Annotated in this window: 52 protein-coding genes, 4 tRNA genes and 1 pseudogene (1 of these 57 running past the window's edge); 29 read left to right on the forward strand and 28 right to left on the reverse strand. The window is 62.4% G+C overall.

The genetic code is table 11. From position 1 onward, the window contains the following. Both CBW50_RS28970 and tssK read right to left on the reverse strand, forming a co-directional pair. Positions 1–2,389 (reverse strand): PAS domain-containing hybrid sensor histidine kinase/response regulator (locus CBW50_RS28970; RefSeq protein WP_172404793.1); only part of this gene is annotated, 2,389 nt, incomplete at its 3' end. A 190-nt stretch (positions 2,390–2,579) separates the two neighbouring features. Beyond that, positions 2,580–3,929: a type VI secretion system baseplate subunit TssK gene (gene tssK, locus CBW50_RS16675; RefSeq protein WP_086146601.1), complete on the reverse strand. Its 1,350-nt coding sequence runs from the start codon at positions 3,927–3,929 to the stop codon at positions 2,580–2,582. A gap of 175 nt (positions 3,930–4,104) precedes the next feature. On the opposite strand from tssK, the gene tssF reads away from it, so the two are divergent. The 10 genes from tssF (at position 4,105) to CBW50_RS16725 (ending at position 16,812) form a co-directional block, all read left to right on the forward strand. After that, on the forward strand, positions 4,105–5,910 hold the full coding sequence (gene tssF, locus CBW50_RS16680) for a type VI secretion system baseplate subunit TssF (protein ID WP_086146602.1): 1,806 nt from the start codon (positions 4,105–4,107) through the stop codon (positions 5,908–5,910). Next, positions 5,910–6,899 (forward strand): type VI secretion system baseplate subunit TssG, encoded by a 990-nt coding sequence (gene tssG / locus CBW50_RS16685; RefSeq protein WP_172404794.1) that lies wholly within the window; start codon positions 5,910–5,912, stop codon positions 6,897–6,899. Before tssF ends, tssG begins: the two co-directional genes overlap by 1 nt. Positions 6,900–6,928: 29 nt before the next feature. After that, a complete protein-coding gene (locus CBW50_RS16690) occupies positions 6,929–7,183 on the forward strand; it encodes a PAAR domain-containing protein (RefSeq protein WP_086146604.1) in 255 nt (84 codons plus the stop codon). Between the two features lie 12 nt (positions 7,184–7,195). Beyond that, the gene (locus CBW50_RS16695) at positions 7,196–9,793 is read left to right on the forward strand and encodes a type VI secretion system Vgr family protein (protein WP_086146605.1); all 2,598 of its coding nucleotides are present in this window, start codon (positions 7,196–7,198) and stop codon (positions 9,791–9,793) included. Beyond that, complete coding sequence (locus tag CBW50_RS16700; protein ID WP_086146606.1) at positions 9,790–11,718, forward strand: triacylglycerol lipase; 1,929 nt, start codon at positions 9,790–9,792, stop codon at positions 11,716–11,718. The genes CBW50_RS16695 and CBW50_RS16700 overlap by 4 nt, the downstream gene beginning before the upstream one ends. 2 nt (positions 11,719–11,720) lie before the next feature. After that, on the forward strand, positions 11,721–12,836 hold the full coding sequence (locus tag CBW50_RS29985) for a T6SS immunity protein Tli4 family protein (RefSeq protein ID WP_226935905.1): 1,116 nt from the start codon (positions 11,721–11,723) through the stop codon (positions 12,834–12,836). A 70-nt stretch (positions 12,837–12,906) separates the two neighbouring features. Further along, entirely contained in the window at positions 12,907–13,281 is a 375-nt protein-coding gene (locus CBW50_RS16710; RefSeq protein WP_086146607.1) for a DUF2345 domain-containing protein, read from the forward strand. Beyond that, positions 13,278–14,771, forward strand: a complete 1,494-nt coding sequence (locus CBW50_RS16715; protein WP_226935903.1) for a triacylglycerol lipase — start codon at positions 13,278–13,280, stop codon at positions 14,769–14,771. Before CBW50_RS16710 ends, CBW50_RS16715 begins: the two co-directional genes overlap by 4 nt. 362 nt (positions 14,772–15,133) lie before the next feature. After that, on the forward strand, positions 15,134–16,261 hold the full coding sequence (locus CBW50_RS29415) for a T6SS immunity protein Tli4 family protein (protein ID WP_226935901.1): 1,128 nt from the start codon (positions 15,134–15,136) through the stop codon (positions 16,259–16,261). A 71-nt stretch (positions 16,262–16,332) separates the two neighbouring features. Continuing rightward, positions 16,333–16,812, forward strand: a complete 480-nt coding sequence (locus tag CBW50_RS16725; protein WP_086146608.1) for a GNAT family N-acetyltransferase — start codon at positions 16,333–16,335, stop codon at positions 16,810–16,812. A gap of 4 nt (positions 16,813–16,816) precedes the next feature. On the opposite strand, the gene CBW50_RS29420 is transcribed toward CBW50_RS16725, so the two are convergent. Genes CBW50_RS29420 through CBW50_RS16745 form a run of 5 tightly spaced genes read right to left on the reverse strand, consistent with a single transcriptional unit; the run spans position 16,817 to position 19,662 of the window. Beyond that, entirely contained in the window at positions 16,817–16,990 is a 174-nt protein-coding gene (locus CBW50_RS29420; RefSeq protein ID WP_157792284.1) for a hypothetical protein, read from the reverse strand. Beyond that, a complete protein-coding gene (locus tag CBW50_RS16730) occupies positions 16,983–17,360 on the reverse strand; it encodes a DUF2750 domain-containing protein (protein ID WP_086146609.1) in 378 nt (125 codons plus the stop codon). The genes CBW50_RS29420 and CBW50_RS16730 overlap by 8 nt, the downstream gene beginning before the upstream one ends. After that, positions 17,350–17,634, reverse strand: coding sequence for a hypothetical protein (locus tag CBW50_RS16735; RefSeq protein WP_086146610.1), 285 nt, complete (start codon positions 17,632–17,634; stop codon positions 17,350–17,352). The genes CBW50_RS16730 and CBW50_RS16735 overlap by 11 nt, the downstream gene beginning before the upstream one ends. A 1-nt stretch (position 17,635) precedes the next feature. Continuing rightward, a complete protein-coding gene (locus CBW50_RS16740; RefSeq protein WP_086146611.1) occupies positions 17,636–18,025 on the reverse strand; it encodes an Imm1 family immunity protein in 390 nt (129 codons plus the stop codon). Then, positions 18,022–19,662, reverse strand: a complete 1,641-nt coding sequence (locus CBW50_RS16745; protein WP_086146612.1) for a SulP family inorganic anion transporter — start codon at positions 19,660–19,662, stop codon at positions 18,022–18,024. The genes CBW50_RS16740 and CBW50_RS16745 overlap by 4 nt, the downstream gene beginning before the upstream one ends. A 223-nt stretch (positions 19,663–19,885) precedes the next feature. On the opposite strand from CBW50_RS16745, the gene CBW50_RS16750 reads away from it, so the two are divergent. From CBW50_RS16750 to CBW50_RS16760, 3 genes are all read left to right on the forward strand, one after another. Beyond that, complete coding sequence (locus CBW50_RS16750; protein ID WP_086146613.1) at positions 19,886–20,866, forward strand: SDR family oxidoreductase; 981 nt, start codon at positions 19,886–19,888, stop codon at positions 20,864–20,866. A 3-nt stretch (positions 20,867–20,869) separates the two neighbouring features. Beyond that, positions 20,870–21,727 carry a Ku protein gene (locus tag CBW50_RS16755; RefSeq protein WP_086146614.1) on the forward strand — a complete coding sequence of 286 codons (858 nt, stop codon included), beginning with the start codon at positions 20,870–20,872 and terminating at the stop codon, positions 21,725–21,727. A 115-nt stretch (positions 21,728–21,842) separates the two neighbouring features. Further along, positions 21,843–24,155 (forward strand): PAS domain S-box protein, encoded by a 2,313-nt coding sequence (locus CBW50_RS16760; RefSeq protein ID WP_086146615.1) that lies wholly within the window; start codon positions 21,843–21,845, stop codon positions 24,153–24,155. Here CBW50_RS16760 and ligD read toward each other — a convergent pair. After that, entirely contained in the window at positions 24,139–26,625 is a 2,487-nt protein-coding gene (gene ligD / locus CBW50_RS16765) for a DNA ligase D (RefSeq protein WP_086146616.1), read from the reverse strand. The genes CBW50_RS16760 and ligD overlap by 17 nt on opposite strands. Before the next feature lie 228 nt (positions 26,626–26,853). Here ligD and CBW50_RS16770 point away from each other — a divergent pair, with 228 nt between their 5' ends. The 5 genes from CBW50_RS16770 to CBW50_RS16790 all read left to right on the forward strand — a co-directional run bounded on the left by CBW50_RS16770 (position 26,854) and on the right by CBW50_RS16790 (position 29,176). Continuing rightward, positions 26,854–27,171, forward strand: coding sequence for a hypothetical protein (locus CBW50_RS16770; RefSeq protein WP_086146617.1), 318 nt, complete (start codon positions 26,854–26,856; stop codon positions 27,169–27,171). 222 nt (positions 27,172–27,393) lie between these two features. Beyond that, on the forward strand, positions 27,394–27,747 hold the full coding sequence (locus CBW50_RS16775; RefSeq protein WP_086146618.1) for a hypothetical protein: 354 nt from the start codon (positions 27,394–27,396) through the stop codon (positions 27,745–27,747). A 46-nt stretch (positions 27,748–27,793) separates the two neighbouring features. Beyond that, positions 27,794–28,132: a hypothetical protein gene (locus CBW50_RS16780; RefSeq protein ID WP_086146619.1), complete on the forward strand. Its 339-nt coding sequence runs from the start codon at positions 27,794–27,796 to the stop codon at positions 28,130–28,132. A 366-nt stretch (positions 28,133–28,498) separates the two neighbouring features. Further along, on the forward strand, positions 28,499–28,846 hold the full coding sequence (locus tag CBW50_RS16785) for a hypothetical protein (protein WP_086146620.1): 348 nt from the start codon (positions 28,499–28,501) through the stop codon (positions 28,844–28,846). A 54-nt stretch (positions 28,847–28,900) separates the two neighbouring features. After that, the gene (locus CBW50_RS16790; RefSeq protein WP_086146621.1) at positions 28,901–29,176 is read left to right on the forward strand and encodes a hypothetical protein; all 276 of its coding nucleotides are present in this window, start codon (positions 28,901–28,903) and stop codon (positions 29,174–29,176) included. Between the two features lie 70 nt (positions 29,177–29,246). On the opposite strand, the pseudogene CBW50_RS29990 reads toward CBW50_RS16790, so the two are convergent. The 6 genes and pseudogenes from CBW50_RS29990 to CBW50_RS29425 all read right to left on the reverse strand — a co-directional run. After that, positions 29,247–29,324: pseudogene (locus CBW50_RS29990) on the reverse strand (fasciclin domain-containing protein); the annotation flags it as partial. A 277-nt stretch (positions 29,325–29,601) separates the two neighbouring features. Then, entirely contained in the window at positions 29,602–31,044 is a 1,443-nt protein-coding gene (locus CBW50_RS16795; protein WP_226936011.1) for an efflux transporter outer membrane subunit, read from the reverse strand. A 44-nt stretch (positions 31,045–31,088) separates the two neighbouring features. Continuing rightward, entirely contained in the window at positions 31,089–34,289 is a 3,201-nt protein-coding gene (locus tag CBW50_RS16800; protein ID WP_086146623.1) for an efflux RND transporter permease subunit, read from the reverse strand. Positions 34,290–34,291: 2 nt separating this feature from the next. Continuing rightward, positions 34,292–35,536 (reverse strand): efflux RND transporter periplasmic adaptor subunit, encoded by a 1,245-nt coding sequence (locus CBW50_RS16805; protein ID WP_086146624.1) that lies wholly within the window; start codon positions 35,534–35,536, stop codon positions 34,292–34,294. Between the two features lie 281 nt (positions 35,537–35,817). Then, the gene (locus CBW50_RS16810; protein ID WP_086146625.1) at positions 35,818–36,678 is read right to left on the reverse strand and encodes an alpha/beta hydrolase; all 861 of its coding nucleotides are present in this window, start codon (positions 36,676–36,678) and stop codon (positions 35,818–35,820) included. Then, positions 36,675–36,845, reverse strand: coding sequence for a hypothetical protein (locus CBW50_RS29425; protein WP_157792285.1), 171 nt, complete (start codon positions 36,843–36,845; stop codon positions 36,675–36,677). The genes CBW50_RS16810 and CBW50_RS29425 overlap by 4 nt, the downstream gene beginning before the upstream one ends. A gap of 190 nt (positions 36,846–37,035) precedes the next feature. Between CBW50_RS29425 and CBW50_RS16815 the strand changes: the two genes are divergently transcribed. From CBW50_RS16815 to CBW50_RS16825, 3 genes are read left to right on the forward strand one after another with little or no spacing between them, the layout of a single operon-like run. Further along, positions 37,036–37,995, forward strand: coding sequence for a LysR family transcriptional regulator (locus tag CBW50_RS16815; RefSeq protein ID WP_086146626.1), 960 nt, complete (start codon positions 37,036–37,038; stop codon positions 37,993–37,995). Then, positions 37,992–38,969: a D-2-hydroxyacid dehydrogenase gene (locus tag CBW50_RS16820; RefSeq protein ID WP_086146627.1), complete on the forward strand. Its 978-nt coding sequence runs from the start codon at positions 37,992–37,994 to the stop codon at positions 38,967–38,969. The genes CBW50_RS16815 and CBW50_RS16820 overlap by 4 nt, the downstream gene beginning before the upstream one ends. Further along, entirely contained in the window at positions 38,966–39,421 is a 456-nt protein-coding gene (locus CBW50_RS16825; protein ID WP_086146628.1) for a hypothetical protein, read from the forward strand. Before CBW50_RS16820 ends, CBW50_RS16825 begins: the two co-directional genes overlap by 4 nt. 3 nt (positions 39,422–39,424) lie before the next feature. Here the strand turns inward: CBW50_RS16825 and CBW50_RS16830 are convergent, their stop codons facing one another. From CBW50_RS16830 to CBW50_RS16860, 7 genes are all read right to left on the reverse strand, one after another. Next, the gene (locus CBW50_RS16830) at positions 39,425–39,928 is read right to left on the reverse strand and encodes a DUF1993 domain-containing protein (RefSeq protein WP_226935899.1); all 504 of its coding nucleotides are present in this window, start codon (positions 39,926–39,928) and stop codon (positions 39,425–39,427) included. Positions 39,929–39,988: 60 nt separating this feature from the next. After that, positions 39,989–40,864 (reverse strand): alpha/beta hydrolase-fold protein, encoded by an 876-nt coding sequence (locus CBW50_RS16835; protein WP_086146653.1) that lies wholly within the window; start codon positions 40,862–40,864, stop codon positions 39,989–39,991. 75 nt (positions 40,865–40,939) lie between these two features. Next, entirely contained in the window at positions 40,940–42,163 is a 1,224-nt protein-coding gene (locus CBW50_RS16840; RefSeq protein ID WP_086146630.1) for a HAMP domain-containing sensor histidine kinase, read from the reverse strand. Next, on the reverse strand, positions 42,156–42,860 hold the full coding sequence (locus tag CBW50_RS16845; protein ID WP_086146631.1) for a response regulator transcription factor: 705 nt from the start codon (positions 42,858–42,860) through the stop codon (positions 42,156–42,158). Before CBW50_RS16845 ends, CBW50_RS16840 begins: the two co-directional genes overlap by 8 nt. Then, the gene (locus tag CBW50_RS16850) at positions 42,857–43,396 is read right to left on the reverse strand and encodes a GNAT family N-acetyltransferase (protein ID WP_086146632.1); all 540 of its coding nucleotides are present in this window, start codon (positions 43,394–43,396) and stop codon (positions 42,857–42,859) included. Before CBW50_RS16850 ends, CBW50_RS16845 begins: the two co-directional genes overlap by 4 nt. An 18-nt stretch (positions 43,397–43,414) precedes the next feature. After that, complete coding sequence (locus CBW50_RS16855; protein WP_086146633.1) at positions 43,415–43,762, reverse strand: SMI1/KNR4 family protein; 348 nt, start codon at positions 43,760–43,762, stop codon at positions 43,415–43,417. Further along, complete coding sequence (locus CBW50_RS16860; RefSeq protein WP_086146634.1) at positions 43,759–44,322, reverse strand: GNAT family N-acetyltransferase; 564 nt, start codon at positions 44,320–44,322, stop codon at positions 43,759–43,761. Before CBW50_RS16860 ends, CBW50_RS16855 begins: the two co-directional genes overlap by 4 nt. A 199-nt stretch (positions 44,323–44,521) precedes the next feature. Between CBW50_RS16860 and CBW50_RS16865 the strand changes: the two genes are divergently transcribed. The 4 genes from CBW50_RS16865 (at position 44,522) to CBW50_RS16880 (ending at position 47,460) form a co-directional block, all read left to right on the forward strand. Beyond that, positions 44,522–45,262, forward strand: a complete 741-nt coding sequence (locus CBW50_RS16865; protein WP_172404795.1) for a CPBP family intramembrane glutamic endopeptidase — start codon at positions 44,522–44,524, stop codon at positions 45,260–45,262. Between the two features lie 9 nt (positions 45,263–45,271). Then, on the forward strand, positions 45,272–45,937 hold the full coding sequence (locus CBW50_RS16870; RefSeq protein ID WP_086146636.1) for a hypothetical protein: 666 nt from the start codon (positions 45,272–45,274) through the stop codon (positions 45,935–45,937). Positions 45,938–45,947: 10 nt separating this feature from the next. Next, positions 45,948–46,745 (forward strand): DUF6624 domain-containing protein, encoded by a 798-nt coding sequence (locus CBW50_RS16875; RefSeq protein WP_139842553.1) that lies wholly within the window; start codon positions 45,948–45,950, stop codon positions 46,743–46,745. A 208-nt stretch (positions 46,746–46,953) separates the two neighbouring features. Continuing rightward, positions 46,954–47,460: an ATP-binding protein gene (locus CBW50_RS16880; RefSeq protein WP_086146638.1), complete on the forward strand. Its 507-nt coding sequence runs from the start codon at positions 46,954–46,956 to the stop codon at positions 47,458–47,460. Here CBW50_RS16880 and CBW50_RS16885 read toward each other — a convergent pair. Together CBW50_RS16885 and CBW50_RS16890 are read right to left on the reverse strand one after the other, a co-directional pair. Continuing rightward, positions 47,457–48,602, reverse strand: a complete 1,146-nt coding sequence (locus CBW50_RS16885) for an alpha-hydroxy acid oxidase (RefSeq protein ID WP_086146639.1) — start codon at positions 48,600–48,602, stop codon at positions 47,457–47,459. The genes CBW50_RS16880 and CBW50_RS16885 overlap by 4 nt on opposite strands. Before the next feature lie 104 nt (positions 48,603–48,706). Then, positions 48,707–49,663, reverse strand: coding sequence for a phytanoyl-CoA dioxygenase family protein (locus tag CBW50_RS16890; RefSeq protein ID WP_086146640.1), 957 nt, complete (start codon positions 49,661–49,663; stop codon positions 48,707–48,709). Between the two features lie 115 nt (positions 49,664–49,778). Here CBW50_RS16890 and CBW50_RS16895 point away from each other — a divergent pair, with 115 nt between their 5' ends. Next, the gene (locus CBW50_RS16895; protein WP_086146641.1) at positions 49,779–50,651 is read left to right on the forward strand and encodes an AraC family transcriptional regulator; all 873 of its coding nucleotides are present in this window, start codon (positions 49,779–49,781) and stop codon (positions 50,649–50,651) included. A 56-nt stretch (positions 50,652–50,707) separates the two neighbouring features. On the opposite strand, the gene CBW50_RS16900 is transcribed toward CBW50_RS16895, so the two are convergent. The 4 genes from CBW50_RS16900 to CBW50_RS16915 all read right to left on the reverse strand — a co-directional run bounded on the left by CBW50_RS16900 (position 50,708) and on the right by CBW50_RS16915 (position 51,347). After that, positions 50,708–50,784: transfer RNA gene (locus tag CBW50_RS16900), tRNA-Arg, on the reverse strand. Between the two features lie 159 nt (positions 50,785–50,943). Continuing rightward, positions 50,944–51,020: transfer RNA gene (locus CBW50_RS16905), tRNA-Arg, on the reverse strand. Between the two features lie 91 nt (positions 51,021–51,111). Next, positions 51,112–51,188: transfer RNA gene (locus CBW50_RS16910), tRNA-Arg, on the reverse strand. Positions 51,189–51,270: 82 nt separating this feature from the next. Next, positions 51,271–51,347: transfer RNA gene (locus tag CBW50_RS16915), tRNA-Arg, on the reverse strand. A 440-nt stretch (positions 51,348–51,787) separates the two neighbouring features. Between CBW50_RS16915 and CBW50_RS16920 the strand changes: the two genes are divergently transcribed. Continuing rightward, positions 51,788–54,244, forward strand: a complete 2,457-nt coding sequence (locus CBW50_RS16920; protein ID WP_086146642.1) for an ATP-binding protein — start codon at positions 51,788–51,790, stop codon at positions 54,242–54,244. A 335-nt stretch (positions 54,245–54,579) separates the two neighbouring features. Then, complete coding sequence (locus CBW50_RS16925; protein WP_086146643.1) at positions 54,580–55,563, forward strand: diguanylate cyclase; 984 nt, start codon at positions 54,580–54,582, stop codon at positions 55,561–55,563. Between the two features lie 77 nt (positions 55,564–55,640). Here CBW50_RS16925 and CBW50_RS16930 read toward each other — a convergent pair whose 3' ends face one another. Beyond that, on the reverse strand, positions 55,641–56,036 hold the full coding sequence (locus CBW50_RS16930) for a hypothetical protein (RefSeq protein WP_086146644.1): 396 nt from the start codon (positions 56,034–56,036) through the stop codon (positions 55,641–55,643). A gap of 325 nt (positions 56,037–56,361) precedes the next feature. Between CBW50_RS16930 and CBW50_RS16935 the strand changes: the two genes are divergently transcribed. Then, on the forward strand, positions 56,362–56,816 hold the 5' portion of the coding sequence (locus tag CBW50_RS16935) for an ATP-binding protein (RefSeq protein WP_086146645.1). 259 nt of this gene lie beyond the right edge of the window; the window shows 455 of its 714 coding nt (coding positions 1–455); its start codon is at positions 56,362–56,364; its stop codon lies beyond the right edge, outside the window.

Raw genomic sequence — 56,816 nt, forward strand, 5'->3', positions numbered from 1 at the left:
CCCGGCCCGGCGCCTGCGGCGCGGCGGCGGGGCGCAGCACGCACGGCGCGCGCAGGTCGAAGCGGAACACGGAGCCGGCGCCCAGCGCCGATTCGACGCGCAGTTCGCCGTCCATCAGGCGCACGAACTCGCGCGAAATGGTCAGGCCCAGTCCCGTGCCGGCCTGCGCCACGGCGCTGTCGGCCTGCACGAAAGGCTCGAAAATGCGCTCCAGGTCCTCTTCCGCGATGCCGCTGCCCGTGTCGCGCACGGCGAACGCCAGCGCCACCTGCCCATCGTCTTGCGCCTGGCACGCCAGCGACAGGGTCACGCTGCCCTGCTCAATGAACTTGAGCGCGTTCGACAGCAAATTGAGCAGCACCTGGCGCAGCTTGGCGCCGTCGAGGCGCACCAGCGGCGGCACGCCCGAGCACTCGAGCCGCAAGGCGATGCCCCTGTCGCCCGAGCGCATGCGCACCATCTCGACCACCTCGTCGAGCAGGCCGCGCAAATCCACGGGCCCCGTCTGCAGCTGCATGCGGCCCGCCTCGATCTTCGACAATTCCAGGATGTCGTTGATCAAGGTCAGCAGATGGTGGCCGGCGCGGTTGATGATGGCCAGGTTATGCTTTTCTTCCTCGAACATGCTGCTCGAATCGGCCATCATCTGCGAAAAGCCGATCACGGAATTCAAGGGCGTGCGCAATTCATGGCTCATGTTGGCCAGGAACACGCTTTTCGCCCGGTTCGCCGATTCCGCCTCGGTGACGGCGACGGACAGGGCCGCCGTGCGCTGCTGCACCAGTTCTTCCAGGTGGTCGCGGTAGCCGAGCAGCTCCTGTTCGCTGTGCTTGCGCTCGGAAATGTCGACGATGCCGCTGCGCACCAGGCGCCGCCCTTCCATGGGCAGCCTGACCAGCCGTACTTCGCAGGGAAAGGTGCTGCCGTCGGCGCGCCGCACATTGCGCTCAACAAGGATGGGTTCGCCCAGCATGGCGCGGCGCAAATGCTCTTCCATCATCAGTCCCAGCGGCAGGCCGTCGGGCTGCTCGCCGCTGTACAGGTCGAACGGCCCGCGCGCCAGCAGCGCTTCGCGCGACAGTCCCAGCATGCTCTGCGCACTGCTGTTGGCGTCGACAAAGCGGTCCAGGTCCAGGTCATACACGACGATGGCTTCGGGCGCATGCTCGACGAGGATGCGGAAGCGCTGCTCGCTTTCGCGCGCCTCGCTCTCGGCGCGGCGCAGGCGGCGGCGTTGCAGCAGCAAGGCGCTGAGCAAGCCCGCCATGGCGAGAAACACGGCGCCCGCCGACAGCACGGCCACGCGGTGCTCATGCCACAATTCGGGCGGACGGTTCACGAACAGGGTGTGCGGCGGCAGCCGGCCGATGTCGGCATCCCAGCGCCGCACCTGCTGCCAGTCATACATGGGCACGGGACGCGCGGGCGGCAGCAAGGCCCCGGGCGCGGCGGGCGCCTTGCCAGCCAGCAACTCCAGCGACATCTGCGCCACCTGCTGCGCAGCCCGCTCGATGTGCAGGAGGGAGCCGCCCAGGATGCCCTTGCCCACGTTCGTGTTGTACATGCCGAAGGCGGGCACGTTCGCCAGCCGCGCCAGTTCCCCGGCAAACTGCACGGGCGTGGCGATGGCGCCGGCCGCGTCGCGGTTGACATTGCCCGCCACCAGCACGCTGTCGGCCGGCAGGTGCGCGACGGCCGCGCGCATCTGCGCCAGCGTCAGGCCGTCAAGATACTCCATGGTAACTTTACCCTGCCACGCCTGGGCCGCCTGCTGCATGCTGCGCTTGAGGGCCTGGTCGGCCTCGCTGGCCCCCACGGCCATGACGATGGTCTTAGTATCGGGAAACAGCGCCATCGCCTGCGCCAGGGTGCCGGGAAAATCGACATTCGCCTTTTGCTGCCAGATGGCGGGCGGACTGCCGGGCGGCAAGGCCTGGCCCGAGGTATTGATCGCCAGCACGGGCACGCCGCGCGCCAGCGGCGCCAGGTCCGACAGCAGATAATCGAGCGCCGGCTGCTGCATGGCGACGATCAGGTCGGCCTTGCGGCCCATTATCTTGGTGTATCTTAAAAGCAACAAATCACGCATCTCGCCCCGCTGCGCGGGGTCGCCCTGGGTGTTCAGGTTCAGGTGCTCGACCATGACATCCTCGCTGGCCAGGCCGGCGGCTGTCATGGCGGCCACGTAGGTGCGCGTGTACGATTCCACGCCGGCGCGGCCGTAATCGTAAGCGTTGAGAAACAGCACGCGCTGGCCGTGCAGCGGCGCGGCAGCCGGCACGGCGGCAGGAGCGGCGGCAGGAGCGGCGGCAACGCCGAACGCCAGCAGCAATGCGCAGCAGCAGCGCACCGCTGCCCTGCCCTGCCAGCCGCCCGGCACCTCACGCATCACTCGCCATGCCCATGCTCGTCCTCGCCTGTCACCATGTTTTACCCATGGACTGAATACTCAGCCACCGACATTTACAAAAACATGATAACGTCAACAGGAGGGACAAGTCCATGCTTTGGAGCAATCATTTTCCAATGCAGCACGGCTTGACTGCCCGTGGCCAGCCATGCCGGTGCCATGTGCGCGTTCAGGTGTCCGCGGACCCACTGATGCCGAATAGCTCCAGTTTCAAACCCTTAATGCCGGAAGGCACGTAAATCGCAATCGCTTGCGCCTTGATCATGGTGTCGTACATGCTTCCCCGGTTATCGATAGAAAAATAATAAGTATTGGGCCGCACCGGTACTTCAGCAGGAACCTGCGCCATGTGACGCAGTTCGGCACCGGGCAATGCCCGGGCCAGCAGCAGTTCTATATTATCGGGTGATGAAATCTTGAATTGCAACGGTACCGTGGCGACCAGTTCCAGCGCTGGCATGTCCGCATTCACCGCGAGGCAGAGTTCGGTTTGGCGGTCGATACGCGTTGCCTCAAGCAAACCATAATAGTGGGTATTTTTTTGTTCATCATTGGACAAGCCTATCTGGAAGTAGCGTGACAGCAGCACCGTATCGATCAAATCACGGATGATGCCCTCAAGCTTGCCGAAACCAGGAGCGGGGTCTTCGTGGCGATATGCGGGCAGATCGCTCAAGGTGTATTTTTTAGAAAAGGTCATCAAGCCGCCAGCCAGCGCCATCAACTTTTCAAACAAATACACGGGATGGTGGCGCCGGTAACTGGCGCAATGACTGAGCGTCGCGCCGGCCGTGCTCAACGTATGGAGCATCCAGAAAGACGCAATATCCCCGCCATGAAATTCAACCGTGCTTTTACCGGGCTGACGGTGGCGGCCGTACAGCGCCTCAATTTTCGCGCCCATGCGGTCGATCAGCGAATCGAGCCTTTGCTGCAGCGAGGAATCGGCACTGACGGTCAGGCCAGGCGGCATGAAGGAGGCATCGATTTCAAAACCGCCGTTGCCAGCGCGGTACAAACGGATCACCGGGATGGCAAGGTAATCATTCAGAGGGTCCAGCTGGGACAGCAGATACACGCGTTTTTTCAGGTAAGCCACGTCTATGCTGACTGCCTCGCTGTACAGATCCGGCGTTTCGATATCCGCCTGGACATAGCGCGCCCCTGCCGCGCTCACATTGCCGCCATGGACCTGCAGCGCGGGCAGCGCGGCATAGAAGGTGAAACTGTGTTCGCTGGACGGCAGCTTGGACAAGTCCACTGCGCTGGGCAATATATCGCCAAGCGGAGCGTCAAATATTTCCCCATCCTGAAAAACGAGCGACATGGCGTCCGCCCGCAGGCTATTGTGGGCCAGTGCATCGGCATTCCAGCTGACGCCATGCACGCCCCATAAATGGGGATTCATCAATGAGGCCAGACGTTGCAGGCGGGCTTCATGATAGCGGTCCAGTTGCTGAAATTGCTGGGGGCCGATGGCCAGACCTTCGGACCAAAGTAACTTGGATGGCAAAGTCATAGCGTTCTCCATATTGAGCGTTGGAATCTTGCTGCCTTGCCAGTCTGATGTTGTCAGTTTGAACGTTCTTGATGTTGCGCAGCAACCCTGTTCAATTATTTGCGCAAACGCAATTTACCTTGGAGCAAACGCTCGGATACTGGCCATTCCGCTGCAAAGACACAGGGAAAGAGAGATGGAGGACTTGCTGCCATATTTCGAACGCGAACTGGTGATGCTGCGGCGACATTGCCGTGAATTTGCTGAACGCTATCCGAGAATCGCCGGCAAATTACATATGTCCGGCGAGTCTTGCGAAGATCCGCACGTGGAACATTTGATCGAATCGGTGGCCATGCTGGCGGCACGCATCTCGAAACGGCTCGATGACGACTATCCGCAATTTACCGAAGCCCTGTTTGAAGCCCTGTTTCCGCATTATCTGCGTCCCTTTCCATCGTGCGCCATCGTCCGTCAGTGCGCACCGGCGGCGCAAGCTGGCGTATCGCACCTGCCGGCCGGCAGTGAAATGGATACAGCGCCCGTGCGCGGCGTGCGCTGCCGCTTCAAGACGGTCTACGACATAACGACCGGAGCATCGGTACTGGACAGCGCCGTTTTCGATGCGATGGTCAAGCCGCCGCCGGGCGTGCGCCTGCCGGCATCGGCCAGCTCCTCGCTGAACATCGGCATTCGGCATCTCGATGCGGCGCCCGCGTCCCTGCGCGTTTTCATCGATGGCGAAGCTTCTTTTTCCGCCGCATTGCGCGATGCCTTGTTCATGCATGCCATCTGCGCTTTTGTGTCCATCGACACGACGCAGTGGATGGCCTTGCCCGCCGTGCCCTTGACGCCAGTCGGCTTCGCCGACACGGATGCCTTGATACCTTTTGCAGCCCGTTCGCAGCCGGCCTACCGCATCCTGAGCGAGTATTTTGCCTATCCGGAAAAATTCAATTTCTTTGACATCGATATCGCGGCACTGGGTGCCGCCTTGCCGCCTGGCTGCCAGCGCTTTACCCTGCATCTGTGCATGGCCGGCTTGCGCCCCGATTCCGCTGCGGCGCGCATGTTGTCCAGCATATCCAGCGACAACTTGAGGCTGGGCTGCAGTCCGGCGGTCAATCTCTTCCGCCAGGAAGGCGTGCCGATCGCCGTCACCCGGCAGAAAACCGATTACTCCGTGCTGGCCCATGCTACCCATGCGTATGGGTACGAAGTCGTCTCCGTCGATGCGGTGCGTTTGCTGCGTCAACGCGGCGGCGAGAGCACGCTGACCGAATTTCGCCCCCTGTACAGCCTGCGCCATGGCGAGGGTGCGGCGCAACAAGGCCATTACTGGGTCATGCGCCACGATACGGCTTTGGCCATCAGCAGTCCTGGTCACGAAAAGAAAATCACGCTGATCGACGGCGACTTCCACCCCCTGATCCATGAAAAGGCCAGCTTGTCGCTGTCGCTGACATGCAGTAACCGCGATCTCCCGCTGTCACTCAGATACGGCCAGCCGCAGGGAGACCTGCAGCCATGCGCAGGCGGACCCGCACTACTCATGCTGCGCCGCCCCAGCCAGCCGCGACGTTTTTCCCCAGGCGCGGGCCTGCACTGGCGCCTGATTTCACACCTGGCGCTGAATCATCATGCGCTGGTCCAGGAAGGCCTGCCGGCGCTGCGCGAAATGCTGACGCTCTACGACTTGTCCCAATCGGCCACCTCGCAGCGCCAGATCAACGGCATCGTCGCGCTGGCGCACTCGCCCACCACGACATGGCTGCGGCACAAGCGCGGCACCTCGCTGGCGCATGGCGTGGAAGTGCGCATCACGCTGGACGAAGAAGCCTTTATCGGCAGCGGCATGCATCTGTTTGTGCAGGTGATCGACCACTTCCTTGGCCTGTATGTGCAAATCAACAGCTTCATCGAACTGGTGGTGCTGTCACTGCAAAGCGGAGAGGAGCTGATCCGATGCAAACCAAGAAGCGGACTGCAGAATCTGGTGTAATGCTGCACTTGCTCGCCGAGCCATACCGCTATCAGTTCGTGCAGGCGGTGCGTATTCTGCTGTGCTGGCTACGCAGCCAGAACGTGAACCATACACAAGCGTTCAGCCAGGTGTTGCGCTTCAAGAACAGCCTGTCCTTGACTTTTCCAGCCAGCGAAATCGAACGGCTTGCGCTTGATGAAAGCGAACAGGTGAGCCTGGTACCGGCGTTCATGCGTTTTCTGGGCGCTGGCAGCACCTTGCCCTTGCACCACTCGGAGCGCATCGCCGCCTACCTTTTGTCGAGCAAGGACGCCGGCGTCTCGGCCTTCCTCGACATCTTTTCACACCGCATGGTCTCGCTGTATTGCCAGGCATGGGAAAAATATCGCCTCGAGTCGGCACGCGAGACCCATGCAAAAGATGTGCAACTACCGTTGCTGACAGCACTGGCTGGCGTACGGTCCGATGCGCTGCCATCGAACGGCGAAGCTGGCGCCGTGACGCAGGACGTCGCGGCCTGGTACGCGGGCCTGCTGCGCTGCCGCCCCGTTTCGGCTCAGGCGATTGCCCCCGTGCTGGCCGAGTACTGCGGCGTACCAGTCTCCCTGCAACAATTTGTCGGTGGCTGGGACTATCTGGAAAAAAACCGGCGCAGCCTGCTGGGCAGTGCCAACTTCACCCTGGCGCGCGGCGCAACCCTGGGCTTGCGGCTTTGGCGCCACGACATGCGCGTCTGCCTGCATATCGGCCCGCTGGATCCCGCCGGTCTGCAACGCTTCCTGTCGCGCAGCGCGGGCGCGGCGGCACTGGCAAAGATGCTGGCGCTGTTTGGCGTACCAGACTTGCAATATGAAGTGCGGCTGATACTGAGCCCGCCATGCATCCGCCCCCTGCTCCTGAGCGCCAGCCCTTCAGACAGGCGGCGCCTGGGCTGGACGACCTTCCTGACTACGCCACAAGGCAAGGTACGCGGCGCGCAGGTCCGTTATTTGCTGCAACCGGCTTGAGCAGTTTATCCCTGGAAAGTGAGGCAAGCATGAAACATGCGGGACGCGGCGTCATCCGGCTCGGAGACGCAACCGATCACGGCGGCAAGGTCACCAGCGCATCGTCGGGCAGCACCGTGATGGGGAAGCCGGCGGCGCTGGCCGACGACATGACTTTCTGCCCCAAATGCAAGGGCAGCTTTCCCATCACGCCGGACGGCGCCGGCGCAAAGCACATGGGCAAGCCGTACGCCTATGACGGCGACTCCACCGCCTGCGGCGCCCACCTGATCACATCGTTATAACGGAGGCAGGCCATGCATGCAAGCATACCGGCGGCGCTATCGGTCTTCGACCTCGCCGCGCAAGAGCGGCGCCTGCTGCAAATCGACTTCCCCCATGACGATGGACCGGATGGCGCCATCCTGCTGGTCAATTCGCTGTCCGCCAGGGAAGAGGTGTCGCGCGATTTCCGTTTCGAAGCCGAACTGCTGTCGGACGACGCGCACATCGCGCTCAAGGCCATGATGGGCCGCATGGTGACCGTCTCGATGGTGCGCGGCGACGGCACGCTGCGCCATTTTAATGGCTATGTGGGCGAATTTTGCCTGCTGCGCGCCGACGGCGGCTTCGCCTGGTACCGGATGGTGCTGCAACCGTGGCTGGCCTTTGCCCGGCTGCGCCAGGACAACGTGTCCTTTCATGGCCAAAGCGTCATGCAGCTGACCGAAACCACGTTTGCGCACTACGGGCAGCGCGACTGGAAAACCAGCATCCATGGCGACGATCCGCAGATCACCTGCGCCAACCAGCACAATGAAACCGACTACAACCACCTGCACCGGCGCTGGGAAGCCCTCGGCTGGCATTACTGGTACGAACACCGTGCCGATGGCCACACCTTATGGCTCGCCGACAACAGCACCCTGGCCGACACGCTCGCCACGGCATCCGGCGACGGCGCCATGCGTTTCCACTCCGAGTCGGGTTCCCTGGAAGACGACGGCCTGCAACAATGGCAAGCCGTGCGCCGGCTCGGCTCCGGGCAGCTGACCTTGGCCAGTTTCGACTATAAGAATCCGCAGCCACGCCTTGCCAGCGGCTACTCGCTGAATCGCCAGGGCGACGTCTTTGCCCACGAGCTGTACGAAAACACGGGCGCCTACGGCTACAAGAATGTCGACGATGGGGAATCGCTGGCACAACGCCGCATGGAAGAAAGCGACCATCTGCGCCAGTATTTCGAGGCGGCAGGCAATCACCGTGGCGCGCAGCCCGGCCTTTGTTTCCGTCTCGACGGCCATTTCAGCGCCGAGGAAAAGCGCTGTCAGCCTGGCCAGGAGCGCCCGGACAATATTGCCGAACGCGAATACCTGATCCTGTCGGTCGAGCATAGCGCCAGCAATAACTATCAGGCAGGCCCCAGCGCGCCTTCGCACTACGTCAACACCATGACCTGCGTGCGGCGGGACATCCGCTGGCGCCCCGGGCGCGGCTACAACAGCACGCCCTGCATCGTTGCCGGCGTGCAGACGGCACTGGTGGTCGGACCGGCCGGGGAAGAGATCCATACCGACGCCCTGGGACGCATCCGCCTGCAATTTCACTGGGATCGCCTGGGGGAATTCAATGAACGCAGCTCGCCATGGATAAGGGTCATGATGCCCATGGCGGGTCCGCAAATGGGACAGATCGCCTTGCCGCGCGTGGGCCAGGAAGTGGTCGTGCAATTTCAGGATGGCAATATCGACCACCCCATCGTCATCGGCGTGGTCTACAACAGCGCCAATCCGCCGCCGTGGCAATTGCCGCAGCAGCGCGCGCTGTCCGGCGTGCGCAGCCGCGAACTGGGCGCGCGCAGCGCCAACCACCTGGTACTCGACGATACCAAGGACGCGATCCAGGCACAGCTGCGCAGCGAGCACCAGGACAGCCGGCTGTCATTGGGCAACATCACGCGCATCGACGACAACGCCGGCCGCAAGGAAGCGCGCGGCGCGGGTTTTGAATTGGCCAGCAACGCCTGGGGCGCCCTGCGCGCCGCCAAAGGCATGCTGATCACCACAGAAACACCGGCAGGCGCCGCTCCGATCAAACAGCTCGACGAAACGCAGTCCCGCCTGGCGCAGGCACGCCAACTGCACGAGGGACTGGCCGGCATGGCCGTCGACGCAGGCGCGCAGGACAGTACCGCACAGCAAGGCGCCGTGGCCGACGCCATCCAGCGGCAAAACGCCGCCATCAAGGGCAGCGGCGGCGATTTCCCGGAACTGTCCGAACCGCATCTGGTGCTGGCCAGCCCGGCCGGCATCGAACTGAGCACGGCCCAGTCCATCCACCTGGCCGCCAGCGAGCATGTGGCGCTCACCAGCAGCAAGCATATTTCAGTCGCCAGCGGCGACAGCATGTTTGCCAGCATCGCCAAAACCTTCAGCCTGTTCGTGCACAAGGCCGGCATGAAACTGATCGCGGCCAGCGGCAAGGTAGCCATCGAGGCCCAGAACGACGAGGTGGAAATCCTCGCCCGGAAAGTGCTGTCGCTGATCAGCGAAGCGGACTGGGTCAACATCAAGGGCAAGAAAGGCGTACGCCTGCACGGCGCCAACCACATGCTGGAAATCAGCGACAAGGTGCAGTTCTTCACCTCCTCCCCCGTGCTCTTCAACGGCAACCTGGAAACCCTGGCGCCGAAGAGCGTGTCGCAGGAATTCAATGAACGGCCAGTAGCTCGTTTTGACCAGGCCGTCCGCTTATTGCACGTCGATGGTACACCCGCCCCGGATATAGCTTTTGAGTTAATACGCGAAGATGGCCACAGAATCAGTGAAAAGAGTAGCGGTGACGGATGCACCCCAGTACAAAAAGGTGACGGCATGGATAGCTACACAATACGCTACAAGGGAGAACTTTCATGAGTGACGAGACGGATCTGAATGAACACGGCAATCACCAAGGCGAATTTCGACAGAGTGTTGGCGGATGGGCTGAGTACACAGTCAATATGACAGAAATAAACGATACCATCCGACATGATGTAACCATTCCACCCAAGAAAATAATTCCTATCATATTTCTACCTGGAGTTATGGGTAGCAACTTAAGAATGACAAAAAAACGTCAAGATTACCTGAAACGACCGGATAACAGATCGTGGAGGCCTGATGATATGGTCGACAAATCAGGAAATTTGGCAGTTGCAACCGGTAGCGGTTTGGGTGGTTGGTTCAGGAGTGCATCGCCCAGAGATCGACAATTAGCTTTTGATCCGAACGAAACTGAAGTTGAGTACTATCAATACTCAATTGAAAATGAACGTTTCTTTCCGGGTGGAGACGTCACCAAAGGATCCGATGTACGTCACAACAACGTTCCCGATGATTTTCTTGGAGTTCCCCCACTGATTTCTGTTAGTCCCAAAAAAAATGCACAGATAGATGCGATTCAAAGACCTGGAGTGTCGGGAAGATTCATCCCTCGTGAGATGCGTGAAACTCCAGCACATATTGCACGGTGGCGTGGATGGAGCGAAGTTCTATTCGCCGGCGCCTATGGCGAAATGCTTCAAAAAACAGAATTCTTCATGAATAACATAACAAAAAAAGGACAAATTTTGCCTCATTGGAAAATTGACCCGTCCGATCAATCCACCGGCAGATACTCATATGGTCAACAAGCCTATCCGTCTGTTGCCAAGCTTTTGATAAAAAATCCAAAAGAATTTGGCGGCCCTTCCGGAACAGCAATTGAAAATTCCGACATGCTAAAAATTGCTCCATGTTGGTATCCGGTTCATGCGCTGGGATATAACTTCCTACAGAGCAATGGCATTTCTGCCGCTGTTATTGCCGAACGAATACGCGGCATAGTAATAGGCTATCAGGGGTGCGGCTTCAAATGCAACGAGGTAATTCTCGTCACGCACAGCATGGGAGGATTACTCGCCAGAGCCTTAATACATCCTAGATATGGAAATATGCTTAATGATAAGGCTGTAAAAATACTTGGAATATACCATAACGTGATGCCTGCCCTGGGGGCCGCCAGTGCATACAAACGCATGCGTTTCGGTTTTCAGGAAAAAAGTGGTCCATTAAATACTCTCGCAGCCCAAGTTATTGGCGTTGACGGCGAACACGCGACGGCGATTCTCGCAAACACGCCAGCACCTCTAGAGATGTTGCCTGGTATGGCATATGGTCAAGAGTGGCTCAAGGTTGTTGACGCAAGTGATAGATTACTCTGGAGTTGGCCACGAGGTAAGGACAGTGCGCTGGAAAGTATTTACCTGCAACCTGCGAATGCTTGGTGGAGGCTAATCAATCCCTCGTGGGTGAATCCTGCAAATATTCCGCTCAACAAAGGAGGAGGTATCGACAATGTCATGCAACGATTGAAAGATGCTTCCATTCTGTTGAAGGAAATAGATAAAATTTTTCATCCAAATACATACGCAAGCTATTGTGCATCAAAGGAGTTCCTAAGCTATGGTGAAATTACTTTCAAAGTTATTGAAGGCTTAGAAATTAGAAACTCATCTAACCCGGAAAATATTACTCCTCCACCCAACAAGTGGAGGCTACTGACTGACGACGCAAAAGGCAACCTCACTGTGCAAGCAGGAACACGTATTTTGAAGCTGAAATTACAACACGCAAATTCTGCTGGCGATGAAACCGTTCCGTCGGATCGTTCAGCAAGACATATACCTGGAAATAAATTTATCCACGGAGAGAAATCTGGAACCGGGTACGAACATCAAAATAGCTATACTCATCCACATGTCCTGGCATCTATGCTTTATTCAATTGTGCAAATTGCAAAAACAGCAAAATGGGAATGAACATGCCTAATCATAAAAAATTCTTCATGCTCCTAATTTCATTTTTTTTAATACAAGCAAAGGCAAATGAAATTAAACCACACAAAATACATGAGGCAAGAAAAATGAGCAAAAATAGAATCCAAGGAAGAAAAATAGATGCCCTATTCCAAAACACAAAAAAAATATGCTTTGGAAGATACCTGATAATCCTACCAAGCGAAGCAGAATTAATAATCGGCAATTCAGCAGTAGATCTATTTAAAGGCGGCCCGGAAAATTTAAAACACCAGGCAGAAATTGATCTAAAAAGAATAAAATCCCTTAACTTATCCCCTGAAATTATTTACAATGGCAATGGCCCAATAGAAAACAGCTGGCAAATTCGATACTACAATAGCAGCTCAGCCAAAGAAGCTAATTTTACAATTTACCGAACTTTAATAAATAAAGGGGATTTTATATTTGCCATAGGCGATGCAATAGGTGATGGCGACACCGAAATGGCAACTACGGAAAGACAATTCCTTCAAGCAAAGAGTCTGCGCTTGCGTGCTACGGAAGAAATTCCGGTCGAGCCAGGCCTTTGCGTAGAACATGGATTCATGATTGAAAATCAATATAAATATCAAGAAATAGACGACGTAGGTATTTATTTACCCAGCTTGCCAGATGTAACTTTCTCCATCAGTTCAAATAAGGACGCATACGGCGACTACCCGCCGAAAGAATTTGAATCAAGGTTGCGTGGAGAACTATCACTACTCAGTCGCATACAAGACGCAAAGAAGATTCAAGGCAAGAACTATCCCAGTCGTACCTTGCTGCGTGAAGGCAAACGACAAGTGCAACATTGGCAGGGAGAGGAATCGCTGATACGACGAACAGATGGCGTGCACGATTTTGAATGGGCCCTGGTCGGCAAACCACGCGATGTCGCGTATCCATCTGTGCTGGAGGCGCATATGTACACCAAAGTCGCCCACAACATGGTCGGCGCCGCCGAAGCCGCGTCGCTGACCGACGAAGAGGCCATCGCCTTGTGGGACAAGCTGCTGTCCGGCCTGAAGTTCCGAGTGAAGGTGCCGGGTGCGCCGCCGGGCTCGTACTACATCGATCCGGACAAGCCGGCGCAGTGACGGCCAGGTAAGCGTGGCATCAGCATAACTAGCCGAATGCAGTCATCGTACTTTTGTCCGGGAAGCCTTCATGCTCACCTTGTGTACCACCCGACCTTCCGACTTTGCCGCACAAGAGCCGCATCTGCTGAAACCAGTTTTCCTTCAGAGGCCAAATTTCTTTCCGACGACGCATATATCACTCTCGAGGCCAAGTGATGCTGGCGCTCAGGATAGCACCGGACAACAAGGCTCCGCCGCAGGCGATTTCCCGGAGCTGTCCGAACCACATTTGCTGCTGGCCAGCCCGGCAAGCATCGAACTGAGCACGGCCCAGTCCATCCACCTGGCCGCCAGCGAGCATGTGGCGCTCAGCACCGGCAAGCATATTTCACTCGCCAGCGGCGACAGCATGTTTGCCAGCATCGCCAGCTACATCATTCGCTATAAGGGAGAACTGCCATGAGCAAATGTGATGACTTGAATAAGCGCGGCAATCATCCTGCAAAATTTAGTCAGGGCGTGGGAGGATGGGCGGAACTCGCCGTTTCGATGACGGAAACGAGAGATACCGCGCGACACGATGTCACCGTGCCGCCAGGCAAAGTCATTCCTGTCATTTTCCTGCCAGGCGTGATGGGGAGCAATCTACGGATGAGCAAGGTTCGCCAAGAAGAATTGCGCCGTCCAGACAATCGGGCTTGGCGGCCAGACGATATGATGGGTGCGGGAGGCAAGGCCGCTGTCCTCACAAGCAATGGCCTGGGGGGCTGGTTCAAAGATGCGTCGCCACGGCAGCGTCAATTGGTGTTCGATCCCACAGAAACCGAAGTCGAGTATTACCACTATACCGAGAGCAATAGCCGCTTCGATCCAGATGGTGCGGAAACCAAAGCCGCGGATGCGCGGCATCAAAATGTGCCCGATAGTCTTTTCCCCATCCCACCCTTGATTGGATCCTATGGAGTATCTCCAGGAACGGGACCATTGCAAGCTCAAGCACGCGCCCGTCAAAGTCCCGCTCAAATAGCACGCTGGCGCGGGTGGAGTGAGGTGCTTTTCGACGGCGCATACGGAACCATGTTGCGCACCACAGAACAGCATCTAAACAATATGATTTCCAACGGAGAAGTACATCCGTTCTGGCGCAGGACAAGTGGCCTTGGTGCCATGCTAATGCAAGACCCAACAACTTTCGGTGCGTCATCTGGCAAGGCCATTAATGTCAACGACTTGAAGAAAATTTCGCCCTGTTGGTATCCAGTGCACGCGATGGGCTACAACTTTATAAAGAGCAATGGTGAATCTGCTATCACCATTGCAGAGAGGATACGCGGCCTAGTCAAAGGCTACCAGCAACGCGGATTCAAATGTAACGAAGTCATTCTCGTCACGCACAGCATGGGTGGTTTGCTGGCCAGGGCGTTGATACACCCCTGCTATGGAAACATGCTTGGCGATAAGGATGTAAAAATCCTCGGTATTTATCACAACGTGATGCCGACCATTGGCGCCGCAGGAGCGTATAAACGCATGCGTTTTGGCTTTCAGGAAAGAGAAGGTTCCATTGCCGAAATAGAGGCCAAAATTCTGGGAATCAATGGTGTACATGCTACCGCCATTCTGGCCAATGCACCGGCGCCACTGGAAATGTTGCCAGGTGCGGCATATGGCCAGAATTGGCTGAAAATTGTAGATGCACAGGATAAAGTTTTATGGAGCTGGCCACGCGATAAGGCCACTGCACTGGAAAGCATTTACCTTCAACCCGCCAATGCGTGGTGGAGGCTAATCAATCCAAAATGGGTAAACCCCGCAGACCTTCCTTATGAAAAAGGTGGGGGTATAGAAAGAACAATGGAGAGAATAACATCCGCTTCAAAATTTCTATCGTCCATAGAAAAAAATTCCACCCAAAGACTTATGCAAGCTATTGCGCTTCCCGAAATTTTTTAAGTTACGGCGATGTCGTATTTAAATTAATTGAAGGTCTTCATAGTGGCTCAAATGATCCGTGGAATAAATTCGAGCCGTTACCTGAAAAATGGAAGTTACTTGAAGATGATGCAAAGGGACAACTCCTCGTCCAGGCCGGAGATAAATTCTTAAAGTTAAGGCTACAAGCAGCTAATGCACGCGGTGATGGAACGGTGCCGTCAGACCGTTCTGCCCAGCATATCACAGGCACACTTTTCGTACATGGCACGGCGGAAGCGAACGGTTATGAACACCAGAACAGCTACGCAGATACAAATGTAATGGCATCCATGCTGTATTCCATCGTACAAATTGCCAAGACGGCAAAATGGGAGTAAGCCATGAACAATAAGATAGAGAAAACAATTTTCCTCACGATTACGGTTATTGCGATGGTATTCCTATCCGCCTACGCGAAAAAAAATTTAGCCAAGGAGATCATAATGCCTGAAAATTTCAAAATCAGCAAACGCCTGGAGACACTATTTTTAAAAACAAAAATAGTATGCTTCGGGCGCTATGCCCTAGAGGTTCCGCAAGAAGCACAACTCATATCAGGAGGGACAACAATTCTTTCGGAAATCAAGACCATACCAGGCGGAATAACAGAAAAAAACGAACGCATAGCAGAAGAAATTGAAAAAATAAAAAAAGATGACCCAACCTCTGAAATTACCTACAATGGAAAAGGTCCAATAGAAAATAGCTGGCAACTTCAATACTATGATGGAGAATTCTCCAAAGAAGGTGGGCGTTTAATCTTCAAAACCTACATCACAAAAGGAAACCATATATTCATTCTTAACGGATCAACACGAAAAGGTGAAACAATAGCAGATTCCATAGAAAATCAAATGGTTCGCGCTAATAACTTACGTCTGCGCGATGAAAATGAAGTTCCCAAGGAACCTGGCTATTGCGTCAAAAATGGTTTCATGACCGACAACAAATATGATAGTCAGGAAATGGCAGATGCAGGCCTGTATTTCCCCAGCTTTCCAGACGTGACTTTTTCCATCACATCAAATAAAAATGCCTACGGTGACTATCCTCCTGCCGAATATGATGCAAAAGTACGCGGGAAATTATCATTACTTGCTCGTATTCAGGAAGCAAAAGACCAGCAAGGCAAGAACTACCCTCCTCGTACTCTGCTACGCGAAGGCAAGCGTGACGTGCAGCATTGGCATGGCGAGGAATCGTTGATACGGCGTACCGATGGCGTGCATGATTTTGAATGGACGCTGGTCGGTACGCCGCGCGATATCGCCTATCCAGCGGTATTGGAAGCATCCATGTACACCAAAGTCGCCCACAACATGGTCGGCGCCGCCGAAGCCGCGTCGCTGACCGACGAAGAGGCCATCGCCTTGTGGGACAAGCTGCTGTCCGGCCTGAAGTTCCGGGTGAAGGTGCCGGGTGCGCCGCCGGGCTCGTACTACATCGATCCGGACAAGCCGGCGCAGTGACAATTGACAAGCTCATGCTGGCGCCGTGCAAGCCGTTGCGCTAGCATGCTCCTTTTGCCCGGAAAGCCGCCATGCCCATCACCCTGCGCCCCGCCCTGCCCGACGATATCGATGCCCTGTGGGCCCTGCGCACGGTGGCCGTGCGCGTCAGCTGCGCCACGCATTATGCGCCGGAGCAAATTGCTGTCTGGACGGCTACGCCCGTGCCGGCATCGTATGCGGCCATGCTGGCTGCCGGTGGCGGCATCGTCGCCATGCAGGACGGGGCCATTGCCGGCTATGCCATGCTCGATGCGGACAAGCAGGAAGTCGATGCCGTGTTCGTCGATCCCGCCCACGCGGGACTCGGTATCGGCAAGCGCCTGCTGGCGGCGCTGGAGCAGCTGGCGCGCGGGCGCGGCATAGTGCGCCTGCACCTGTCCGCGTCGCTCAATGCGGAGCCGTTTTACCGGGCCGCAGGTTTTGTTGCCTTGCGCGCGGAAGCGTATGCGCACCCGAGCGGCATCAGCCTGGCCAGCGTGGCGATGGAAAAGGAGTTGACGCCCGCCTGAACCTTCAGTCAGGCACCGCGCCTGCCTCCGACTCTGCCAGGCATTGCTGCAGTTTGGCGATCAGGGCGCGCACTTCCTCGTCGCCCAGGTCCAGCGGATCGCCGTGGGCGCCCACGGCGATCAGGCAGATGGCCGAGCCGTCGTACCAGGCGTCCAGGCGATCCTTGTCTTCACTCATATTGTTCTGCCTCACGTTGCAAATCCCTCAGTAAATCGGCCGGCGCCGCGATGGCGCCCGCTCCTTGCGGCGCGGGAAACACGGACGCCAGCTGGCCATTGATCGCCATGCCGGGCAGCCACCGGGTCAACAATTCGCCGAGCGCGATGGCGCGCGGCTGGAAAAGTTCCCACCCGCCGCTGGCGCAGGCCTGCGCAAACGCCGCCTCCGGCCAGAACGGTATCGCCACCTTGCCATGGGCGTGCGCCGTGGCCCAGCCGTCGTGGTACAAGCCCCACACTTCTTGCGTGTCGGCCACCTTGCGCACAAGGTAGGCATGGCGCTCGGCGGACGGCAGGCCCAGCACCTGCTTGAACTTTTCAGGATGCACGGTTTCCCCCTGCCTCGTCCCATACCCGCAGCTGCGGCGCGCACCAGCCCGTCACCATGTCGAGGGCGTCCAGTATCGCGTCTTCCCGCGCCTCCTCCTGCGCGCCGTCCCGCACGGACGCGCGCAGTTCCTGCAGCAAGGCGGTCACTTGCGCGGCCGTCACGCCGCTGGCGTGGTAGCGCAGCAGGATGGCGCGCAGAGCATGCAAACCTGCCCTGGCATCGAGCGCGGCGAGCAAGTCCCGGTCGATGTCGGCGATGATGGTTTGCGCCATGTCAATCCGCCTCCCAGGCGATGGCGGGCGGCCGCGCGCCGCCCGTCCTGAAAAAGTCGGCAAAGGCATGCTGGCAGTGTTCCACGTCCACGCACCAGCTTTCCGGATATTCATCCACCTGGCCGTTCGCCAGCAGGTAGCTGCAAACGCCCTCGGCCTCGTCGTCGCCCAGCGAATGAAAACTCAGGTCATCCTGCCCCGACAGATACATCAGCCAGGCGTTGCCGCCATTGCGCAGCATGCACAGGGCCGGGCCCTGCTCCGCATCGGCCGCCAGGGTCAGCCACAGCGCGCACTGGGCCAGGGCGCGCGCTTCCTGCAGCATTTGTTCCAGCGCAAGGATACTGTCAACGGCACGCGCCTCGCCATGCAGGTTCAATGCCATCGTCATGTTGTGCTCCCGCTCAAATCGTTCATCGCCAGCGCCGTGCTCAGGTAAAGCTTGCCGCTCAGGTCCTTCAATAAACTGCTCTGGCGCAGGCGGTCCATCACGGGCCCCTTCACTTCAGCCAGGTTCAGGCTGATGCCGCGCTTGGCCAGTGTGCTGTTGAGCTCGATCAAGCCCAGCAAGGCCGTACTGTCGATCTGATTGACTGCCGACAAGACCAGCACCAGGTGGCGCGCCGTCGGGTGCCCCCGCAGCTCGTCTTCCACGCGCTCCGTGACGGCTTCGACGTTGCCGAAGAACAGGCCCGCATCGATGCGCAGCAGCAGGACGTCGGGCAAGGTTTGCGCTTCATAGCGCTCCACGTTGCGGAAGTGCTCGCTGTTCGGAATGCGGCCCAGCACGGCGATATGCGGGCGGCTGGCGCGCCAGATCAGCGTCCCCATCGACAGCAGCACGCCGATCACCACGCCCGCTTCCACGCCCAGCACCAGCACGCCGGCCGTCGTCGCCAGCAGGGCCAGCGCATCGCTGCGGTCATAGCGCCACGACAGTTTCAAGGTATCCCAATCCAGCAGGCTGGACACGGCAAAGATGATGGTGGCCGCCAGCACGGGCAGCGGCAGCAGTGCCAGCCAGCCCGTGGGCGCCACCAGCGCCAGCGCCAGCAGTCCCGCCGTGATGATGCTGGCCAGCGGCGTGTGCGCGCCGGCCTGGAAATTGACGGCCGAGCGCGAAATCGACCCCGTGACGGGAAAGCCGCCCGACAGCGCGCTGGCCACGTTGGCCGCGCCCAGTCCCAGCAGTTCGCGGTTCGTATGCAGTTTTTCGCCGCGTTTTTGCGCCAGGGTCTGGGCGGCGGACATGCTCATCAAAAAGATGATGAAGGCGATGAGGAGCGCCGGCGACAGCAAGGTGCGCCAATGGGCGCTGGAGGTGGCCAGGTTCAGCCCGGGCAAGCCGCTGGGCACATGGCCCGTCGTCTGCACGCCCATCGCTTCCAGGCCACAATAAGAGACCAGTGCGATGCCGGCCAGCACCAGCGCCATCGGCGCCAGGCGCGCGCCCACGTCGGCCGCCACCTTGTTCAGGCCGCAGCGCTGCAGCAGGCGCGACGCGTAGCGCCTGGCCAGCCACAGGAACAGCAGGCCAGACAGCCCCAGCACGAGGCTGGGCGTGTGCCAGTGGGGTAGCGTTGCGCCCAGCAGGGGCGTGATCTGGCCCCAGATGATCAATATCGCGGCGCCGTTGCTGAAGCCGCTGATCACGGGACGCGACAAAAAGCTGGCCATGAAGCCCAGCCGCAGCACGCCGCACAGCAGCAAAACGAGGCCGCTGATGAAGGCCAGCTGGGCTGCCAGCACGATGTACAGCGAGGAGCCGGCGTCGGCCAGCGGCGCCAGGGCCGCGGCCGTCATCAGGGAAACGATGGCCATGGGGCCTACCGACTGCGTCATGCTGCTGCCGAATAAGGCGTACAGCACGGGCGGCAAGATGCTGGCGTAGATGCCCACCACGGGCGGCAAGCCGGCCACCAGCGCGTAGGCCATGCCTTGCGGCACCATCATCATGGCGACAACGATACCGGCGGTGATATCCCCGGCCAGCAGAGGACGCCGGTATTGCCTGAGCCAAAGCAGCATGAGTGATCCTGAAATCTGAAAACCGAAGCCTATCATGCGACGGGGCCGGCTGACAGGGGGGCGCGACAGGCATTGCCTCAATGACAATGCCAGCCCGCCACGCTCGGTACATCTTTCCTGTAGGAAAAATTACCGCCGCCATGTTTGCGGCACTCTGTTAGCGAGCGCACCGTAAGGCGCGCGTGCGCCGCCGATACTGGAGGCCAGCATCAGGGAGGCCAGCATGAGCAACGAGAACAAGGATCAAACCGCCGGTAACTTGCAGCGCACCGTCCAGCAGGAGCAGGATGGCCGCGACGCGGCCGGCGCCGCCAGGCGGGAGAGCAAACAGCCCGTGCAGACGGGTAGCCGCAGCCAGCCCGGCACACCCCTGCCCGCCCAGCACCTGGACAAGCCCGGCGTCGAGGGGCAGATGCAGCTGAAACCGCGCTTCCTGGCGCCCGACTATTGCGGCAGCGGCAAGCTGGCCGGCATGGTGGCCGTCATCACGGGCGGCGATTCGGGCATCGGCCGCGCCGTGGCCGTGCTGTACGCGCGCGAAGGGGCCGACGTCGCCATCATTTACCTGAACGAACACGCGGACGCCAACGAAACCAGGCGCTACGTGGAGGCGGAAGGCCAGAGCTGCCTGTTGATTGCCGGCGACGTGCGCGAACCGGGCTTTTGCCAGCAGGCCGTCAGCCAGGTGATGGACAGGTTCAGCCATATCGACGTGCTGGTCAACAACGCCGCCTTCCAGGAACACGCCGCATCGCTGCTCGACCTGAGCGAGGAACGCTTCGACCTCACCATGAAAACCAATGTCTACGGCTATTTCCACATGGCCAAGGCCGTGCTGCCCCACTTGCAGCGGGGCGCGGCCATCATCAACACGGGTTCGGTGACGGGTTTGCAGGGGTCGAAGCACTTGCTCGACTATTCCACCACCAAGGGCGCCATCCACGCGTTTACCATGGCGCTGGCCGGCAACCTGCTCGACAAGGGCATCCGCGTGAACGCCATCGCGCCCGGGCCCGTCTGGACGCCGCTCAATCCGGCCGACAAAACGCCCGAGGAAATCGCGCAGTTCGGCGCCGACACGGACATGCGCCGTCCGGCCCAGCCCGAGGAACTGTCGCCCGCCTACGTCTTTTTAGCCGCGCCCGCCTGTTCCAGCTACATCACGGGCATCGTCCTGCCCGTCACCGGCAGCGTGGGAGCGTAAGCGATGGCGCGCGCACTGTGGAAAGGCGCCATCAGCTTCGGCCTCGTGCACATCCCCGTCGAGCTGATTTCGGCCAGCCTCGACCATGAGCTGGATTTGTCCATGCTGGACCGGCGCGACTTCGCGCCCATCGGCTACAAGCGCTACAACAAGCAGACGGGCAAGGAAGTCGGGTGGGACGACATCATCAAGGGCTATGAATACAAGACGGATGAATACGTGGTGCTGTCCGATGAAGACTTGCGCCAGGCGAACGTGAAGGCCACGCAAACCATAGCCATATTGACCTTTGTCGATGCGGCGGAGGTGCCGCTGACCTTTTATGAACACCCGTATTATGTGCTGCCCGCCAAGGGCGGCGAGAAAGTCTATGCGCTGCTGCGCGAAACCCTGCGCCGGGCGGACAAGGTGGGTATCGCCACCGTAGTCATGCGCACCAAGCAGCATTTGTGCGCGCTCGTCTGCGTCGGCGACGCCATCGTGCTCAACACCCTGCGCTATGCCGATGAAATCCGCACCACGGATGACCTGGACTTGCCCGCAAGCACCATGAAGGGGGCCGGTATTTCCGACAAGGAACTCAAGATGGCCCTGTCCCTCGTCGAAGGCATGAGCGAAGCGTGGGAACCGGAGCAATACCACGACAGCTACCGCGAAGACGTACTGGCGCTGGTCAAGAAGAAGATCAAGGCGAGGCAGACCAAGACCATCACTGCTGCCGCGCCCGCGCCGGAAGAAGAACGCGGCAGCAATGTGATCGACCTCGTCGCCCTGCTGCAGCAAAGCCTGGGCAAGGCCGGCAAAGGCGGCGCCAGGGCCGCGCCGCGCAAGGCCGGCACGGGCAGGCGCAAGCTCGCCTGAGACACCCCTGCTGCATGCACAACGCTTTCATAAATGCATTGACTTTAGTCAAGCTTCTCGCTACGTTATGCACACGGCCTGCCACCCGGCAAGCACTGTCTGGCATGCGGGAAAAATGGATATTGAGTTAGATCAGCTTATCCTCAGCGAAGCCCCCGGCGGCGTCGTCGTCACGACTGCGGACCATGCCGTCGTGCGCTGGACCATGGGCGCGCAGCGCATCTTCGGCTATACGGACGACGAAGCCATCGGCCGCAACCTGTGGGAACTGATTTCACTGCCGGGACAGGCCGAGGCGGACCAGGCCATTGAAAACCGGCTGGCCCTGCAAGGCAGTTGCGACCACGAATCGCTGCGTCGGCGCAAGGATGGCGAGTTCATCTATGTCGACGTCACGTGCAAGCGCGTGAGCATGGGCCAGGATGGCCCCGGTTACCTGATTTCCACCATGAAGGACACGACCTTGCTCAAGGCCCTGCGCGACGCCCAGTTCGTCGATGCGCGCTACCGCGTGCTGTTCGAATCGACGCCCGACAGCGTCATCATGGTCAACGCCACGGGCGCCATCGTGCTGGCCAACCTGCAGGCGGAGCGCCTGTTCGGCTACGCGGAAGGCGAATTGAGCGGCAAGCAGATCGACGCCCTGCTGCCGCAGCGCTTCCGCCATGCGCATGTGGGCCACCGCTCGCGCTATTTCGACCAGCCGCGCACGCGCACCATGGGGGCGGACCTGGAACTGCTGGGCTTGCGCAAGGATGACGTCGAATTCCCCGTGGAAATCAGCCTGTCGCCCATCCAAACGGAAATCGGCTCCTTTGTCATCAGCGCCATCCGCGACGTCAGCGACCGCCGCCGCGCCGAACAGAAGTTTCGCGGCCTGCTCGAATCGGCGCCGGACGCCATCGTCATCGTCAACGGCGATGGCGAGATCGTGCTGATCAACTCGCAGACGGAGCGCCTGTTCGGCTATACGCGCGCCGAACTGCTGGGCAAAAACGTCGAAGTGCTGATCCCCGCGCGCTACGCGGCCGACCACCCGCATCACCGCCAGAGCTTTTCGGCCGCCCCGCGCGCCCGCTCCATGGGCGCCGGCCTGGAACTGTACGGCTTGCGCCGCGACGGTACCGAGTTTCCCGTCGAAATCAGCCTGTCGCCGCTGGAAACGGAGGAAGGCGTGCTGGTGTCGTCGGCCATCCGCGACATCACGGAGCGCAAGCGCATCGAACGCACGCTCAACGAACAGAAAATCGAACTGGAGCGGGCCAGCCAGGCCAAGGACCGTTTTCTCACCAGCATGTCGCACGAATTGCGCACGCCGCTCAACGCCATCCTCGGCTTTGCCCAGCTGCTGGCCAACGAATCGCTGCCCGCGACTGTCGTGCAAAAGCGCGCCTTCGTGCAAAACATCGTTACTTCGGGCCGCCACCTGTTGACGCTGATCAATGAAATCCTCGACCTGGCGAAGATCGAATCGGGCAGCCTGAGCCTGTCGATCGAGCCGGTGGCGCTGCCCGCGCTGGTCGAGGAAGTGCGCGTGATGGTGGAGGAGCAGGCGCAGCAGCGCAAGATCGACATGGTCTTTTCGACGTGCGAGCAGCTGACGGTGCGGGCCGACCATACGCGCCTCAAGCAAGTACTGCTGAACCTGCTGTCGAACGCCATCAAGTACAACCGCCCGGCCGGCAAGGTGGAGCTGGAAATCTCGCAGCCGGACCCGCAGCGCGTGCGCATCGCCATCCGCGACACGGGCAAGGGCCTGGATGACGCGCAGATGGCCGAACTGTTCCAGCCGTTTAACCGCCTGGGACAGGAAGCGGGCAGCGAGGAAGGCACGGGCATCGGCCTGGTCGTCACCAAGCGCCTCGTCGAGCTGATGGGCGGCGGCATGGGCGTGCACAGCTGCGTCGGCGTGGGCAGCGTGTTCTGGATCGAACTCGACACCATGGCCCCGCTGCCGCCCAGCCTGCTGGCGGAAACGGAAGACCTGGCCGAGTCCGGCGACGACGCCGGCGACGATGCGGGCGGCCAGGCCCTGCTGCTGTACGTGGAAGACAATCCGGCCAGCCTGCGGCTGGTGGAAGACATCGTCAGCTTCCTGCCCCACCTGCGCATGATCTCGGCCACCGATGCGCGCCACGGCATCGCACTGGCGCTGGAACGCCGGCCCGACGTCATCTTGATGGATATCAATCTGCCCGGCATGAACGGCAACCAGGCGCAGCGCATCCTGCGCAACGATCCCCGCACGGCGCACATTCCCGTCATCGCGCTGACGGCCAACGCCATGAAGGGCGACATCCGCCACGGCCTGGCCGCGGGCTTTTTCCGCTATCTGACCAAGCCCGTCGAGATTTCCCTGCTCAACGCGGCCATCGACGAGGCGCTGCAGATGGCGCGCACGGTGCTGCCGTTCAAGCCGGCGGACTGAAGCCGAGCTTTTTCATGGCCCCGTCCAAGCCCCTGGCGCTGCGCGCATAGCCGTCCCACGGCGCATTTCCCACGTCGAGGCGGCTATGGACGTTGCTCACGGTCCAGTGGTCGCCCGCCTTCAGCTTGTCGAGCTCCTCCCAGGCCAGCGGCACGGAAATGCCCAGCCCCGAGCGCGTGCGGGCCGACCATGCGCACACGGTGGTGGCGCCCCGTCCGTTGCGCAGGTAATCGATGAAAATCTTGCCGACCCGGTTGGCCGGTCCGCTTTTCAGCACGAAACGCTGGGGAATGAGCTGCGCCATGTGCGCCACGATGGCTTGCGCAAACGCCTTGACCGTATCCCAGCCGTATTGCGGACGTATCGGCACGACCACGTGCAAGCCCTTGCCGCCGCTCGTTTTCAGCCAGGCGGGCAAGCCCAGCTCCGTCAGGAAGGCGCGCAGCAGCACGGCCGCCTCGCGGATGGCGGGCCAGGCCACGCCCTTGCCCGGATCCAGGTCGAACACCAGGCGGTTCGGCGTGTCATAGGCGCGGGCCAGCGCATTCTGCGTGTGGAATTCCACCACGTTCCACTGCGCCGCCGACAACAAGCCTTGCATGGTGGCAACTTCCAGCATGGGTGCATGGTCCGGGTCGAGGCGGGGATCGAGCTGTCGCACGCCTGGCATGGCCGAGGTATCCGCATGCTTCTGGAAAAACAATTCTCCGCCCACGCCGGCCGGCGCGCGCACCAGCGACACGGGCCGGCCGCGCAGATGCACGAGCATCAGCTTGCCCACCAGCGCGTAGTAGCGCACCAGGTCGATCTTCGTCGCGCCGCTGTCCTGGTCGATCACGCGGTCCGCATGGCTGACCTTGAAACGGGACGGCAGGACGCTGTCCCGCGTGGCATTGCTGTGCATGTTCTTCTCCCTGTCGATGCGCTGCGCCCGCTCGCGCACGATGGCGGCCGGCTGTTTGTCCTGGCGCAAGCCGTGAAACACGGCATGGCGCACGGCGCCGCCGCTGGTCCATTGCGCAAAGCTCACTTCGGCCACCAGCTGCGGCCGGACCCAGATAGGCTGGCGCACGCCGCCCGCCTTGCCCGCGAACGGGCTCGCCGCGACGGCCAGCGCATCGAGGCGGCGGCGCAAGTCGCGCAGGACCGCGTCGTCAAAGCCGCTGCCCACGTTGCCCGCGTAGCGCAGCCGCCCCTCATCATCGTACACGCCCAGCAGCAGCGAGCCTATGCCGACGCGCGCGCCCTGCGGCGCCGTGTAGCCGCCGATGACGAATTCCTGGCGCAGCCCGCATTTGAGCTTGATCCAGTCGCCGGATCGCCGCGTGACGTAGGGTGAACCGCGGCGCTTGCCGATCACGCCTTCGAACCCCAGCCGGCAAGCGTGGGCCAGCAGTTGCTGCGGCGCAGCATCGAGCGCCGCGCTGAAGCGCACCAGCGGCGAGGCCGGCAAGCGCTGCAGCAGCTGCTCCAGCAGCGCCCGGCGCGCCTCGACGGGCTGGCCCCGCAGATCATGGCCGTCGAAATACGCCACGTCGAACAGGTAATACACGATCTCGCTGGTCGTTTCCGCATCGAAGGCGCGCTGCAGGGCGCCGAAGTCGGACTGGCCGGCGGCGCCCTGGACGACGATTTCGCCGTCATACCAGCCCGGCGGCAGTCCCAGCTCGTCCAGCGCCTGCCGCAGCTTCGGCAGTTTATGCGTCCAGTCATTGCCATTGCGCGTGATCAAGGCCACGCCATGACCGTCGCAGCGGGCCAGGATGCGGTAGCCGTCGAATTTCAGTTCGAAGATCCAGTCCTGCGCATCGGGCGGCGGAGTGTCAGCCAGGGTGGCCAGCTGGGGCGACAGGGTGGCCGGCAGCCTGGCGGCCGGCGCCGCCGCCGGCTCCACGGCCCTGCGGCGCCTGGGCATGGGCTTGTTCGCGACGCTGTCGGGGAATTCGTCGACGACGGAAAATTCGACGGCCGGCCGGGCAAACGCGTCCTTTTCCTTGATCAGCAGCCAGGCCGGCTGTTTTTCTCCCCTGCCCTTCATGCGCACCAGCACCCAGTTGCCGTGCATCTTGTGGCCGTGCACAGTGAATTTCAAGTTGCCAGCCGCCAGCGCCTTGCGCGCGTCCGGCGTGGCCGGCTGCGGCTGCCACGTGCCCTTGTCCCAGATGATGACCTTGCCCGCGCCATACTGTTTTTCGGGGATCGTGCCCTCAAAGCTGGCGTAGGCAATCGGATGGTCTTCCACCTGCACCGCCATGCGCCTGTCGCGCGGGTCGTAGCTGGGGCCTTTCGGCACGGCCCAGCTTTTCATGGCGCCGTCCAGCTCCAGGCGAACATCGTAGTGCAGGCGGCTGGCCCAGTGCTTCTGGATGACGAAGGCGAGCCCGTCGCCCGCCGCCTCGCCGCCCTCCGCAGGCTCGGGCGTGACGGCGAAATTGCGCTTGGCCTGGTAGGTCTTCAAGGCGGCTTTCATGGCGAACCCATGCAGTGAGAATGGTTTGAGTCTAGGCCGGCGGCGCGCGGCGCGCGGTACGCCAGCTAACAGAGCGCCCATGGCGCCCACGGTACGCACGGTGTGGACACACCAAGTGTAAGTATTTGTAATTGGCTGTCAACGCAATTGCCGCGCGGCGCGTTTTTGCCTCAGTGACAGGGGAAATGCATCTCCTGAACTACAACCCACTTCTTGAGGAACTGCACCATGAAAAAAGTAATCGCTACTCTGATCGCCGGCTTGTTCGCTACCGCAGCCTTTGCTCAAACCCCAGCGCCAGCAGTGCCGGCCAAGGCCGAAGCCAAGCACACCAAGGAAGTGGCTAAAGCAGAAGCAAAAGAAACCAAGGCCGTCGTGAAAGCCGATGCGAAAGAAGCGGCCGTCGCCGCCGACGCGAAAGCCGATGTCGCCAGCGCCAAGGCCGATGCGAAAGCCACCAAGGCCAAGGCCCATCACAAAGCGAAAAAAGCCAAGGCCAAGGCTGACGAAGCGAAGACTGAARCGGCCGCAGCAGCAGCCAARTAATCCCCTCAGCGCGTTTTTTGCGCCACACAAAAAGACAGCTTCGGCTGTCTTTTTGCATTTTCATGCCCGCATCATGCGGCAACGGCAGATAAAAAGCTTGATTGTAAGAAAGTGTAAACGAGGTCAACGGCACGCTTGSGGGGCGCGTTTTCTGCTCAGTGATACGGGAATCATCCCGGCACCGACAGAGACACCAGACAAACCACCACCGAGGACTGCACCATGAAAAAAGCAATTGTTACCCTGATCGCCGGCCTGTTCGCCACCGCAGCCTTCGCCCAGACGCCCGCCACACCCGCCGCCTCCGTTCCGGCGAAAGTGGAAGCGGCCCACGCCAAGGCCGCCGTGAAAGCGGAYGCCAAGGAAGCGCAAGCCGTCGTCAAGGCCGATGCAAAAGAAGCGAAAGCCGTCGTCGCCGCGAAAACGGAMGTCGCCAGCGCCAAGACSGAAGCGGCCGCCACCAAGTCCAAGGCGCACCATAAAGCCAAGCAGACCAAGGCCAAGGCTGACGCAAAGCTGGCATCGGCCACCGCCGCCGCACCAGTTTCGGCCTCGGCTCCGGCTCCAGCCAAGTAATCCAGYACCCGAATTCATTCGTCACTCCACCTGATAGGATTTCATCATGAAAAAAGTTATCGCCGCCCTGWTCGCCACCCTGTTCGCCACCGCCGCTTTTGCGCAAMCCCCGGCCGCTCCGGCAGCCTCCGTTCCCGCCAAGGCGGAAGCGGCCCACACCAAAGCCGTGGCCAAGGCTGACGCCAAGGAAACCAAGGCCGTCGTGAAAGCCGATGCGAAAGAAGCGGCCGTCGCCGCCGACGCGAAAGCCGATGTCGCCAGCGCCAAGGCCGATGCGAAAGCCACCAAGGCCAAGGCCCATCACAAGGCAGCCAAGGCCAAGGTCAAAGCGGATGAAGCGAAAGCGGCAGCAGCGGTACCCGCGGCACCAGCGCCAGCGAAGTAAGCGCGGCAGCGGCCACGCGAGCGCATCCGCCGGGTCTGCGCTCCCGCGGCCACTTCGCCCGCAAGATCAAGGACAGCTTCGGCTGTCCTTTTGCATGGCGCAGCGCCACCTGGCGCATTCTGCGCCGCCGCTTCATGGAAACGCGATAAAACGGCGCGCACGCGAGACACCGGCAATCCGCCCCTCGCCACGAAAGCTACGTGCAGCGCCATTCGAAAGACATCCTGCAGGCGGATACGCGGTAGTTGTAAGCGTTTGTAATGACCGTCAACGCAAGCGTCCGGGGGCGCGTTTTATGCTCAGTGACACGGGAATCATCCCGGCACCAACAGACACACCAGACAAACCACCACTGAGGACTGCACCATGAAAAACGTAATTGCTACCCTGATCGCCGGCCTGTTCGCTACCGCTGCCTTTGCCCAGACGCCAGCAGCGCCAGCAGCCTCGGTCCCCGCCAAAGTGGAAGCGGCCCACACCAAGGCCGTCGTGAAAGCGGACGCCAAGGAAGCGCAAGCCGTCGTCAAGGCCGATGCTAAAGAAGCGAAAGCAGTCGTCGCCGCGAAAACGGACGTCGCCAGCGCCAAGACCGAAGCGGCCGCCACCAAGTCCAAGGCGCACCATAAAGCCAAGCAGACCAAGGCCAAGGCTGACGCAAAACTGGCATCGGCCACCGCCGCCGCACCAGTTTCGGCCTCGGCCCCGGCCAAGTAATCCAGTACCCCAGCACCCGGTTTCATTCGCCACATTACCTGATAGGATTTCATCATGAAAAAAGTCATCGCCACCCTGATCGCCACCCTGTTCGCCACCGCCGCTTTCGCCCAGACGCCAGCCGCACCAGCAGCACCGGCCGCTCCAGCAGCTTCCGCCGCAGCCGTTGCGCCGGCAGCCAAGGCTGAAGCACCGGCCGCGCCGGCCGCCGTCAAGCCAGCGACGCACAAGAAAGCTAAGCATCACAAGGCGAAGAAGGCGGCCACTGGAGAGAAGGCAGTTCCAGCCACGCCGGCAGCCTCCGCAGCGGCAGCCGCGCCAGCCAAGTAATCAAGGTCGCGCAAGCCAAAAAGACAGGGTTTCCCCTGTCTTTTTTTTCGCCCGCTTTTTCGTGTATCTGTTTCGGCATCAGCACCGTGTCCATGACATTGATCACGCCATTCGATTGATACACATCATAGGTACGGATGTTGGCGCTACATGCTCCAGGCCCCCGCCATGGGGCCATGGCGGCAAAGGGGGCGCCGGCGGCCAGCATGGAAACGATGAACAGTGCTGCGGGAACGAAGGTGCGCATGATGATCTGCTGATCGCTTATGACCTGCGGCGCATGTTTGCACAGTCATTTACGCGACCTGTCCGCAAACGGATTCGACTGACTGAAAACAAAAAAACGGCGCCGTGCCGTGCACGACGCCGTTTTCACGATGTTTTCCTCGCCGCGGGCCGGGAATGCCGGCCCGCGGTGCCGGAAACTAGTTGGCCGCGACCTGCGGCTCCGTCTCGCCCCAGCCGCCGCCCAGGGCGCGGATCAGCGCCACCGTGGTGACGGCGCGGTTGCCGCGCAGTTGCACGGCGTTGCGCTCGATGGCCGCCAGGTTGCGCTGCGCGTCGAGCAGGTCCAGGTAGCTGGAACGGCCCGCGTCGTACAGCTTTTGCGCCAGGTCGGCCGAACGGCGCGCCGAGACGACGGCTTCGTCGATCTGCTGCGTCTGGCCCGACAGGATGCGCAGGCCGGCTAGGTTGTCTTCCACCTCGGCGAAGGCCACCAGCACGCTCTGGCGATACGTGGCCACCGACTCTTCCAGCTGCGCTTCGCTGCGCGTCACGGCAGCCTTGTTGCGGCCGCCGTCGATGATGGGCATCGACATCAGGGCGCCCAGCAGCCAGGAGCGGCTGCTCCACTTGAAGATGTCCGAGAAGGTATCGGACGCGCCGCCGCCGGAAGCGTTCAGGGTCAAGGCCGGGAACATGGCCGATTTGGCCACGCCGATGCGCGCATTCGACGCTTCCATGGTGCGCTGCGCCGACGCGATGTCGGGACGGCGCTCCAGCAGCGAGGACGGCATGCCGGCCGGGATCACGGGCAGGAAGCCGCTGTCCTGCAGCGGGTTGACGCCCGCCGTGAAGCTGGCGGCCGGTTTGCCCAGCAGGACGGCCAGCGCATGCTCGCTGGTGGCGCGCTGGCGCTGCAGGCCGATGGCTTCGGCGCGCACGGTCGACAGCTCCGTGCGGGCACGGGACAGGTCGAATTCGCCGATGTCGCCCAGGTCATAGCGGCGCTGGTTCACATGCACGCTTTCCTCGCGCAGGCGCACCGTCTGCTCCAGAGTCGCCAGTTCGGCGTCCGTGGCGCGCAGCTGGAAGTAGGTCTGCGCCACGTCGGCCTGCAAGGACAGCAGCACCGAGCGGTAAGTCGCTTCCACGGCCAGCGCATCGCTGCGCGAGGCGCTGACGTTGGCCGCCACCCGGCCGAACAGATCGACTTCGTAGCTGGCCGTCAGGCTGGCCTGGTAGACGTTGGTCGCCGCCACCGGCGCGCCGTTCGGCAAGCCGAGCGACACGGCGGAAGCGCGGTTGCGCTGGCCGCCCACATTGACGCCCACTTGCGGGATGCGGTCCGCTTCGGCGATGCCGGCAATGGCCCTCGCCTGCTTGACGCGGGCGGCGGCGACGGCCAGGTTGGCGTTCGCCTGCGTGGCCTCATTAATCAGGCCAGTCAAGGCCGGATCATTGAAGGCCAGCCACCACTCGCCGCGCGCCTGGCGCTCCGCCGGCACGCCCTGCTTCCAGCGCGTGCCGTCGGCCGCCGTCTGCACGGCGGGCGCTGGCGCTTCCTTGAACGCCGCCGGCGTGTCGATCTGCGGCTGCTTGAACTCGGGCGCCGCGCACGCCGCCAGCAGCACGGCAGCGGCCATGGCGCTCAAGACGGGCGCCGCGCGCCGGATGATTGCATTGGTTTTCAATATATATCTCCTTCCAGGTTCAATGCTGGCGCAGCAGTTGGCTTGGCGGCAGCATCGGCTGGTTTTTTCTCAAAACGCTGCGCCAGGGTGCGCAGCAGAACATAGAACACGGGCGTCAGGAACAGGCCGAAGAAGGTCACGCCCAGCATGCCGGCGAAGACCGCCACGCCCATCGCATGGCGCATTTCGGAGCCGGCGCCGTGCGAGAACACCAGGGGCACCACGCCCATGATGAAGGCGATCGACGTCATCAGGATCGGACGCAAACGCAGACGGCACGCTTCCAGCGCCGCTTGCACGACGGTGCGGCCATGCTCTTCCAGTTCGCGGGCGAATTCCACGATCAGGATGGCATTTTTTGACGCCAGCCCCACCAGCACGAACAGGGCGATCTGGGTAAACACGTTGTTGTCGCCGCCGGTCAGTTTGACGCCCAACAAGGCGCACAGGATCGACATCGGCACGATCAGGATCACGGCCAGCGGCAGGGTCCAGCTTTCATACTGGGCGGCCAGCACCAGGAACACCAGCAGCACGCACAGCGGGAACACATAGATCATCGTATTGCCGGACAAGATGTCCTGGTAGGTCAGCTCCGTCCATTCATACGAAATCCCCTGCGGCAGCACTTCCTTGGCGATGCGTTCCAGCGCCGCTTGCGCCTGGCCGCTCGACACGCCAGGGGCGGCGCCGCCGTTGAAATCGGCTGCGGCGTAGGCGTTGTAGCGCTGCACGCGGTCAGGACCATAACTATCCTTGACGCGCATCAACGACGACAGCGGGATCATTTCGCCTTTGTCATTACGGACTTTGAGCTGCGCGATATCCTGGGCATGTGAACGGAAGGCCGCATCGGCCTGCACGCGCACCTGGTAGGTGCGGCCAAACTGGTTGAAGTCATTCACGTACAGCGAACCGAGGTTGATCTGCAAGGTCTGGTAGATCGTTTGCAGCTGCACGCCCATCTGCTTGGCCTTCACGCGGTCGACGTCGGCGAACAGCTGCGGCACGTTGATCTGGTAGCCCGAGAACACGCCCGCCAGTTCCGGCGTCTGGTAGGCCTTGGCGGCCAGCGCCTGGGTGGCGTTGTACAGCGCGTCGTAACCGAGATTGCCGCGGTCTTCGATCATCATCTTGAAGCCGCCGATGGTGCCGAGGCCGTTGACGGGCGGCGGCGGGAAGACCATGATGAAGGCGTCCTGGATGCCGCCCAGGCGCTTGTTGATCTCGGCCGCGATGGCGCCGCCCGACAACTCCTTGGTCGAGCGCTCGTCGAACGGCTTCAGGGTGGCGAAGACGATGCCGGCGTTCGGCGCATTGGTGAAGTCGTTGATCGACAGGCCGGGGAAGGCGATGGTCGATTCGACGCCGGGCACCGACTTGATGACGTCGGACATGCGGCGCACGACATCTTCCGTGCGGTCCAGCGAGGCGGCGTCGGGCAATTGCGCAAAGCCCACCAGGTATTGCTTGTCCTGCGCCGGCACGAAGCCGGCCGGCACGGACTTGAAGGTGAAGATGGCGGCAACGACGAGCAGCGCATACACGCCCAGCGAGGCGCTCTTGCGGCCCAGCACGCCCTTCACGCCCGCTTCATAGCGGTGCGAGGCGCGGCCGAAGAAGCGGTTGAACCAGGTGAAGAAACGGCCGAAGACCTTGTCCATGCCGCGCGTCAGCGCGTCCTTCGGCGCATCGTGCGGCTTGAGCAGTGCGGCCGACAGGGCCGGCGCCAGGGTCAGCGAGCTGAAAGCGGAGATCACGGTCGAAATGGCGATGGTCAGCGCGAACTGGCGGTAGAACTCGCCCGACAGGCCGGGCACGAAGGCGATCGGCACGAACACGGCGCACAGCACCAGGGCGATGGCGACGATGGGACCGCTGACCTCTTTCATGGCCTGGATGGTGGCGTCGCGCGGCGACAAGCCATCCTCGATGTTGCGCTCGACGTTTTCCACCACCACGATGGCGTCATCGACGACGATACCGATGGCCAGCACGAGGCCGAACAGCGACAGGGTGTTGATCGAGAAGCCGAAGCCCAGCATCACGGCAAAGGTGCCGACAATCGACACGGGAACGGCCAGCAGCGGAATGATCGATGCGCGCCAGGTTTGCAGGAAGATGATCACCACCAGCACCACCAGGGCAATCGCCTCCAGCAGGGTATGGATCACGGCTTCGATGGACGAACGCACGAATTGCGTGGGGTCGTACTCGATCCGGTATTCCACGCCTTGCGGGAAGTCTTTTTTCAGCTCGTCCATCTTGGCGCGCACGTCGGAAGACAATTGCAGCGCGTTGGCGTTCGGCGCTTCAAAAATACCCATGCCGACGGCAGGATTATTGTTCAGCAGCGAACGCAGCGAGTAGCTGTTGGCGCCCATTTCCACGCGCGCCACATCCTTGAGGTGCGTCACGGCGCCGTCGGCATTGGTGCGCACGATGATGGCGCCGAATTCCTCGGGCGTCTGCAGGCGGCCCTGGGTGTTGACGGTCAGCTGGAAGTCCGAGTTCTTCGCTGGCGAGGCGCCGATCACGCCGGCGGCCACCTGCACGTTCTGCTCGCGGATGGCGTCGACGACGTCGTTGGCCGTCATGCCGCGCGCCGCCACCTTTTGCGGATCGAGCCAGATGCGCATGGCGTAGTCGCCGGCGCCGAAGATCTGGATGTCGCCCATGCCGGGCAGGCGGGCCAGCTGGTCCTTGACGTTCAGCACCGCGTAGTTACGCAGGTACATGTCGTCATAGCGCTTGTTCGGCGAGACCAGGTGCACCACCATGGTCAGGTTGGGCGAGGACTTGACGGTCGTCACGCCGATCTGGCGCACTTCCTCGGGCAGGCGCGGCAAGGCGCGCTGCACGCGGTTCTGCACCTGCGTCTCGGCCTGCTCGACGTTGGTGCCGATCTTGAAGGTCACGGTCAGCATCATCGCGCCGTCGGACGTGTTTTGCGAGGACATGTAGAGCATGTTCTCGACGCCGTTGATCTGCTCTTCGAGCGGCGCGGCCACGGTTTCGGCGATCACTTTCGGGTTGGCGCCCGGGTATTGCGCGCGCACCACCACCGATGGCGGCACGACGTCGGGATATTCGGAGATGGGCAGGCCGAATATCGACAGCAGCCCGGCCACGAATATGACGATCGACAGCACCGCCGCGAAGATCGGCTTGTCGATGAAAAAGCGGGAAAAATTCATGTTTATTCCTTGGAAGTCGATGCTGCCTTGGCGGCGATCTTGGCGTCTTTTGCTTCAGGTTTTGCAGGGGCGACGGGCGCGGTCGGGTCGAAATCCATCGCCACCATCTGCGGCGTCACCGGCGCGCCGGGGCGCACGCGCTGCAAGCCGTTGACGACGATTTTTTCGCCCGCCTTCAAGCCTTCGCGCACCACGCGCAAGCCGTCCGAGGTCGGGCCCAGCTTGACGGCACGGTATTCGGCCTTGTTGTCGGCACCCACCACGTAGACGTATTTGCGGCTCTGGTCCGTGCCGACGGCGCGGTCGGAGATCAGCAGCGCCGTGCTTTGTGCGTGCGGGCCGTTGCCGCCATCGAGCTGAATGCGCGCGAACAGGCCCGGCACCAGCTGGCGCTCGGCGTTGGCGAAGGTGGCGCGCATGCGCACGCTGCCCGTGGCCGGGTCGAGCTGGTTGTCGACGAATTCCAGCTTGCCCTCGTGCGGGAAGCCCGTTTCGTTGGCCAGGCCTACCTTGACGGTGACGGGCGTGCCCTTTTGCGCCGTGCCGGCCACGCGCAGATAGGTATCCTCGTCGCCGTCGAAGCTGGCGTAGATGCGGTCCGTCGACACCACTGACGTCAAAATGGCGGAGGCGTCGATCAGGTTGCCGACGGTGATTTCCGCCTTGCTGACGCGGCCGCTGATCGGCGCCTGCACCTGCGTGTACGACAGGTTCAGCCTGGCCGCTTCATACGCGGCTTGCGCCGAGCGGACATTCGCGTCCAGCTCTTTCAGGCCCGAGGCCTTTTCATCGAATTCGCGCTGGGCGATGGCTTTTTCGGCCAGCAGCTTTTCAGCGCGCGACAGTTCCAGCTTGGCCAGTTCCGCCCTGGCGCGGGCGGAAGCGGCCGTGCCTTCGGCGCGCGACACTTCAGCCTGGAAGGGGCGCGGATCGATGACGAACAGCACATCGCCCTTTTTGACTTCGCTGCCCGGCTTGAAGTTGACGGCCGTGATGAAGCCGCCGACCCGCGAGCGGATTTCCACGCGCTCGATCGCTTCCAGGCGGCCCGAGAATTCCTGCGTTTCCGTGATCTGTTTTTCAACGACGGCGGCGGCCGAGATGGGCGGGCCGCCGGCCGCTGGCGCGTCGGGCACCTTGCTGTTGGCCGTATCGCAGCCGGCCAGGCTCACAGCCACGAGGCCTGCCAGCGCAAGCGAGGCAGCCAGGGGCTTCAGCAGAGTGGAAAATTGTTGAACGTTTTTCATTTTATTTCCCTGTTTTATGAAAATTTCTAATGGTATGGGCGGCAGGAAGCAACCCAGCTAAAAGTGGAAACTGCAGCGTATGGTGGTGCCATGGCGCCCGACGGCGCTCGATCAAAGGTAAACAGGCCGCCCGCTGTTTAAAAGCGGACGGGGACGACGAAGCTGGCTGTGCGAGCGCACAACGCAGACAGGATGGGAACTACACTGCGTAGTGTAGCAACCGAAACTCAAAAAGTAAACTGATTAGTGTAAGTTTTTTTGCGGTGCCGCAGATGGCGGCCTCATGACTCGGGTTCCTGCCCGAGTCCGGCGACGAAACTGCTAATTTCGCTCAATACCTGCACCTTGCAGGCGCATTCATTACGGGCGCTGGCGTCCTGCAGCGGCGCGGCAGCCATGCGCCGCACGGTGGTCTTGATGCCGCAGGCAATCAATTTGCTGCCGTATTGTTCAGCCTCGTCGCGCAATGGGTCGTCTTCGCTGGACAATATCAAGGCCGGCGGCAGGTTCTTCAGGCGGCTCGACTGCAATGGCGACGCGTACGGATGGGTACGGTCAGCGGCATTCGGCAGGTAGCCGCGGTAGGCGGCGGCGCACTGGTCGGCCACTTCGGCCTGGTCGGGGCAGGTCGGCAAGGAGCGCATCGAACAAGTCGACAGGCCGGGATCGAGCATGGGCATGATCAGCACCTGGCCCGCGAGGGGCGGTCCGCCCCGGTCGCGCGACATCATGGCGCACACGGCTGCCAGGTTGGCGCCCGCTTCGATGCCCGACACCACCATCTGCTTGCCCGTCCAGCCCAGCTTGGACTTGTTCTTTTTTGCCCACAGCAGCACGGCATGCGCGTCTTCCACGGCGGCGGGGAATGGCCGTACCTTCGCCAAAGTATAGTTCGCTGCCAGCACCACGTGGTCGGGGTTGCTCAGCACGAGGCAGCGCAGGAAGTCGTCCGCATCGTCCAGGTCGCCGGCCACAAAACCGCCGCCATGGAAGAAGACCATCAGGTTCGGCTGCTTGGCGCCCGGCACGCCGGCCGTGTAGACGCGCGCGCCGAGCGCATCCTGCGCGCCCTGCACCTCGATGTCGCGTATCTTCAGCGCCTGGCCAGGTGCCAGTTCGGCCGCGTAGTCGGCAAACGTCATTGCGCCACCACCGGCTGCACCGCAGCATCGCGCACCGCGTCGTTCAGGCACAACAGGGCGACGCCGCCCACTTCATGGGTCAGGGCGCTATAGGCACTGGCTTCGCTTTGCGCCGCCAGCGAGTAAGCATCCGTCGATACCATCGCGGCCAGAGCGAGCGAGCTCATAGCGAGAGCAAGCACTGCAAAGATTCCATTCCGGTGACCCATGATATTTCTCCTGTGAACTTCCTGCGGCAATCACATTTATGCTGCAGTACAACAACTATAGACTTGATCTACAATCTGATAAAGAGTGCAATGCCGAATTGATTGTTCAGAATTCTGAATAATCGCGCAGAAAGTGATAGGAAATCAAGTGAACAAGCTGCAAGCCATGGAAGTCTTCATTCAAGTCGTCGATGCGGGCGGCTTCACGCGCGCGGCGGAAAACATGCAGCTGCCGAAAGCCACCGTGTCGACCCTGATCCAGTCGCTGGAAAGCAGCCTGTCGGTCAAGTTGCTCAACCGCACCACACGCCACGTCAGCATCACTTCCGACGGCGCCGCCTACTACGAACGCTGCGTGCGCATCCTGTCGGACGTGCGCGAGGCCGAGGAATCGCTGTCGCGCACGCGCTTGAGCCCCAGCGGACGGCTGCGCGTGGACGCGCCCACGGCCCTGGCCAGCGAACTGATCATCCCCGCCCTGCCCGACTTCTTCGCCCGCTACCCCGATATCTCGCTGGAACTCGGCTGCAGCGACCGGCCCGTCGACCTGATCGAGGAAGGCGTCGACTGCGCCGTGCGCGGCGGCGAACTGGGCGATTTGAACCTGATCGCGCGCCGCGTCGGCGTGCTGCATTTCATTACCTGCGCCGCGCCCGGCTACCTGGCGCGCCACGGCACGCCGCAGCACCCGAACGACCTGGCGCAGCACCGGGGCGTGAATTTTTTCTCCGCCAAGACGGGCAAGACCTTTGAATGGGATTTCACGCGCGCCGGCGAACGCATCCAGATGTCCATGCCCAGTCATATCGCCCTGAACGACTCGAACGCCTACGCGGCGGCCGGCCTGGCCGGCCTGGGCATCGTGCAAATGACGCATTTCATGCTTGCGCCGCTGCTGGAACAGGGCAAAATGGTGGAATTGCTGGGCGATTGGGAATCCGACCCGCTGCCCATCCACGTGATCTATCCGCCCAACCGCCACCTGTCCGCCAAGGTGCGCGTGTTTGTCGAATGGGTCGCCGACATGTTTACCAACCACCCGGCCACGCAGCTGAAGGGCAAGAGCGCCCTGCCCGCGCGCGCCGCCCTGACCGAGGCCCAGCCATGACCGCAGCAAGCACACCGCCGCACCCGCACCGCATCGTCTTTCTCGACCGCGACAGCCTGATCGCCACCGTGCGCCCGCCCGGCTTCGCCCACAGCTGGGAAGAATATCCACATACCAAGGGCAGCGGGCAGACGGTATCCCGCCTGCAAGGCGCCACCATTGCCATCACGAACAAGGTGCCGCTGCGCGCGGCCGAGCTGGCGCAACTGCCCGACCTGAAGATGATCGCCGTGGCCGCCACGGGCACGGACATCCTCGACCTGGCCGCCTGCCGCGAGCGGGGCATCGTCGTGGCGAATATCCGCGACTACGCGCGCGCCACCGTGCCCGAACACACCCTGGCCCTGATGCTGGCCCTGCGCCGCCAGCTCATCGCCTACCGCTTTGATGTGGAAGCGGGCCTGTGGCAGGCGTCGGACCGCTTCTGCCTGTTCGGCCACCCGATCCGCGACCTGGCCGGCAGCCGCCTGGGCCTGCTCGGCTACGGCGCGCTGGGCAAGTCCGTGGCCCAGCTGGGACGCGCCTTCGGCATGCAGGTGATCGTCCACAACCGCTCCCCGATCCAGGAGGACGGCGTCAAGGAGGTGAGTTTTGACGAACTGCTGGCCACCTCCGACGTCCTGAGCCTGCACCTGCCCCTGACGGACAAGACGCGCAACATCATCGGAGCGCAAGAGCTGGCGCGCATGCAGCCCACGTCCCTGCTGATCAACACGGCGCGGGGCGGCCTCGTCGATGAAGCGGCGCTGGCCCAGGCATTGACGCAGGGCGTGATCGCCGGCGCCGGCTTCGACGTGCTGTCGAAGGAACCGCCGCCGCCCGACAATCCGCTGTTGAATTTGCGCCTGCCCAACTTCATCCTCACCCCGCACACGGCCTGGGCCAGCGGTGAAGCCATGCAAAAACTGGCCGACATCCTGATAGGCAATATCGAAGCGTTCGAACGCGGCGCTCCAGTGAACGTGGTGGCATGAGCATACTGACCGAACTCGATGAACTGCTGCGCGGCGACGACGAGGAATACGACCGCCTCGACCTGTTTCTCGAAGCGGACGAGCTGGTCGGACAGCTGCGGACGGCCGACGCGCCCGCGCTGCTGGCCCTGTGGCCGCAACGCAGCCTGTGCTGGCAGCGGCGTTTCACGCAAGCGAGCACCAACATCGACGGCGCCGCGCTGCGCGCGCTGCTGGCCGGTTTGCTGCAGATCAAGGAGACGCCTCACGGCGTGTTCGAACTGATGTCGCGCTTGCCTGCGACAGCCGACGCCTCCCCGCTCAGCGACGCGCTGCTCGATTATGCCGAGCAAGCCTGGCATGCGGACCAGGGGCGGCACCGGCAAATCCAGATCAGCTGCTGGAGCTGCGGGCTGTCGGGACGGCTGTTGAAGCGGCTGGGGTTGGCGTCGTGGCAGGAAGCGGGCTTGTAGGCGCTACGGCGCGGCGGGATGCTCGAAGCTGAAACCCGGCGCGTAAGCATGATAGCCGTCGAAATCGCCCTTGCCGATGGCCGCGCCGGCGCTGCGCGCAATCGCATACGCCATGCTGAAGTGAAAGTAAAAATTCGGCAAGATGTACAAATTCAAATATTCATTGGCTGGCAGCGCGATGTCGGCAAAGCCGGCGCGGTCGCGGCAGATGCGGTCTGGCGGCCCGTCGAAGCGCTCTGCGGGAATGTCCTTGAGGTAGCGCATGGTCTGCGCGATCTGCTCCTGCAGGCTGGCGGCGCCGCTGAAATCGGCCACCTCCAGCCCCGCCAGCGGGCAGCAGCCGCGCAGCGAAAAACTCACGGCCGCGCGCACCTGCTGGGCGAACGGCAGCATGTCCGGGTGCAGCCGCGCCGCCAGCAGCTGCGGTTGCGCGTCGAGCTTGTCCAGCATGGCCGACAACTGGCCCAGCGAACGGCAAAAGATGGCGACGGGGTGGCTGTTCATCATTTCCTCATGCAAGATTCAAGATGACAAGAGTGTGCCACAGGCACCCGCGTCCCCGCAGCGTTATCGCCGGTGCTTGCTGAAAAATTCCCACATCACCTCATTCGCATCGATGGCGCGCGTGGTCTTGCCGATGGGCAGGCCAATATTAAAAGCGTCGGCGCCCGGCCAGGTGTGGCCGCCCTCCTTGACGGTGAGCAAGGCCACGCCGGCGCCGCCCGCACCCTGCTCCAGCCAAGTCACTTGCGTGGCGTCGCCGGCAGGACCTGGCATCAGGCGCGGCTGCGGCGCGGCGCCGTCGATGCCGTTGTGCCTGCGCCAGTAGGCAAACGTGTCTTCGGCCGACAGGTAGCTGGCGGCCTTGCCCTCGAACAGCACGACCTTGTCGGCCGTACCCTGTATCAGCAGCATGCCGACCTTGTCCTTCTGAATGTGATGCTGCCGCACCGGTTCCGGCATGGGCGCCCCCACCGAGGCGACGGCGGCGAACTGCTGCGGCAGCTCGGCCGCCAGGCGCAGGGCAAAGAAGCCGCCGCGCGACAGGCCCGTCGCATACACGCGTTTCTCGTCGACGCGGTAATCCTGCTTGAGCTTGCTCAACATCGCCTGCGTAAAACCGACGTCATCGGTGCCCGCCAGGTAATCCATGCCGAAGCCCACGTTCCAGTCCTGCCTGATGCCTTGCGGGTAGACGACGATGAACCGGTGCCGCTCGGCCGTCTTGTTCATCTGCGTGTACAGCATCTGTTCCGCCATGCTCATGCCGCCGCCATGGAAATTGAAGACGACGGGAAACGCCTGCCGCGGCGCCTGGTCGTAGGCGGCGGGCGTGTAGACGATGTAGCGGCGTTTTTCGTCTTTGTGGACGAGACTGCTAACTTGCGCCAGCGCGGGGAAGCTGGCGCACGCCAGCACCAGCAGACTGATAAGACATTTCATGCGGTTTTCTCCGTTGATCAAGAGCTTGCAGCTTACGCAGGCGCCGGTGAAATCGCGGTGAAATCTCCGTGCTTTTTACTGTTTCTGGAGGGGAAGGATGTCGACGCGGTACTGCGCTTCGCCGGGATGGAAAACAATGTCCCAGCGCATGGCTTTTGCCAGGCGCAGCAGCAGGTTCTGGCCGTGCGCGAAACCGTGGATGCGCCGCGGCTGTCCCGCCGTCACCGTATTGACGATGCTCAGGCGGCCTTGCGCAAACGCAATGCTGATGCGGCAAGCGGGGCCGCCATGGAACAGGGCATTCGCCAGACAGTTATTGATAAGCAACATCGTCAGCTGCGGGTTGCCGATCACCGCCAGCCGCTCGGGCAAGTCCAGCGCCAGCAGGCTGGCATCCCAACGATGTTCGTCGAGCAGGCGCAGCAGGCATTGCTCCAGGCAGCCGCGCAGCTCGACCACCTCGCCTGGCAGTTGCTCGGCCCGTGCCAGCGCGAACAGCACGTCGATGGTGGCGCGCATGTCGTCGACGCCCTGGCGCAGCTGCGCCTGCCCGTCTGCCGCCAGGGGCAGCGCGCCGGCCAGCGCCAGGCTGTTGTGCATCAAGGTCAGCGGCGTGCGCAGTTCGTGGCTGACGTCGCGCGCGAATGCCTGTTCCCGCCGCAACACTGCCTGCAGTTCGGCAAACGTGGTTTCCAGGCGGCGCGCCAGGAAACCGATCTCGTCGGGACGGTCGCGCCCGCTGAAGTGCACGGCGCCGCCGGGCGCCAGCTGGCGGGCTTCCCGCGCCAATCGCTGCAAGGGCCGCACGAGGCGGCGCGCCAGCCAGTACGCCAGCAGCAGGGCCAGGGCGACCAGCGCCAGCGCCACGCCCAGCACGACACCGCCCACTTCCCGCACCAGGCGCTGCACCACCAGCACGGGCGCCACGTCGGCCAGCAGATAGGCGCGCCGCGGCTGGCCGGCAGCAGCGAGGTCCAGCGCCAGCACGTGATAATGCTGGCCCGTATCGGTAAATATTTCCGCGCGCGGGGCCGATGCTGGCATTTGTCTGCGCACCGCTTGCGGCAAGTCAAGGTAGCGGCCATAAACCGTGATGAGGTCGCTGCCAGACGGCGTCAGCTGACCGTGCTGGCGCAAGCGCTGGCTGACGGCCACCGCCTCGCGTTCGAGCAGGCGCTGCACCAGCATGTCTTCCGTCACGTAGGCGATCACCAGCGCCAGGCCCGTGTAGCACAGGCACAGCACGACGGTGAAGCCGGCCAGGGCGGCGAACAGGCGCTGCCGGATCGACTTAGCCATCGCTGGCCGCCCCGTCGAAGGCCAGGCGGTAGCCCAGCTGCGGTATGGTCACCAGCACGCCCGCCGCGCCAAGCTGTTCCAGCTGCTTGCGCAGCGCGTAGATATGCGATTTGAGGGCGTCGCTGTCGGGCGGCTGGCTGCCCCACAGGGCTTGCAGCAGGGCCGAGCGCGATACGGCGTGCGGATGCTCACGGCATAGCAGCAGCAGGATTTTAAAGCCCGTCTGTGTCAGCGGCAGCGGTGCGTCACGGTACATGGCGCGTCCTGCGCGCGTCTGCAAGGTGAATGGCCCCACGCGCATTTCCTGGCGCACGTGCAGCTGCCGCCGGCGCGCCAGCGCTTCGCAGCGCAAGGCCACCTCGCGCAAGTCGAAGGGCTTGGTCAAATAATCGTCGGCGCCGTCGCGAAAGCCGCGCGCCTTGTCTTCGTAAGAGTCGCGCGCCGTCAGCATCAGAACCGGCACATTGCTGGGCGCGGCCGCCTTGATGGCGCGGCACACTTGCAAGCCATCGATGTCGGGCAGGTTCAGGTCCAGCAGCACCACGTCATAGGCGTTGCGCGTGGCCAATTGCACGGCCAGCGCGCCCGTGCCCGCATGGTCCGTCTGCCAGCGCAAGCCGTCGAGGAAATCGAGCACCTGGCGCGCGATGGCCAGGTGGTCTTCCACCAGCAGGATACTCAGGGACGCTTTGCTCATGGCACGCCGGCAAGGCGCGCATACAGCCAGAAGTTGCCCGATTTTCCGCGAATTTGCCGGTAGCAACGCAGATAGCCTTCCCGCTCGAAAGCGCAGCGTTCGAGCACGCGCAGCGAACGCTCATTGCTTTCCAGCACGGTCGCCTGGATGCGCAGCAAGTCCAGGCGCCGGAAGCCCCAGTCCACGACGGCGTCCACGATGGTCGTGGCCACGCCCTGCCCCCACACGGCGGGCGACAGCTCGTAGGCGATCTCCGCCGTGCGGTGCTGCGGGGAAATCGCATTCAAGCCGATGGTGCCCACCAGCTGGCCGCCCTCGCGCAGCACCACGGCCAGGCGCATGGGCGAAGACGCGTCTGCCGATGCGTAGTCATCGAAATTGGCTTGCAGGTCGTCGATGCTGCGCAAGTCCCAGCTCGTGTGTTTGATGACGACAGGGTCGGCCAGGCAGGCATACCAGGCGGGCGCATCGCTGCGTTCCAGGGGGCGCAAGGTCACCAGGGGGTGAGTGGAACAGGGCAAGTCAGCCGGTTTCATCGTTTGCTCCTGGAATAGTCAATCGACGGGGCAATCGGCGGCCAGCCAGGCATGGAAATCATCGGCGGCCCGCTCAAAATCGTCGCGCCGCATCGAGCCGTGGCCCGCCAGGTACACGGCGCGGTCGCCGCCATCGAGGGCCAGCATGACGGCGCGTGCGCCGCTGTCGTCGCCGATGGTCATGTAGCCAGGGCAACATTGCTGCACATCATAGGTTTCGTTGCGCTCCCGCAAGCTTTCCAGGCCATACAGCAGCACCTGTTCGCCGCGCAGGCCTTCCTGCCAGTCCTTGATAAAGCTCAGGTAATGCGCCGGCAAGGCATGGCCCAGCCAGCGCTGGACGGCGTCGATGTCTTGCCCGCTCACGCACCGCCCTTGCGCCGCGCTTCCCACTCGCGCCGCAGCAAGCCGTACAGTGCCGAATCGCTGACCTGGCCGCCGACGATCCAGCGCTCCGGCAAAAAGCCTTCCTTATTAAAACCCTGGCGCTCGAGGGCGCTGGCCGAGCCGGCGTTGAGCGGGTCGATATCGGCTTCCAGGCGGTTCAGGTCGCGCTCGACGAAGGCGAATTCGATCAGCGCGGACAGCGCTTCGTGCATATAACCGTTGCCCCAGTACGGGCGGCCCAGTGCGTAGCCGATCTCGGCGCGGCGGTTCTGGCGGTGCTCGGAAAACAGGCTGCAGCTGCCCAGGTATTCGCCCGTCGCCTTCAGCTCGACGGCAAAGCGGAAGAATTCCTCTTTCTCGAAAGCGGCGCTGTCCTCGGCGATCTGGCGCGTGGCGCGGCTGATATCTTCCCACGGCGGTTCGCTGAAATAGCGCATCACTTCGGGGTCGGCATGCATGGCGAACTGGGCCGACTCATCCGAGGGTTGCGGCTTGCGCAGGATCAGGCGTTCAGTGGTGATGGTCTTGCTGTAAGTCATGGCGCTCCAGTCTGGCGGCAGTGAACGAATGCTTATTATTTCATGCAACTATAACGATGTGGCAATTTTGTGACGCAGATTTTCATGTAGTATGGCAATGTTTCCACCATATCATTGATGCAACTTCGCGATTCGTCCAAGCACGCAGTAGCAGCAAACACCGATGCCGACCTTATCCCTCCCCAGAATCCGCCTCACCATGCCGCTTGCCCTCGGCGCACTGGCCGTCTGGCTGGCCCTGAGCCTGGGCGGCCGCTGGCTGGAATCGTCCGGCTACGCATTGCCGGGCGCAGCCGTCACCGGCCGTATCGGCCTGTCGTGGGCGCTGGCCGCCCTGTTCGCGCTGGCGCTGCTGCTGGCATCCAGCCAGCGCCGCGAAGCGGGCCTGTGCGCACCGCAACCGTGGAAAAGCACGTGGCTGGTCTGGCCGCCCCTGCTGTATGCGCTGCTGATGCTGTTGCTGGCCTGGGCCGGCGGCTGGCCGCAGCCGCGCGTGCTGCTGATCGTCGCGTGCAACGCTGCGCTGGTGGCCGTCTCGGAAGAGCTGATGTTCCGCGCCATCTTGCTGCAGGGAATGCTGGACCGCTACGCCGTCTGGCCCGCCGTGCTGATGTCCTCGGCGCTGTTCGGCCTGGCCCATACGGCCAACGGCCTGGCCACGGGCGACGTCAGCGGCGCCCTGTGGCAAGCCGTGGCCGCCACCCTGCAGGGCGTCGGCTATGCGGCCATCCGCCTGCGCACCCGCTCCATCTGGCCCATGGTCCTCGTGCATGGACTGTGGGATTACGCGCTGGTGACGGCCACCTTGCCGCACCCGGCCGAAGACGGCGCATCGATCCTGCCGTACGTCGCGCTGCTGGCCGTGCTGCCCCTGTGCCTGTACGGCGTCTACCTGCTGCGCCCCAGCCAGCGGCCGGTCATCTCTCAACTGCAACTATAAGGACTGCGCATGGCGTTTTTTTTCCGTGATTACGAGGTATTCCTGCTGCTGGCCGCGCCCGATGCCATACCGCTATGGGATGCGGCGCAATGGACGCCGTTTGCCGCCAGCCTCGACGGCCTCGTGGCGCAGGCGAGCGCGAGGGGCAAGGCCGGCGTGCGCAGCCATCAATACAATCCCAAGGGCAAGTCGATTCCCTTTGGCCGCCTGGGCTGGGACGCCAAATCGCACGCCAAGTGGACGCACACGCCGGCCACGACGCAAGCGCGCTTCATGAGCCTGGAAGCGTGGGCGCCCACCTGGACCGTCTGCGAAAAGGACGACCAGGCGCCCGACCTGTTCCTCGCCCTGGCCAACGAATCGCTGCTGGGACTGGCAGGCAAGCCCTTGCAGTTCAGCCAGCGCCTGGTGTGCGCCATCGCCACGGACATGGGCCCGGAAGCGGCCGCCACCTTGCGGCAAGCGCTGGCGCAACTGGCCGCGCAGCAAGACGCCGTCGTCTTCGCCCACACGCGGCGCCAGTGGGGCCGCGCCTCGTCGTATGGCGGTTTCACGGGCGCCATCCAGGACATGCTGATCGGCGGCCTGTTCCGGCAGGACGACCCGCATGCACGGCCGCTCGATGACGCCGCGTTCCAAGATGCGTGGAGCAAACTCGACATCCACCATGCATGAACGGATGCCCATGCCACGCCTGATCTGCGCCATCGTGCTGTGCTGGAGCGTCCATGCGGGCGCCTTTGAGCTGAGCGGCATTATCCGCAGCAATGGAACGCCGCTGCCGCAAGCCATCAGCATCGTTGCCGAGCGCATGCACGGCGAGCCGCAGATACATGGCACGGTCGAAAATGGCCGCTACCGCATTGATGTACCGGAAGGCGCCACCCTGGCGCTGCTGCTGCAATCGCCCGGCTGGGAAGCGGAACCCAAGCTCATCTTCAACGCGGCCACGGCGGGCGCGCTGGACTTCCTGCTGTATCCGGCGGCAGTGCCCGAAGCGGCGCTGGCAGCCGAATTGCGGACCATGGAACAGGAAGACCAGGCCCTGCGCGCGGGATTCCCGCCTACGGGGCCGGACGTGGCCACGCGCCAGCGCATGCTGGCCACGGATAAGGCGCGCGAGCAACGCTTGCGGCAAATCATCGCCAGCAAGGGCTGGCCCACGCAAACGATGGTCGGCTACAAGGCGGCGGGCAGCGCCTGGCTGATCGCCCAGCATGGTTCCAGTGCCTTCCTCAAGACCAGCCTGCCGCTGATGCGCGCGGCAGCGGCAAGGGGGGAAATCACGCCCTCGAAGCTGGCCCTGGCGATCGACCGCGACTTGAGCAATGACAAGCTGCCGCAGCTGTACGGCAGCCAGTTCCGCACGGATAGCACCGGCAAGACGGTCCCCGTCCCCATCGACGATCCGCAGCGGCTGGAGCAGCGCCGCGCCAGCATGGGCATGGAACCGTATGCGCAGTACCGGCAATTGTTCGAGTAAAGACCAAGTATTGACAGTGCCATCCATCGCATGGCATCGTTAGCCCATGCCATCGCCATTCCCGCCCCTGCCATCGATTATTGCCGCCATTTCACACATGGTGGCTGGACAGGAATGACATTGACCAAGCCGCCTGCAAGGCGGCTTTGATCTGCAGCAAACAATCAAGACGTCTCGCAGGTTTTATTTTTCACTTCAGCGAGCGACCATGCACACCACTTCCAGCACCCCGGTTACCCCCACCCTGCACCTCGTGTGCGGCAAGATTGCCTCGGGCAAATCCACCTTGACCAGCCAGCTTGCGCAAGCGCCACATACCGTGCGCATCAGCGAAGACAGCCTGCTGGCGCAGCTGTATCCGGGCCAGATCGCCAGCCTGGCCGACTATGTCGCCTGCGCGGCGCGGCTGCGCGCGGCCGTCGCGCCTCTGGCCCAGCAGATGCTGCGGGCGGGCGTGTCCGTCGTGCTCGATTTCCCTGCAAATACACCCGCCAGCCGCGCCTGGATGCGCGAACTGTTCCAGCAGGCAGGCGTGCCGCACGTGCTGCACTACCTGGACGTGCCGGATGAGGAATGCAAGGCGCGCTTGCGCCAGCGCAATGCCAGCGGCTTGCACCCGTTTTCCACCAGCGACGCCGATTTTGACGCCATCACGCGCCACTTCGTGCCGCCCGCCACAGCGGAAGGTTTTCACATCGTGCGCGTGACGGCTTAGAACGTGCCCGGCAGCAGGATTTTCTTGTCCACCTGCTGCAGGTCGCGCAAGCCGCAAAACGCCATCGTCAAATCGAGTTCGTTGCGGATGATGTCCAGGCATTTGGTGACGCCCGGCCCGCCCATGGCGCCCAGGCCATACAGGAACGGGCGGCCGATGTAGACGCCCCTTGCTCCAAGCGCCACGGCCTTGATTACGTCCTGGCCCGAGCGGATGCCGCCGTCCATGTGCACCTCGATCTGGCTGCCGACGGCGTCGACGATGGCGGGCAAGGCTTCGATCGACGATTGCGCGCCGTCGAGCTGGCGCCCGCCGTGGTTCGAGACGATCAGCGCGTCGGCGCCGCTTTCCACGGCCAGGCGCGCGTCTTCCGGGTCCATGATGCCCTTGATGATCAGTTTGCCGCCCCAGCGCTGCTTGATCCATTCCACGTCCGCCCACGACAGGCTCAGGTCGAACTGCTGCTGCGTCCAGGCCGACAGCGACGACATGTCGGACACGGACGTGGCGTGGCCGACGATGTTGCCGAAACCGCGGCGTTGCGTGCCCAGCATGCCCGCCACCCAGCGCGGCTTGGTGGCCATGTTGAGGATGTTCGGGATGGTGAGCTTGGGCGGCGCGGACAGGCCGTTGCGCAAGTCCTTGTGGCGCTGGCCCAGCACCTGCAAGTCCAGGGTCAGCACGAGCGCGCCGCATTTTGCCGCCTTGGCGCGGTCGATCAGGCGGTTGATGAATTCGCGGTCTTTCATCACGTACAGCTGGAACCAGAACGGTTTTGTCGTGTTCGCCGCCACGTCCTCGATCGAGCAGATGCTCATGGTCGACAGCGTGAACGGCACGCCGAAGCGCTCGGCCGCCTGGGCCGCGAGGATTTCGCCATCCGCATGCTGCATGCCCGTCAAGCCCGTGGGCGACAGGGCCACCGGCATCGAGACGTGCTGTCCCACCATGGTCGAGGCCAGGCTGCGGTTTTCCAGGTTGACGGCCACGCGTTGGCGGAACTTGATCTTGGCGAAATCGCTGTTGTTGGCGCGGTACGTCGATTCCGTCCAGGAGCCGGAATCGGCGTAGTCGTAAAACATGCGCGGCACCCGTTTCTGGGCCAGCACGCGCAAGTCTTCGATGCAGGTGATGATACTCATGCGTTTCCTCGGTCGATGGCAAGTCAGGCCATGATCGTGCATTTGCCGGCAATTGTCTATCCGGCAGGCAAGCCTGACGGACAGAGCGTGGCTTACCGCGTGGCTTACCAGTCGCGCGCGCCGAGGATCCGCTCGCCCAGCGTGCTCAAGCGCGCCTGCGGGTAGCGCAGCTTTTCCTTTTCCTCGGGGTCGCCGGGAAAGGCGTAGCCCTGCGGCGCGCTGCGCTCGCGCCAGCTTTGCACCCTCCAGTCGCGCAGACTTTGATTGTCTTCCTGCGCTGGCGTAAAGGAAATATATTGCGCCAGGCGCACCTGGTCCGTGGACGTGTTCGGGCGGATGCCGTGCGCCAGCAGGCTGTTGAAGATCAACAGTTCTCCCGTCTTCATGGCGATGAATTCCATCGGGTAGGGCACCGTCGCCAGGTCCGGCTGCCAGGGATTGCGGTCTTGCGGCACCGTCTTGCGCCAGCTCAATAAATTATTGAACAGCTCCGGATAGCACTGGAAACCGCCGCTCTCGGGCGAGGTGTCGGACAGGGCCAGCACGCCCTGCACGTTGACGGGCAGCGGGTCGAGCGTGGTATCGGCATCCCAGTGGATGAAGCCGCCAAACTTGCGCTTGCCATGGTTCGGCGTGTTCAGGTTGGCGCGGTCGATCGTTACCCACAGATCCTGGCGGTCCCAGATGTCGACGAAGGCGTCGACCACGCGCGGGGTCTGGCGGTTATCCCACAGGGTCTGGTGGTGATAAGCCTCGACCATGCCGGAGCCGTTGAGTTCCTTCATCGCGTGGTCGCGCAACTGCTCCCGGTTCCAGGTGGAGGGATCGTGCTGGTCGAGTCCCTGGAATTCCCACAGGAAATCTGTTGTGCGCCGCACCTGGTCGGGCGACACGGCCTCCTTGACGATGACGTAGCCGTAGGTTTGCCAGTGCAAAAAGTCGCTGTCGGACAGCACGCGCAGGGGCAGCTGCTTTTGGATGTCGCGCAACTGCGTCTGTTCCGTGTACGCCACGGACGGGTTGCCGGGACGGTCTTCGCCGTATTGATATGGGTTCTGCATCGCTGTCTCCTGGGTTGGTGTGAGACAGATTGTGCGCTGGCGCGGCACCGTAAAATGCGCGCCGGGCGGCCGATACTGATACTATCCTGACTATTCATACGCTTCAAACGTCACAATGACGCCTTTATTCGAACAAGTCACGATACCGGCAGGCCACTCCTGGGGCTTGCTGTGGCGCGAACTCGACGCCATTCCCTTCCTCTGGCATTACCACCCGCAGTTCGAGCTGACCCTGACGGTCAATGCGCGGGGGCAGCGCTACATCGGCGACCACCTGGGCGACTTCGAACCGGGCGACCTGGTGCTGCTGGGGCCGAATTTGCCGCACACCTGGTCGGCCAGCGAGCGCATCGACGGCGCGCAACCGATGCTGGCCGTCGTCGTGTGGTTTTCATTGGAGTGGCTGGAGCGGCTGGCGGCCTGCTTTCCCGAATTGCACGGTCTGCGGCAACTGGCGGCCCGCGCCGGCCCTGCCCTGCATTTTTCAACGGACACGAGCGCGCGCAGCGCAGCCAGACTGCTGCAATTGAACGCCCTGCCCGTGCCGCAGCGCTTGCCGCTGCTGCTCGACGTGCTGCTGGACCTGGCGGGCGATGCGGGCGCGCGGCCGCTGGCCTCGACGGCGCAGGCGCCGCTGCCCGATGGGCAGCACCAGCGCATGGCCGGCGTGCTGGACTTCATGCACGCGCATTTCCGCGAAGAAATCGCACTGGACACCCTGGCGCAGAAGGCGGCCCTGTCGCTGGGCGCGTTTCACCGCCGTTTCAAGCGCCACGCGCATTGCACGCCGGGCGAGTACCTGGCGCGGCTGCGCATCGGCCGCGCCTGCCAACAGCTGATCGAGAGCAATCACGCCATCGCCGTCATCGCGCAGGAGGCGGGCTACCGCAACCTCGCGCWTTTCAACCGCCAGTTCCGCGCCGCCAGGCAGATGACGCCGCGCGCGTTTCGCCAGCAGTACCGGCGTGCCGCCAACGGCGCGGCGTAAAGCCGCGCCAGAAACGAAAAAGGGGACCAGATTTTACAATCTGATCCCCGATATTCTGGTGCGGCTGGCAGGAATTGAACCCACGACCCCTTGGTTCGTAGCCAAGTACTCTATCCAGCTGAGCTACAGCCGCCTAAGACAAGATTATAGCAGGGCTTTGCAGAATGGCAAAGGGCACCGTGCGGATATTTCACAATTGCCCAGGCCGCCAGCATGAGCGCTGTCCGCGCGCCGTCATGACGAAAAAAAGCCCGGAGAGCGGACTCCCCGGGCTTTTCTCTACTGCTGATACTGGTGCGGCTGGCAGGAATTGAACCCACGACCCCTTGGTTCGTAGCCAAGTACTCTATCCAGCTGAGCTACAGCCGCAAACTCTGACACACTTCGCCGAACGGCGCGAAGCTTGAAACTTTCATCACAACCGGGCAAACCCGGTTCTGGCAACGATACAAATAAATACTGGTGCGGCTGGCAGGAATTGAACCCACGACCCCTTGGTTCGTAGCCAAGTACTCTATCCAGCTGAGCTACAGCCGCAAAACTTCTACAACATTCCATCAACAACATGGAGGTGAAACTTGTTACAACAAAACCAGGCAAAGTCTGATTTTCAGTATTCTGGTGCGGCTGGCAGGAATTGAACCCACGACCCCTTGGTTCGTAGCCAAGTACTCTATCCAGCTGAGCTACAGCCGCGCAGGCAAACATTATAGCGTATTCATTTCGCTTTGAAAAGTTCGATTTTTCAATCGCTTAGCTGATTTTGCAGAATACCGCCCCGCATGACCGACTACCTTTTCACTGCCAAAAAGCTCACGCCTTTTATCGATGGGCACTTCTGCTTTCACAGTCGCGTCCAGCGAATCGAGAAGTTGCTGCCTCGAAAGAAGCGGGATTATAGGGACTGCTTTCCAGCCTGTCCAGTGCTATCTGCAAGGGACCGCCGTCAGGCGCGCAAGCGTGCGGTGGCGGCGCGCCGCTTGGGGCTACAATACCAGCCAGACAGGGGCGCTTGTGCCGCCCCTCCTTCATGACGGCTGACGGCACCATCATGACCCACTTATTAACTGAGCGTGGCGACGGCGGCCCGGCGGGGCAAGAGCCCGTGCGGCAGACTCACAGTTGCAGGATTTTCAATGGCCAAGCATGAACGCAAGCAAGATCTGCTTCCCCCGTCGGGGGCGCCGAGCCTGTCGGACGAGCATCTCGCCAACTTGCTTGAAAGCATTACCGACGGCTTCAGCCTGCTCGACCGCGACTGGACCATCCGCTACATCAATGCGCGCGGCGCCGACATGCTGGCGCCGCGGCGCCAGCCCGGCAGCCCGCTGGCGGGCAGCAGCCTGTGGCAAGCCTGCCCCGATTTGCAGGGCACGGCACTGGAAACGCAGTACCGGCGCGCCATGACGCAGCAGCAAGGCTGCAGCTTCGAACTGTACTACCCGCCGCTGGGGCGCTGGCTGGAAGTGCGCCTCTTCCCTTCCAGCGAGGGCTTGACCACGTATATCCAGGACATCAGCCAGCGCAAGGCGGCCGACGACAGCCTGCGCCAGAGCGAGGAAGACTTGCGCGCGCTGGCCAATTCCATCCCCCAGCTGGCCTGGATCGCCAGCTTCGACGGCACCATGTCGTGGTACAACCAGCGCTGGCACGACTACACGGGCACCACCGCCGGCCAGATGGCCGGCGACGGCTGGAGCCTCGCCTACGACGCCCAGCGCCTGCCGCAGATGCTGCAAGCCTGGAAGAGCGCCTTGCGCGACGGCACGCCCTTCGAAATGGAGTTCCCCATCCGCGGCGCCGACGGCCAGTACCGCTGGTTCCTGACGCGCGCCAATCCCGTGCGCGACCGGGGCGGCCGGCTGCTGCGCTGGTTTGGCACAAGCACCGACGTCGACCAGGTCAAGCGGGCGCAGGAAGCGCTGCGCGACGAGACGCGCGTGCTCGAATTGCTCAACAACACGGGCGCGGCCCTGGCCGGCACCCTGGACTTGCCCGCCCTGCTGCAGGAAACCGTCGATGCGGCCACGCGCATCAGCGGCGCGCGCTTCGGCGCCTTCTACTACCACGACGATGGGGCCGCGCCCGATGCGGATGCGCTGCCGGCGGCGCGCGCCGTGAGCGGCATCAGCCTGCGGCAGGCCGACGCCATCGCCGCCGAGCTGCGCCTCGGCCCGGCCACGCGCCAGAACGACCTGTTGGCGGCGCCGGACGGTGGCGCCGACGGGCCGCAGCTGCGCAGCTGCCTGAGCCTGCCCGTCAGCTCGCGCGCGGGCTTGCCGCTGGGGCGCTTGCTGCTCGGCCACCCGCAGGCGGGCATGTTCAGCGCGCGCAGCGAACGCATCGTCGCGGGCATCGCGGCCCAGGCCGCCGTCGCGCTCGACAATACGCGCCTGTACGCGGCCGCCACGCGGGCCGCCGAAGAGCGCAAGGTGCTGCTCGACAGCGAACGCGAAGCACGCGCCGAGGCTGAGCGCACCAACCAGCTGAAAGATGATTTTCTCGCCACCCTGTCGCACGAACTGCGCACGCCGCTGTCAGCCATCCTGGGCTGGGCCCAGGTGCTGCGGCGCGGCACGCGCGACCAGGCCGATTTGCACCGCGGCCTGCATAGCATCGAACGCAATGCGCGCGCGCAGGCCCAGCTGATCGAAGACTTGCTCGACATGAGCCGCATCACCTCGGGCAAGGTGCTGCTCGACCTGCAGCCCCTGGCGCCGGCCGGCATCATCGCCTCGGCCATCGAAACCCTGCGCCCGGCCGCCGACGCCAAGCACATCGCCATCCACAGCAGCATCGCCAGCGATGCGGGCAGCTTCACCGGCGACCCCAGCCGCATCCAGCAAGTGATCTGGAACCTGCTGTCGAATGCCCTGAAATTCACGCCGCAAGGGGGGCGGGTCGATATCGAGGCGCGCCGCGACGGCGCGCGCCTGGCCATCACGGTGAGCGACAACGGCATCGGCATCAGGAAAGACTTCCTGCCCCACGTATTCGACCGTTTCCGCCAGGCCGATGCCTCGACCACGCGCAAGCATGGCGGCCTGGGCCTGGGCCTGGCCATCGTCAAGCACCTGGTGGAACAGCATGGCGGCACGGTCACGGCCAGCAGCGCCGGCGACATGCAGGGCGCCCGCTTTACCGTGCGCCTGCCCGTGAACGCGGCGGCCGGCCCCTCAGGCAAGCCCGGCAGCGACGACTTGCGCGGCGTCAAGGTGCTGCTCGTCGATGACGAGGCCGGTACGCGCGCGCTGATGGAAGGCATCCTGCGCGACAGCAATGCCGAAGTGCATGGCGCCGGCAGCGCGGCGCAAGCGCTGCAACTGTTGCCCCAGGTGCGCCCGCACGTGCTCGTGAGCGGCATCGGCACGCCCGGCGCGGACGGCTTCGCCTTGCTGGCGCAAGTGCGCGTCGCCAGCGACGGCGCCGACCTGCCCGCGCTGGCGCTGGCGGACCGTTCCCGGCCGCAGGACCTCCAGCGGGCGCTCGACAGCGGCTTCCAGGCCTGCATCACGAAGCCGCCCGACCCTGCCGCCCTGCTGGCGGCCGTGGCGCGGCTGGCGGCGCCGCGCCTGCCCGGACCCGCATCGTGACAGCGCCCGAATAATTGATGCAAAGAAATAAATAACTCAGGACAAAATGACTATTTCCAAGGGTGAGCCTTCCTACTTCCACACGCGGCACTGTCCTACAAGCAACTTCCCTGAAATTTGCTACACTGAAACGCAGAAGCACGGCGCCATGGCAGGCATGGCAGACAACGGCGGCTCCGGCCGCCGGGAATGACAATAGCGAGCTCATGCGCTGTTGTGCGCCCCATCTTATTGCAAGGCGCTACTATCCTATCGACCTGCCGTCAGCCGCGCCGTCAGACTATTACCTGCGGTGGAAACCAGCGTTGCATTGACCGTATTAACCGAGACCATACATGCCCAGCCAAGATGAGATTTTGAAAGCCAAAATTTTGGTCGTCGACGACTCGCCCGACAATGTCGACCTGATGCTGGAAATCCTGCGCGATGCCGGTTATACCAACGTCACGGCCACCATGCGCCCGGCCCAGGTCTGTCCATTGCACCTGGAGCACTGCTACGACCTGATCCTGCTGGACCTGCAAATGCCCGAACTCAATGGTTTCCAGGTCATGAAAGGCTTGAAGGAAATCGAGCATGGCGGCTACCTGCCCGTGCTGGCCCTGACGGCGCAACCGAGTTTCAAGATCGCCGCCCTGGAAGCGGGGGCGCGCGATTTCATCAGCAAGCCCTTCGACCTGATGGAAGTACACAAGCGCATCCACAACATGCTGGAAGTGCGCCTGCTGTACAAGGAGTTGGCGCAATACAGCAAGCAGCAGCAGGAACTGGCGCTGCACGACCCGCTGACGGGCCTGCCCAACCGGCGCCTGCTGGAAGACCGCATCGAGCACACCCTGCAGCAATCGGCCCGCAACCGCGGCAAGTCGGCCATCCTCTACCTGGACCTGGACGGCTTCAAGGCCATCAATGATACATATGGCCATGGCTATGGCGATGAAATCCTGAAAATGGTGGCGGTGCGCCTGGTGGGCGCCTCGCGCAAGGAAGACACGGTGGCGCGCATCGGCGGCGACGAATTCGTCATCGTGCTGGGCAACCTGGCCGGCAAGGGCGACGCGCGCGAACCGGCCGCCAAGCTGATCGAAGTCGTTTCCGAGCCGTATTTCATCAACGACCTGACCCTGCGCCTGTCGACCAGCATCGGCATCGCCATCTATCCGGACGACGCCAGCTCCGTCGAATCGCTGCTGGGCGCGGCCGACACGGCCCTGTACGAAGCCAAGCGCGCCGGCAAGAACCGCTTTTGCTGCTCGCCCCACGAAGTGATCGCCGCCCAGGTCAGCATGCAGAACAGCGGCATCCCCTCGATCGCCTGACTGTTTAGTGCGCGCGGCATGTAAAAAAACCGGCAAGCCATGACGGCCTGCCGGTTTTTTTTCATGGGCACAACGCTTTATTTCTTGCCAGCCGTCACTTCATGCTGGCCCGCGTGCTGGTGGTCCGTCTGTGCATCGACGGTTTCCGGCGCCACTTCGATGCGCGTGATGCCGGCGTCGACGGAAATCGGGTCGCTGGCGGGAAACGTCATTTCCACGGCGTCGTCGAGCAACTCTTCCTTGGCGCGCTCTTCGCCGCTCATGCCCTCTTCATCGGCCAGGATGGCCAGCGCGCTGGCCCACTTGACGAAATTCAGGTTGGACAGTTCACGCACGGTGCTCACGCCGAACGCCTGCTGCAGGGCCTTGGCGTCCTTGGCGCTGACGCCGCGCAAGGCGCTGATGGGGGCATTGACGATGTCGCGGAAGCTTTTGTCGGCATATTCCTGGTCGACTATGGTATCGATATTCATGGCATGTCCTTTCAGTTCGGTAAAGGGGCCGGTGGAGCGCCCTGCGCCACGATGGCGGCATGTGCTGCGTAATGACGTACAGGCACACTATGGCAGCAGCAAGGTGACTGGTATGTGCGCAGCCGTACGCAACAAGGCCAGGAATCCGGACCAGGAACGGGCCGCCGCCGGCCGCCAGTGTTGCATTTGTTCCACAAATGATGGGTAGAGATTAAAATTGCCGAAAAGACAGAATTTTTCCAGCCATGCGCCCCGCGATGGAATCCTCATGTATGATCCACACCTTGAATCCGGTCATATCACTTCACTATTTTCACGGGGCGCCATGTCCGCACACACAGATCCGAACAAGGAAACGGCCCAGGCCGATGCGGACCGCGCCGCCGATCTCAGCGAGTTGCTGGGGCACGTCAATACCAGCTGGGACAATGAACGGCGCGCCCTGTCGCGCCAGCTGCACGACAGCCTCGGCTCGTCGCTGACGGCGCTGACCATGCACCTGTCGCTGCTGACGCAAAAAATGCCGCAGGAGGCGGCCCTGCTCGACCGCGCGGCAACCATGAAGCAATTGCTGCTGAACGTGATCGAAACCAACCGCCAGATGCAGATGAAGCTGTGGAATGACAAGCTCGAGTTTCTTGGCGTCAATGTCGCGCTGGGCGAACTGGCCACGCAATTTGCCGAACAGCACAAGATCGCCGTGCGCTGCAGCCTGCCCGAAGATGAACTGATCTGTCCCCGCAACGTGGGCGTGGCCCTGCTGCGCACGCTGGAAGAAGC

It is taken from the genome of Janthinobacterium sp. GW458P (assembly GCF_002127585.1).
GTDB lineage: Bacteria > Pseudomonadota > Gammaproteobacteria > Burkholderiales > Burkholderiaceae_D > Janthinobacterium.

Bases quoted from the DNA above. Each gene is read 5' to 3' on its own strand.
- CBW50_RS16885 (WP_086146639.1), bottom strand. From the start codon at position 48,602: ATGAGTATCATCACCTGCATCGAAGACTTGCGCGTGCTGGCCCAGAAA.
- CBW50_RS16805 (WP_086146624.1), bottom strand. From the start codon at position 35,536: ATGAAAAACGTTCAACAATTTTCCACTCTGCTGAAGCCCCTGGCTGCC.
- CBW50_RS29415 (WP_226935901.1), top strand. From the start codon at position 15,134: ATGAACAATAAGATAGAGAAAACAATTTTCCTCACGATTACGGTTATT.
- CBW50_RS29985 (WP_226935905.1), top strand. From the start codon at position 11,721: ATGCCTAATCATAAAAAATTCTTCATGCTCCTAATTTCATTTTTTTTA.
- CBW50_RS16835 (WP_086146653.1), bottom strand. From the start codon at position 40,864: ATGAAATGTCTTATCAGTCTGCTGGTGCTGGCGTGCGCCAGCTTCCCC.
- CBW50_RS16930 (WP_086146644.1), bottom strand. From the start codon at position 56,036: ATGAATATCGATACCATAGTCGACCAGGAATATGCCGACAAAAGCTTC.
- CBW50_RS16715 (WP_226935903.1), top strand. From the start codon at position 13,278: ATGAGCAAATGTGATGACTTGAATAAGCGCGGCAATCATCCTGCAAAA.
- CBW50_RS16845 (WP_086146631.1), bottom strand. From the start codon at position 42,860: ATGAGCAAAGCGTCCCTGAGTATCCTGCTGGTGGAAGACCACCTGGCC.
- CBW50_RS16795 (WP_226936011.1), bottom strand. From the start codon at position 31,044: ATGGCCGCTGCCGTGCTGCTGGCGGCGTGCGCGGCGCCCGAGTTCAAG.
- CBW50_RS16750 (WP_086146613.1), top strand. From the start codon at position 19,886: ATGAGCAACGAGAACAAGGATCAAACCGCCGGTAACTTGCAGCGCACC.
- CBW50_RS16820 (WP_086146627.1), top strand. From the start codon at position 37,992: ATGACCGCAGCAAGCACACCGCCGCACCCGCACCGCATCGTCTTTCTC.
- CBW50_RS16790 (WP_086146621.1), top strand. From the start codon at position 28,901: ATGAAAAAAGTCATCGCCACCCTGATCGCCACCCTGTTCGCCACCGCC.
- CBW50_RS16925 (WP_086146643.1), top strand. From the start codon at position 54,580: ATGCCCAGCCAAGATGAGATTTTGAAAGCCAAAATTTTGGTCGTCGAC.
- CBW50_RS16825 (WP_086146628.1), top strand. From the start codon at position 38,966: ATGAGCATACTGACCGAACTCGATGAACTGCTGCGCGGCGACGACGAG.
- CBW50_RS16690 (WP_086146604.1), top strand. From the start codon at position 6,929: ATGAAACATGCGGGACGCGGCGTCATCCGGCTCGGAGACGCAACCGAT.
- CBW50_RS16725 (WP_086146608.1), top strand. From the start codon at position 16,333: ATGCCCATCACCCTGCGCCCCGCCCTGCCCGACGATATCGATGCCCTG.
- CBW50_RS16860 (WP_086146634.1), bottom strand. From the start codon at position 44,322: ATGACTTACAGCAAGACCATCACCACTGAACGCCTGATCCTGCGCAAG.
- CBW50_RS16800 (WP_086146623.1), bottom strand. From the start codon at position 34,289: ATGAATTTTTCCCGCTTTTTCATCGACAAGCCGATCTTCGCGGCGGTG.
- CBW50_RS16920 (WP_086146642.1), top strand. From the start codon at position 51,788: ATGGCCAAGCATGAACGCAAGCAAGATCTGCTTCCCCCGTCGGGGGCG.
- CBW50_RS16785 (WP_086146620.1), top strand. From the start codon at position 28,499: ATGAAAAACGTAATTGCTACCCTGATCGCCGGCCTGTTCGCTACCGCT.
- CBW50_RS16735 (WP_086146610.1), bottom strand. From the start codon at position 17,634: ATGGCGCAAACCATCATCGCCGACATCGACCGGGACTTGCTCGCCGCG.
- CBW50_RS16710 (WP_086146607.1), top strand. From the start codon at position 12,907: ATGCTCACCTTGTGTACCACCCGACCTTCCGACTTTGCCGCACAAGAG.
- CBW50_RS16865 (WP_172404795.1), top strand. From the start codon at position 44,522: ATGCCGCTTGCCCTCGGCGCACTGGCCGTCTGGCTGGCCCTGAGCCTG.
- CBW50_RS29425 (WP_157792285.1), bottom strand. From the start codon at position 36,845: ATGAGCTCGCTCGCTCTGGCCGCGATGGTATCGACGGATGCTTACTCG.
- tssK (WP_086146601.1), bottom strand. From the start codon at position 3,929: ATGACTTTGCCATCCAAGTTACTTTGGTCCGAAGGTCTGGCCATCGGC.
- CBW50_RS16760 (WP_086146615.1), top strand. From the start codon at position 21,843: ATGGATATTGAGTTAGATCAGCTTATCCTCAGCGAAGCCCCCGGCGGC.
- CBW50_RS16745 (WP_086146612.1), bottom strand. From the start codon at position 19,662: ATGCTGCTTTGGCTCAGGCAATACCGGCGTCCTCTGCTGGCCGGGGAT.
- CBW50_RS16850 (WP_086146632.1), bottom strand. From the start codon at position 43,396: ATGAAACCGGCTGACTTGCCCTGTTCCACTCACCCCCTGGTGACCTTG.
- CBW50_RS16875 (WP_139842553.1), top strand. From the start codon at position 45,948: ATGCCACGCCTGATCTGCGCCATCGTGCTGTGCTGGAGCGTCCATGCG.
- CBW50_RS16755 (WP_086146614.1), top strand. From the start codon at position 20,870: ATGGCGCGCGCACTGTGGAAAGGCGCCATCAGCTTCGGCCTCGTGCAC.
- CBW50_RS16840 (WP_086146630.1), bottom strand. From the start codon at position 42,163: ATGGCTAAGTCGATCCGGCAGCGCCTGTTCGCCGCCCTGGCCGGCTTC.
- ligD (WP_086146616.1), bottom strand. From the start codon at position 26,625: ATGAAAGCCGCCTTGAAGACCTACCAGGCCAAGCGCAATTTCGCCGTC.
- CBW50_RS16890 (WP_086146640.1), bottom strand. From the start codon at position 49,663: ATGCAGAACCCATATCAATACGGCGAAGACCGTCCCGGCAACCCGTCC.
- CBW50_RS16810 (WP_086146625.1), bottom strand. From the start codon at position 36,678: ATGACGTTTGCCGACTACGCGGCCGAACTGGCACCTGGCCAGGCGCTG.
- CBW50_RS16740 (WP_086146611.1), bottom strand. From the start codon at position 18,025: ATGACGATGGCATTGAACCTGCATGGCGAGGCGCGTGCCGTTGACAGT.
- CBW50_RS16830 (WP_226935899.1), bottom strand. From the start codon at position 39,928: ATGATGAACAGCCACCCCGTCGCCATCTTTTGCCGTTCGCTGGGCCAG.
- CBW50_RS16870 (WP_086146636.1), top strand. From the start codon at position 45,272: ATGGCGTTTTTTTTCCGTGATTACGAGGTATTCCTGCTGCTGGCCGCG.
- CBW50_RS16695 (WP_086146605.1), top strand. From the start codon at position 7,196: ATGCATGCAAGCATACCGGCGGCGCTATCGGTCTTCGACCTCGCCGCG.
- tssF (WP_086146602.1), top strand. From the start codon at position 4,105: ATGGAGGACTTGCTGCCATATTTCGAACGCGAACTGGTGATGCTGCGG.
- CBW50_RS29420 (WP_157792284.1), bottom strand. From the start codon at position 16,990: ATGAGTGAAGACAAGGATCGCCTGGACGCCTGGTACGACGGCTCGGCC.
- CBW50_RS16700 (WP_086146606.1), top strand. From the start codon at position 9,790: ATGAGTGACGAGACGGATCTGAATGAACACGGCAATCACCAAGGCGAA.
- tssG (WP_172404794.1), top strand. From the start codon at position 5,910: ATGCTGCACTTGCTCGCCGAGCCATACCGCTATCAGTTCGTGCAGGCG.
- CBW50_RS16880 (WP_086146638.1), top strand. From the start codon at position 46,954: ATGCACACCACTTCCAGCACCCCGGTTACCCCCACCCTGCACCTCGTG.